49 protein-coding genes and 1 pseudogene (2 of these 50 cut by a window edge) are annotated in these 57,671 nt (G+C 52.3%); 35 read left to right on the top strand and 15 right to left on the bottom strand.

Features of this window, described 5'->3' with window-relative positions; genetic code table 11:
• Both ahcY and metK read right to left on the bottom strand, forming a co-directional pair.
• Positions 1-763, bottom strand: partial view of an adenosylhomocysteinase gene (ahcY, locus tag K7G70_RS16945; protein WP_223789847.1) — the 5' portion only. The gene continues 659 nt to the left of window position 1, outside the view; 763 of the gene's 1,422 nt are visible here — the first part of the coding sequence; its start codon is at positions 761-763; its stop codon lies beyond the left edge, outside the window.
• 35 nt (positions 764-798) lie between these two features.
• Entirely contained in the window at positions 799-1,956 is a 1,158-nt protein-coding gene (gene metK / locus K7G70_RS16940) for a methionine adenosyltransferase (protein ID WP_223789846.1), read from the bottom strand.
• Positions 1,957-2,109: 153 nt separating this feature from the next.
• On the opposite strand from metK, the gene yihG reads away from it, so the two are divergent.
• From yihG to metL, 7 genes are all read left to right on the top strand, one after another.
• Positions 2,110-2,997 carry a 1-acylglycerol-3-phosphate O-acyltransferase, YihG family gene (yihG, locus tag K7G70_RS16935; RefSeq protein ID WP_223789845.1) on the top strand — a complete coding sequence of 296 codons (888 nt, stop codon included), beginning with the start codon at positions 2,110-2,112 and terminating at the stop codon, positions 2,995-2,997.
• A 100-nt stretch (positions 2,998-3,097) separates the two neighbouring features.
• Entirely contained in the window at positions 3,098-3,637 is a 540-nt protein-coding gene (locus K7G70_RS16930) for a hypothetical protein (RefSeq protein ID WP_223789844.1), read from the top strand.
• 43 nt (positions 3,638-3,680) lie between these two features.
• Positions 3,681-5,081, top strand: a complete 1,401-nt coding sequence (locus tag K7G70_RS16925) for a hypothetical protein (RefSeq protein ID WP_223789843.1) — start codon at positions 3,681-3,683, stop codon at positions 5,079-5,081.
• Positions 5,078-6,556, top strand: a complete 1,479-nt coding sequence (locus K7G70_RS16920; protein WP_223789842.1) for a hypothetical protein — start codon at positions 5,078-5,080, stop codon at positions 6,554-6,556. Before K7G70_RS16925 ends, K7G70_RS16920 begins: the two co-directional genes overlap by 4 nt.
• Positions 6,557-6,739: 183 nt before the next feature.
• Complete coding sequence (locus K7G70_RS16915; protein ID WP_223789841.1) at positions 6,740-7,750, top strand: alpha/beta fold hydrolase; 1,011 nt, start codon at positions 6,740-6,742, stop codon at positions 7,748-7,750.
• Positions 7,707-8,885 carry a cystathionine gamma-synthase gene (gene metB / locus K7G70_RS16910; RefSeq protein WP_223789840.1) on the top strand — a complete coding sequence of 393 codons (1,179 nt, stop codon included), beginning with the start codon at positions 7,707-7,709 and terminating at the stop codon, positions 8,883-8,885. Before K7G70_RS16915 ends, metB begins: the two co-directional genes overlap by 44 nt.
• 14 nt (positions 8,886-8,899) lie before the next feature.
• Complete coding sequence (metL, locus tag K7G70_RS16905; RefSeq protein WP_223789839.1) at positions 8,900-11,308, top strand: bifunctional aspartate kinase/homoserine dehydrogenase II; 2,409 nt, start codon at positions 8,900-8,902, stop codon at positions 11,306-11,308.
• On the opposite strand, the gene K7G70_RS17965 is transcribed toward metL, so the two are convergent.
• From K7G70_RS17965 to K7G70_RS16895, 3 genes are read right to left on the bottom strand one after another with little or no spacing between them, the layout of a single operon-like run.
• Positions 11,296-11,427 (bottom strand): hypothetical protein, encoded by a 132-nt coding sequence (locus K7G70_RS17965; RefSeq protein WP_255590542.1) that lies wholly within the window; start codon positions 11,425-11,427, stop codon positions 11,296-11,298. The genes metL and K7G70_RS17965 overlap by 13 nt on opposite strands.
• Before the next feature lie 25 nt (positions 11,428-11,452).
• Complete coding sequence (locus K7G70_RS16900) at positions 11,453-12,199, bottom strand: sulfotransferase-like domain-containing protein (protein WP_223789838.1); 747 nt, start codon at positions 12,197-12,199, stop codon at positions 11,453-11,455.
• Positions 12,196-13,110 carry an aminotransferase class IV gene (locus tag K7G70_RS16895; RefSeq protein ID WP_223789837.1) on the bottom strand — a complete coding sequence of 305 codons (915 nt, stop codon included), beginning with the start codon at positions 13,108-13,110 and terminating at the stop codon, positions 12,196-12,198. Before K7G70_RS16895 ends, K7G70_RS16900 begins: the two co-directional genes overlap by 4 nt.
• A 214-nt stretch (positions 13,111-13,324) precedes the next feature.
• On the opposite strand from K7G70_RS16895, the gene K7G70_RS16890 reads away from it, so the two are divergent.
• From K7G70_RS16890 to K7G70_RS16865, 6 genes are read left to right on the top strand one after another with little or no spacing between them, the layout of a single operon-like run.
• Positions 13,325-13,864, top strand: a complete 540-nt coding sequence (locus K7G70_RS16890) for a hypothetical protein (protein WP_223789836.1) — start codon at positions 13,325-13,327, stop codon at positions 13,862-13,864.
• 41 nt (positions 13,865-13,905) lie between these two features.
• Positions 13,906-14,955 carry a response regulator gene (locus K7G70_RS16885; protein WP_223789835.1) on the top strand — a complete coding sequence of 350 codons (1,050 nt, stop codon included), beginning with the start codon at positions 13,906-13,908 and terminating at the stop codon, positions 14,953-14,955.
• An 18-nt stretch (positions 14,956-14,973) separates the two neighbouring features.
• Positions 14,974-19,188, top strand: a complete 4,215-nt coding sequence (locus tag K7G70_RS16880) for a transporter substrate-binding domain-containing protein (RefSeq protein ID WP_223789834.1) — start codon at positions 14,974-14,976, stop codon at positions 19,186-19,188.
• Positions 19,185-19,826 (top strand): DUF2238 domain-containing protein, encoded by a 642-nt coding sequence (locus K7G70_RS16875; protein ID WP_223789833.1) that lies wholly within the window; start codon positions 19,185-19,187, stop codon positions 19,824-19,826. The genes K7G70_RS16880 and K7G70_RS16875 overlap by 4 nt, the downstream gene beginning before the upstream one ends.
• Positions 19,823-20,245, top strand: coding sequence for an MAPEG family protein (locus tag K7G70_RS16870; protein WP_223789832.1), 423 nt, complete (start codon positions 19,823-19,825; stop codon positions 20,243-20,245). Before K7G70_RS16875 ends, K7G70_RS16870 begins: the two co-directional genes overlap by 4 nt.
• A 14-nt stretch (positions 20,246-20,259) precedes the next feature.
• The gene (locus K7G70_RS16865) at positions 20,260-20,688 is read left to right on the top strand and encodes a hypothetical protein (RefSeq protein ID WP_223789831.1); all 429 of its coding nucleotides are present in this window, start codon (positions 20,260-20,262) and stop codon (positions 20,686-20,688) included.
• Between the two features lie 25 nt (positions 20,689-20,713).
• On the opposite strand, the gene K7G70_RS16860 is transcribed toward K7G70_RS16865, so the two are convergent.
• The 5 genes from K7G70_RS16860 to gshB all read right to left on the bottom strand — a co-directional run bounded on the left by K7G70_RS16860 (position 20,714) and on the right by gshB (position 24,495).
• Positions 20,714-21,616 carry an aspartate carbamoyltransferase catalytic subunit gene (locus K7G70_RS16860; RefSeq protein WP_223789830.1) on the bottom strand — a complete coding sequence of 301 codons (903 nt, stop codon included), beginning with the start codon at positions 21,614-21,616 and terminating at the stop codon, positions 20,714-20,716.
• The gene (gene ruvX, locus K7G70_RS16855; RefSeq protein ID WP_223789829.1) at positions 21,613-22,038 is read right to left on the bottom strand and encodes a Holliday junction resolvase RuvX; all 426 of its coding nucleotides are present in this window, start codon (positions 22,036-22,038) and stop codon (positions 21,613-21,615) included. The genes K7G70_RS16860 and ruvX overlap by 4 nt, the downstream gene beginning before the upstream one ends.
• Positions 22,031-22,576 (bottom strand): YqgE/AlgH family protein, encoded by a 546-nt coding sequence (locus K7G70_RS16850; protein WP_223789828.1) that lies wholly within the window; start codon positions 22,574-22,576, stop codon positions 22,031-22,033. The genes ruvX and K7G70_RS16850 overlap by 8 nt, the downstream gene beginning before the upstream one ends.
• Positions 22,577-22,702: 126 nt before the next feature.
• Positions 22,703-23,554 (bottom strand): energy transducer TonB family protein, encoded by an 852-nt coding sequence (locus K7G70_RS16845; protein WP_223789827.1) that lies wholly within the window; start codon positions 23,552-23,554, stop codon positions 22,703-22,705.
• Positions 23,551-24,495, bottom strand: a complete 945-nt coding sequence (gshB, locus tag K7G70_RS16840; RefSeq protein ID WP_348525093.1) for a glutathione synthase — start codon at positions 24,493-24,495, stop codon at positions 23,551-23,553. Before gshB ends, K7G70_RS16845 begins: the two co-directional genes overlap by 4 nt.
• Before the next feature lie 382 nt (positions 24,496-24,877).
• Between gshB and pilG the strand changes: the two genes are divergently transcribed.
• The 7 genes and pseudogenes from pilG to K7G70_RS16805 all read left to right on the top strand — a co-directional run bounded on the left by pilG (position 24,878) and on the right by K7G70_RS16805 (position 36,556).
• Positions 24,878-25,258 (top strand): twitching motility response regulator PilG, encoded by a 381-nt coding sequence (gene pilG / locus K7G70_RS16835; RefSeq protein WP_223789826.1) that lies wholly within the window; start codon positions 24,878-24,880, stop codon positions 25,256-25,258.
• 5 nt (positions 25,259-25,263) lie between these two features.
• Positions 25,264-25,809: a chemotaxis protein CheW gene (locus K7G70_RS16830; RefSeq protein ID WP_223789825.1), complete on the top strand. Its 546-nt coding sequence runs from the start codon at positions 25,264-25,266 to the stop codon at positions 25,807-25,809.
• Between the two features lie 1,026 nt (positions 25,810-26,835).
• A pseudogene (locus tag K7G70_RS18125) lies at positions 26,836-27,846 on the top strand (methyl-accepting chemotaxis protein); the annotation flags it as partial.
• A 33-nt stretch (positions 27,847-27,879) separates the two neighbouring features.
• Entirely contained in the window at positions 27,880-28,731 is an 852-nt protein-coding gene (locus K7G70_RS16820; RefSeq protein WP_223789823.1) for a CheR family methyltransferase, read from the top strand.
• 1 nt (position 28,732) lies between these two features.
• Positions 28,733-35,137: a hybrid sensor histidine kinase/response regulator gene (locus K7G70_RS16815; protein WP_223789822.1), complete on the top strand. Its 6,405-nt coding sequence runs from the start codon at positions 28,733-28,735 to the stop codon at positions 35,135-35,137.
• On the top strand, positions 35,130-36,080 hold the full coding sequence (locus K7G70_RS16810) for a chemotaxis protein CheB (RefSeq protein ID WP_223789821.1): 951 nt from the start codon (positions 35,130-35,132) through the stop codon (positions 36,078-36,080). The genes K7G70_RS16815 and K7G70_RS16810 overlap by 8 nt, the downstream gene beginning before the upstream one ends.
• A gap of 8 nt (positions 36,081-36,088) precedes the next feature.
• A complete protein-coding gene (locus K7G70_RS16805) occupies positions 36,089-36,556 on the top strand; it encodes a chemotaxis protein CheW (RefSeq protein ID WP_223789820.1) in 468 nt (155 codons plus the stop codon).
• Here K7G70_RS16805 and K7G70_RS16800 read toward each other — a convergent pair.
• Positions 36,537-37,283 (bottom strand): 16S rRNA (uracil(1498)-N(3))-methyltransferase, encoded by a 747-nt coding sequence (locus tag K7G70_RS16800; RefSeq protein ID WP_223789819.1) that lies wholly within the window; start codon positions 37,281-37,283, stop codon positions 36,537-36,539. The two genes, K7G70_RS16805 and K7G70_RS16800, sit on opposite strands and share 20 nt — an antisense overlap.
• A 93-nt stretch (positions 37,284-37,376) precedes the next feature.
• Here K7G70_RS16800 and gspG point away from each other — a divergent pair, with 93 nt between their 5' ends.
• The 8 genes from gspG to K7G70_RS16760 all read left to right on the top strand — a co-directional run bounded on the left by gspG (position 37,377) and on the right by K7G70_RS16760 (position 43,171).
• Positions 37,377-37,823, top strand: coding sequence for a type II secretion system major pseudopilin GspG (gene gspG / locus K7G70_RS16795; RefSeq protein WP_223789818.1), 447 nt, complete (start codon positions 37,377-37,379; stop codon positions 37,821-37,823).
• A complete protein-coding gene (locus K7G70_RS16790; protein WP_223789817.1) occupies positions 37,823-38,335 on the top strand; it encodes a prepilin-type N-terminal cleavage/methylation domain-containing protein in 513 nt (170 codons plus the stop codon). The genes gspG and K7G70_RS16790 overlap by 1 nt, the downstream gene beginning before the upstream one ends.
• On the top strand, positions 38,226-38,699 hold the full coding sequence (gene gspI, locus K7G70_RS16785) for a type II secretion system minor pseudopilin GspI (protein ID WP_348525092.1): 474 nt from the start codon (positions 38,226-38,228) through the stop codon (positions 38,697-38,699). The genes K7G70_RS16790 and gspI overlap by 110 nt, the downstream gene beginning before the upstream one ends.
• Entirely contained in the window at positions 38,693-39,328 is a 636-nt protein-coding gene (locus tag K7G70_RS16780) for a PulJ/GspJ family protein (protein ID WP_223789815.1), read from the top strand. The genes gspI and K7G70_RS16780 overlap by 7 nt, the downstream gene beginning before the upstream one ends.
• The gene (gene gspK, locus K7G70_RS16775) at positions 39,325-40,299 is read left to right on the top strand and encodes a type II secretion system minor pseudopilin GspK (protein ID WP_223789814.1); all 975 of its coding nucleotides are present in this window, start codon (positions 39,325-39,327) and stop codon (positions 40,297-40,299) included. The genes K7G70_RS16780 and gspK overlap by 4 nt, the downstream gene beginning before the upstream one ends.
• A 63-nt stretch (positions 40,300-40,362) precedes the next feature.
• The gene (locus tag K7G70_RS16770; protein ID WP_255590527.1) at positions 40,363-41,118 is read left to right on the top strand and encodes an NAD kinase; all 756 of its coding nucleotides are present in this window, start codon (positions 40,363-40,365) and stop codon (positions 41,116-41,118) included.
• A complete protein-coding gene (locus K7G70_RS16765) occupies positions 41,118-42,005 on the top strand; it encodes a 5'-nucleotidase (protein ID WP_223789812.1) in 888 nt (295 codons plus the stop codon). The genes K7G70_RS16770 and K7G70_RS16765 overlap by 1 nt, the downstream gene beginning before the upstream one ends.
• Positions 42,006-42,109: 104 nt before the next feature.
• Positions 42,110-43,171, top strand: a complete 1,062-nt coding sequence (locus K7G70_RS16760; RefSeq protein ID WP_223789811.1) for a peptidylprolyl isomerase — start codon at positions 42,110-42,112, stop codon at positions 43,169-43,171.
• Positions 43,172-43,182: 11 nt separating this feature from the next.
• Here K7G70_RS16760 and gluQRS read toward each other — a convergent pair whose 3' ends face one another.
• The 3 genes from gluQRS to epmB form a co-directional block, all read right to left on the bottom strand.
• Complete coding sequence (gene gluQRS, locus K7G70_RS16755; protein ID WP_223789810.1) at positions 43,183-44,082, bottom strand: tRNA glutamyl-Q(34) synthetase GluQRS; 900 nt, start codon at positions 44,080-44,082, stop codon at positions 43,183-43,185.
• Between the two features lie 12 nt (positions 44,083-44,094).
• Positions 44,095-46,149 (bottom strand): GGDEF/EAL domain-containing response regulator, encoded by a 2,055-nt coding sequence (locus tag K7G70_RS16750; protein WP_223789809.1) that lies wholly within the window; start codon positions 46,147-46,149, stop codon positions 44,095-44,097.
• 219 nt (positions 46,150-46,368) lie between these two features.
• Positions 46,369-47,331, bottom strand: coding sequence for an EF-P beta-lysylation protein EpmB (gene epmB / locus K7G70_RS16745; protein WP_223789808.1), 963 nt, complete (start codon positions 47,329-47,331; stop codon positions 46,369-46,371).
• Positions 47,332-47,471: 140 nt separating this feature from the next.
• Here epmB and efp point away from each other — a divergent pair, with 140 nt between their 5' ends.
• The gene (efp, locus tag K7G70_RS16740) at positions 47,472-48,041 is read left to right on the top strand and encodes an elongation factor P (RefSeq protein WP_223789807.1); all 570 of its coding nucleotides are present in this window, start codon (positions 47,472-47,474) and stop codon (positions 48,039-48,041) included.
• Positions 48,028-49,020 (top strand): EF-P lysine aminoacylase EpmA, encoded by a 993-nt coding sequence (gene epmA / locus K7G70_RS16735; RefSeq protein ID WP_223789806.1) that lies wholly within the window; start codon positions 48,028-48,030, stop codon positions 49,018-49,020. The genes efp and epmA overlap by 14 nt, the downstream gene beginning before the upstream one ends.
• A gap of 5 nt (positions 49,021-49,025) precedes the next feature.
• Here epmA and K7G70_RS16730 read toward each other — a convergent pair whose 3' ends face one another.
• Entirely contained in the window at positions 49,026-50,396 is a 1,371-nt protein-coding gene (locus tag K7G70_RS16730) for an SLC13 family permease (protein WP_223789805.1), read from the bottom strand.
• 118 nt (positions 50,397-50,514) lie between these two features.
• Between K7G70_RS16730 and K7G70_RS16725 the strand changes: the two genes are divergently transcribed.
• The 5 genes from K7G70_RS16725 to K7G70_RS16705 all read left to right on the top strand — a co-directional run.
• Complete coding sequence (locus K7G70_RS16725; protein WP_223789804.1) at positions 50,515-52,623, top strand: Ig-like domain-containing protein; 2,109 nt, start codon at positions 50,515-50,517, stop codon at positions 52,621-52,623.
• A 46-nt stretch (positions 52,624-52,669) separates the two neighbouring features.
• The gene (locus K7G70_RS16720; RefSeq protein WP_223789803.1) at positions 52,670-54,571 is read left to right on the top strand and encodes a DUF1302 domain-containing protein; all 1,902 of its coding nucleotides are present in this window, start codon (positions 52,670-52,672) and stop codon (positions 54,569-54,571) included.
• An 18-nt stretch (positions 54,572-54,589) separates the two neighbouring features.
• On the top strand, positions 54,590-55,954 hold the full coding sequence (locus K7G70_RS16715; protein ID WP_223789802.1) for a DUF1329 domain-containing protein: 1,365 nt from the start codon (positions 54,590-54,592) through the stop codon (positions 55,952-55,954).
• A gap of 94 nt (positions 55,955-56,048) precedes the next feature.
• Positions 56,049-56,981: a WD40/YVTN/BNR-like repeat-containing protein gene (locus tag K7G70_RS16710; RefSeq protein ID WP_223789801.1), complete on the top strand. Its 933-nt coding sequence runs from the start codon at positions 56,049-56,051 to the stop codon at positions 56,979-56,981.
• Positions 56,982-56,991: 10 nt separating this feature from the next.
• A protein-coding gene (locus K7G70_RS16705; RefSeq protein WP_223789800.1) for an efflux RND transporter permease subunit crosses the window boundary here: on the top strand, positions 56,992-57,671 show its 5' portion. The gene runs 1,702 nt beyond the window's last position; only the first 680 of its 2,382 coding nucleotides appear in the window; it begins with the start codon at positions 56,992-56,994; the stop codon falls past the right edge of the window.

Below are 57,671 nucleotides of genomic sequence, written 5' to 3'. Positions count from 1 at the left end.
CGGCCACCATCACATCGGTGGCGCGCTTGATGGCGTCCACCAAAGATTCACGACAGCCATACAGGTTGTCAAATTTGGATTTGGTTACCGAGTCGTTGACGTTGATGGCTGGGAACGGTAGGTCGCCGGTTTTGGCCATGTCGTACAAGCGTTTCACACCGGTGGTGGTTTCTTCGGTCACGCCCTGGATCGAAGCCAAAGTTTGGCTGTACCAACCTGGCTTGGTGGCCAAGCGTTTCTTGATCGAGGCAAACAAGTGGGTTTCTTCTTCTGATTCAGGGTGGTCCAGGATGCTGGCATCTTGTTCCGCTTTGCTGCCCAAGATCAACAACATCGTGGCATCACCGCCGTCGTCCAGAATCATGTTGGGCGCACCGCCATCAGACCATTCCATGATGCGGTGGGTGTATTCCCAATACTCTTCCAAGGTTTCGCCCTTGACCGCGAACACGGGGATGCCTTGATCGGCCATGGCCGCTGCCGCGTGGTCTTGGGTGGAGTAGATGTTACAAGAAGCCCAACGCACATCGGCACCCAAGGCGCGCAGTGACTCAATCAACACAGCGGTTTGGATGGTCATGTGCAAGGAACCGGCGATGCGGGCGCCTTTCAGGGGTTGTTGGTCTTTGTATTCTTCACGAATTTGCACCAAACCGGGCATTTCGGTTTCGGCGATGCGAATTTCTTTGTGGCCAAATTCAGCCAAGCCCAAATCGGCAATGACGTAATCTGGTTGGATGTTCTTAACGGTTTCTGTAGTCATGTTTCTCTCAATATTTGGTGTAATGGGTGATATTCTTAGAGTCCGGCTTCGCTGCGCAACATCTCGGCTTTGTCGGTGCGTTCCCAGGTGAAGTCCGCGTCTTCCCGGCCCATGTGGCCATAAGCAGCGGTTTTCTGGTAAATCGGACGCAACAGGTCCAGGCCGGTGATGATGCCGTAAGGCCGCAGGTCAAAATGTTCACGAACCAATTGTTCGATGGTGGCCTCAGGCACTTTGTTGGTGCCAAAACAGGTCACACTGATGGAGGTGGGCTCGGCCACGCCAATGGCATAAGACACTTGGATTTCGCAGCGCTCGGCCAAGCCAGCAGCGACGATGTTCTTGGCCACATAGCGACAGGCATAAGCGGCAGAGCGGTCCACTTTGGAGGGGTCTTTGCCAGAGAAGGCGCCGCCACCGTGACGGGACATGCCGCCATAGGTGTCAACAATGATCTTGCGGCCGGTCAAGCCACAATCGCCCACGGGACCACCGATCACGAAGTTTCCGGTGGGGTTGATGTGGTATTTGGTGTTGCCATCGATCCAATTGGCCGGCAGCACCGGTTTGATGATTTCTTCCATCACCCCTTCGCGCAAGTCAGCCAGGCTGACATCGGGATCGTGTTGGGTAGAGAGCACCACCGCATCAATGGCCACCGGCTTGTCGTTTTCATATCGGAAGGTCAGCTGTGATTTGGCATCAGGGCGCAACCACGACAAGGTGCCCGCGCGGCGGACTTCGGCTTGTTTTTGCACCAACAGGTGTGAGTAGGTGATCGGAGCTGGCATCAGCACGTCGGTTTCGTTTGAGGCATAGCCAAACATCAAGCCCTGGTCACCAGCGCCTTGCTCTTCGGGGCTCTGGCGATCGACACCCATGTTGATGTCATGCGACTGTTTGCCGATCAATGACATCACGGCACAGCTGTGGCCATCAAAGCCCACGGCTGAATTGTCATAACCGATGTCGATGATCACTTTTCTGACCAATTCATCCAGATCGATCCAGGTGTTGGTGGTGATTTCACCGGAAACAATGGCGGTGCCGGTTTTGACCATGGTTTCACAGGCCACACGGGCTTTCGGGTCGTCTTTGATGATGGCGTCCAACACGGCATCAGAGATCTGATCGGCGACCTTATCTGGGTGGCCTTCAGAGACCGATTCGGAAGTGAAAAGGTAGTTGCTCATAATTCAATATATCTCTCAATACGGATAAAGAGATATATTATCTATTTTTTTCTGCCCATGTCCACCGCTATAGCCAATAAAAGCCAAATTTTCCTTGTATTTTCACGGGTAATTCATATCTTGCCAATGAACCCCAGTAAAAATGTCCCCACCATGAAACACCTCAAAGGCGTTTTCGCCAGTTTGGTCTTGATCATCAATACCGTGGTATTGGTTTCCACTTTGATGGTGTTTGCACTGTTGAAATGGCTGCTGCCCATCCCCCGCATCCGGGTGTTTTTGTCGCGCATTTTGGTGTGGATTGCCGAAACCTGGGTTGCCATCAACAGCCACGGTCACCGCTGGCTGCATGGCCCCAAAATCAAACTGTTGGAGATGCCAGAATTGTCTCAGGACGAATGGTATCTGGTGGTGGCCAACCACCAAAGCATGACCGACATTCCGATCTTGCAAGCGGTGTTCAACAAGCGCATCCCATTCCTCAAATTTTTTCTCAAACAAGAACTGATTTGGGTGCCCTTTTTGGGTCTGGCCTGGTGGGCTTTGGACTTTCCCTTCATGCGCCGCTACAGCCGGGAGTTTTTGGCCAAGAACCCCCACCTGCGGGGCAAAGACATGGAACAAACGCAAAAGTCCTGTGCCAAATTCAAACATTTCCCCACTTCGGTGATCAACTTTATCGAAGGCACCCGCTTCACCCCAGCCAAGCAGGCAAAGCAGCAGTCACCTTACCCCCATTTATTGAAACCCAAAGCCGGCGGTTTGGGCTTTGTGATGGGCAGCATGGGAGCCCAAATGAAACAGCTGTTGCTGGTGACTGTGGTGTACCCCGATCAGGTGCCTTCGGTGTGGGATTACTTGTGTGGTGATTTCACGGCGGCGCTGGTTAAATGTGAAAAAATGGTTATCCCTGATGCTTTGTTGAACAAAAACTACCAAACCGACGAAAAATTCAGGACAGAACTGTTTAAATGGAGTGAAACTCTGTGGTATAAACAAAATACAAAAATCCAGGATTTATATGAGCGAACAGACCTTTAAGATCACTTTTAAGGGGAAAACGTCCAGAGACGTTGACCCTGCGCAGGCGCGGAGCAATTTTGCCAAATTGTTCAAGTTGTCTGCGGAAAAAGTGGCAGTCATGTTTGACGGCAAGGAACGCACCCTGAAGAAATCACTGACCTTGGACAAAGCCAACCACCTGCGGGCGGTGCTGAAAAAAGCCGGCATCCGGGTCAGCATGATCAAGAATGAGGTGGCCGCCGAACCGGCCGCTGCGGAAGATTGGGAATTGAATGACCCAGGCACCCGCATCCTGACGCCAGTTAAAGCACCCGAGCGGCACATCGAAACCTCGCACATCAAAGTCGATGTGGATTTCGATAACTTGGAAGACAAACCACAGGAAGATCCGCCCGAAGTGGACATCAACCACATTGAAATTGATGATTCAGAAGAGCCCATCATTGTGACCAAAGAAGTGGAGCTGCCGGAGTTCGATTTCAGTAAGCTGAAAGTCGAGGCCGCCGGTTCAATCATCGTCAAGCACAAGAAAGTGCTGACACCAGACATCCCCACCGACGACCTGACACTGGATGAAGCCGGCAAACAAATCGTTGACAAAAAACAAATCGAAGAACCTGAAATCGACATTTCAGGCATTTCACTGAACGTGGAATAACCCATCCACCGCCCAGATGTGATGGTGATAAAAGGAGTTTTGAATGAAAATCATCGGCATCATCTGTGCCTTGAGTTTATGCATTGGACCGGCCTGGTCCGTTCATGTCAATCCCCGTGGCAGTGGCGAAGTGCTGCTGATTCCCTACTACACGGTGAACAATGGCTTGAACACCTTGGTCACCGTGACCAACACCACGGCTGAGACCAAAGCCGTCAAAGTGACGTTCCGTGAAGGCCTCAATGGCCATCCGGTGCTGACTTACAATGTCTACATGGCGGCCTTTGATATGTGGTCCATGGCAGTGGTGCCCAGCGAATCTGATGTGGCCGGCCAAGTGGGGCAGGTCACGGCCAGGCAACTCAGCGGTGACAACAGCTGTGCCCCATTCTTGGACAAATCAGGCACCGAGTTCACCACCGAACACATCACCGACGGTCCAGATGACTTGGCTCGCTTGCGCGAAGGGTACATCGAAGTCATTGACATGGCCATGTCAAATGGCCCACCGATCGGCTGGGCAGATTTGGGGGGCAGCGGTCGACCGGGCAATTGCGAACAAATTGAGCAATCGTGGGACGTGCAAAGTGGCATCTGGGGGCGGGGTGACCCGTTGCGCTACTTTGTTCCCGCCTCTGGTGGTTTGAAGGCCGAGGTGAACTTGGTTGATGTGGCCAATGGTTTGAATTTCTCTTACCCGGCTGTGGCATTGGACGGGGTGTTCGCTGAGGACGTATTTTTTCACAGCCACCCAATGGATGGCAGTTTGTCATTGGATGTGGCGGCCAATGAATGGGTGCAGCAAAGCGGGGGTCAGATACCACAAACACGGGTCTTTGATTCCGGTATCGACGCCGTCAGCGCGGCATTGATGGCCGATCAATTGCTCAGTACATACGCTTTGGATGAGTTCATCCTCGGTCAAACCGAAGTGGTTTACACCCAACCCACGCGGCGCTTTTATCAAAACGAAGAAGCGGTGTTGCCACCGTTTCAGGCCGACCCCATGCAGACCGCATGTGACGTGGCGACGGTGTCTGCCAGTGATTATGGCGGTTCGTTGGTGCAGACCACCTTTTATGATCGGGAAGCCCAAGCTGATGTGGCTGTGCAAGCCATTTGTGGCAGTGTGATGGTGCACCAGTTGGTCCTGCCAGGTACCACTGGTCACCCGACCATCACCGCTTCCAACAACCGGATTGTGGTGACGACCCCCGCTGAGAATTTAACGCCCAGTGGGCATTTCTCGACCACATTCCCACAAGCTGTACCATTGCAGGCCACCGATCCTGAAACCTCCGAAATCGTGTCCATTTCAGGCTTGCCGGTGATTGGCCTGGTGCTGACCCGCTTCACCAACCAAAACGCCCAACCGGGCTTGCTGGCCCAATACGGCGGGGCCCAATCTTTGCTGTCAATCAAGCATGAGGAGACTGCACCATGAGCAGAGTCTGGGTCATGCTGATGGGCGTCTGCATGGCTTGGTTGGTTCAAACCAGCGCCTTGGCCGTTCAGGTCAATCACCAGGGGCTGGGCAATGTGCTGTTGGTGCCGTATTACACGGTGAATAACGATTTGAACACGATGGTGGCTTTGACCAACACCACACCCCACAGCAAGGCCATCAAGATCAACATCCGCGAAGGCCTCAACGGCGATCCGGTGCTGTCATACAACGTGTATTTGGCTGGTCATGATGCCTGGACTTTTGCCTTGGTGCCATCGGTTTCCCTGTGGCCCGGGTTCGAAAACGAGCCGGCCGCCATGCAAGTGACCGGTGATCGGTCCTGTGCCCCGAACGTCAATCGCCAGGGAGAACATTTCTGGATCAATCGGCTGGCTGGTGGCGATGGAAAGATCACCCGCATTCGCGAGGGTTTCATAGAAATCATCGAAATGGGTGACTTGACCGGTGCGGCTGCGGCGGCGGTGACCTTCGGTGATGGGGGTCAGCCGACTGATTGTGCGGCGATCGCAGCGCGCTGGCAACACGGCGGCTCATGGCATGTCGAGACCGGCGGTGATCCGGCCTTTGAGTTGGTCCCGGGGAGCGGCGGCTTGATGGCCGAGACTCACTTGTTGGAAGTCAGGCAAGGCATCAATTACAACTACGGGTCCAAAGCCCTGGGTGATTTTTTGGCGCCGGGCCAAACCGCCCATGTGGCACCTGGCGATGTTGATTTGTCCTTGGATGCAGCCCATCCGGAAGCTTGGGTCGACGATCCCGATCGCAGCCACCACTTCATCATGGACACCGGTTATGATGCCGTCAGCATGGTCTTGGCGCAATACAATACCCATACCACATACACCTTGGAACCGATGATCAATGCCAAAACCGAATTGGTGTTCACGTTTCCCACCCGGCGGTTTTATTTGGCCGCAGATTACAGGTCCGCCAGGCCACCATTTTTACAAAATATCGGTTTCACTCAGAATTCCAGATTTTGTGCCAATGAACATTTTGGTGGCAGTATCATCATACAAGATTTTTATGACCGTGAGTCTCAATCTGTGACGGTCAATACTGCCCCAGGTATCCAACCACGTTACGAGTACGCTTGTGGTTCGGTGTTCGTGCAGGCATTGCATACCCAAGATGTAGAGTTTGAACTTTTTGTACCACCTGACATCACCGGGTCGCATAACTTCAAGCACAAAGTGGTGTTGGATCGTCCCCGGGTGACTGACAATGGCTTTGTTAATTCCTTTTTCATCTCTTCAGCGTTGTGGTCAAGGGATACACCATGGTTAGCCACAGATCAACACTCCGGTGATCGATTGAATGTGCTCAGTTTGCCATATATGAGCATTGCACTGACCCGTTTCAGCAATGGAGCCGCCGCAAAGGGCTTGTTGGCTCAGTACGGTGGGGCCACTTGGGCCCAAAGTGAAACTTTGTGGTTTTTTGATCGATAAAGTAACCGCATTAAAAGCGCTTTGTTCAGTTCCAGAATTGGGGTGGCTGCCCATCATTTTAAGCGGCCAGCAAGATGCATGATGAGTGTGCATTAAGATCATTTGGTTATATAGACGTCTAAACGCCTTGACATCTAGATAGGTGCGTGTATTATATGGCCATTTAGACGTCTAAATGAGCCGATGAACACAACCGTTACCACACACCGCCTGGTTATCGATGCCGCCACTTTGCCGGGTGGCGATGGCAAGGCTGACCTGGAAGTCGAGTGTTGTTTGTGGGGGCCAAGCAATCGGCCTGTGGTGGTGTTGATGGGCGGCATTTCAGCCAGCCGCTGGGCCTTCGATTCGGTCCATGGCCCCGGCTGGTGGCAGGATGTGATGCACGATGCCGGGGCGCTGTCTGTCCTTGACCATTCGTTTTTGACCTTTGAATACGTTTGTTGGCCAGATCAACCCGGGGCCGAAACGCCATTGATCACCACGGCTGACCAGGCCCGGGTGCTCCGTAAGATTCAGCAACAACTCGATTTACCTCAATTCCATGCCGTCATTGGCGCTTCGTACGGCGGCATGGTTTCTTTGGCTTTTGCAGCCTTGTTTCCCCAAGCCCTGGCGCGTTTGGTTTGTATCGCAGCGGCCCACAAAAATTCTGTCAAAACCAAGGCATGGCGCCTGATTCAACGACAAATCATGCAGCTGGGTCAACGCCATGCGGAATCGCCAGCAGCCCAAGCCGAATTCACCGCTTTGGCCCGCGCTTTGGCCATGGTAGGCTACCGCGGTGAGCTGGAGTGGCAGGAACGTTTTGCCAGTGAGTCAGCGGGTCGCGATGTGCAAGCCATGGCCAGTTATTTGGACCACCATGGGCAGCGTTTTGCCGCGCGGTTTTGTGCCCGGCGCTATGCCCAATTGTCTCAATCAATCGATTACCACCAAGTGGATGTGGCATCAATTCAAGCCGATACCTTGTTGATTGGTTTTACCTCCGACCAAATGGTGCCGACCGACCAATTACAACAATTGCACCAGGCATTGCGCAGCCGCTCGAGGCTGCATTTGATCAACTCCATATACGGGCACGATGGCTTTTTGTTGGAAGCCGAAGCCCTGAACTGCATTTTTAACACTTTTTTTGAAGAGCACAACCATGACCATATTGAACGAAACCACCGCCGTGCGAGCGGGTATTGATTGCGATGGCCTGCACGGCGCGGTGACCCCGCCGTTGTACCTGTCCAGTAACTATGCCTTCGCTGATTTCAATCAGCCGCGCAAATATGATTACTCGCGATCCGGCAACCCAACCCGTGACTTGTTGGCCGAAGCTTTGGCCGAACTGGAACAAGCCGCCGGTGGGGTGGTGACCTCAACCGGCATGTCGGCGGTGTTGTTGGTGACCCAGTTGTTGCCCAATCAGGCCCGGGTGGTGGCCCCGCATGATTGTTATGGGGGTACCTTTCGCTTGTTTACCACCTTGCATGAAAAAGGCCAGCTGCAGGTCGATTTTGTTGATCAATCCGATGCCGCAGCGGTGCACCAAGCGTTGCAAGATCGAACTGATTTGTTGTGGATCGAAACCCCCAGCAACCCATTGCTGCGGGTGGTGGACGTGCATGCCTTGTGTGAAAAGGCAGGACCAGAGGTGCTGAAGGTGGTGGACAACACCTTTTTGTCACCGGCTTTGCAACAACCCATCACCTTGGGGGCAGATTTGGTGGTGCACTCAACCACCAAATACATCAATGGCCACAGCGATGTGGTGGGTGGCGCGGTGCTGGCCAAGACCGCTGAGTTGGCTGAACAGCTGACCTGGTGGGCCAATTGCATCGGCATCACCGCCGCGCCCTTTGACAGTTTGTTGACCCTGCGTGGTTTGCGGACCTTGAATGTGCGCATGAAACAGCACCTGGAGAACACCGAGCAGATTCTGGCCTTTTTGCAATTGCACCCGGCGGTGGAGAAAATCCATTACCCTGGCCTGGAAGACCACCCCGGCCACGCCATTGCGGCCAGACAGCAGCATCATTTTGGTGCGATGCTGTCATTCGAACTGAAAGGCGGCACCGAGGCGGTGAAGAGCTTGGTCAACAACCTCAAATATTTCACTTTGGCCGAATCTTTGGGCGGGGTGGAATCATTGATTTGTCACCCGGCCACCATGACGCACGCGGCGATGGCGCCACAAGCCCAGCGCGAAGCGGGCATCAAAGACAATTTGATCCGCCTGTCGGTGGGCATAGAACAGGTCGATGACTTGTTGGCCGATCTGGAATTGGGCCTGTCCCGAAGTCAAATCCAAACGGTCCAACAAGCCGTCATCAAATAAAGCAGGAGCCAAACATGCCAACATTGGGCGCACAAACCCGACCGCAACAAGCGGTCCGGGTGCATAAATTCGGCGGCAGTTCATTACAAGATGCCGCGCACATCGAACGGGTGGTACAAACCTTGGTGGCCCAGGTCAGGCCCGGTGATGTGGTGGTGGTCTCGGCCAATGGCCCGGTGACCGATTGGTTGTTGGACTGGCTGGGCGGCCACGATCAAGCCTGGCAGGATTTGCTGGTTTACTTGGCACAGCTGATCCGCAGCACCTTGGGCCCCGATACCGGATTGGCCAAACAATTGCTCAAGCAAGTGCGTGCAGACTTGTTGCAATTGCAGAACCGCCGAGAGCAACGGGCGATCACCGATGCCCAGATCCTGGCCCATGGTGAGCTGTGGTCGGCGCAATTGTTGGCTGCCAAATTGACAGCCTTGCAGATCCCCAATGGTTGGTTGGATGCCAGTCAATTTCTGGTGGTGGATGGACAGAACCACGTCATCCAACAAGCCGCAGCCAAAGCGCACATCACCGAACACCGCGCGGCTCACACGGTGTCAAGCAGCCAGGGTCTGCAGACCTGGCCGATCCAAATCGTGACCGGGTTCATAGCTCAAAATGAAGCCGGTGAATGCGTCACTTTGGGCCGCAATGGCAGCGACTACACCGCCACCATTTTGGCCCAGTTACTGGCCGCCGATCAGGTCTGTTTGTGGACCGATTTTGATGGCGTATACAGCGCCGATCCACGCCTGATTGCGGCTGCCAGGCGGGTGCCAACATTGACCTTGAGTGAAGCCCAAGCCTTGTCGGAACTCGGTTCTTCGGTGTTACACCCCAAAACCATTGCCCCCTTATTACAACAACGCACCCCCATGGTCATCAACGCCTGTTTGTCAGGCACTGCTGGCACCGATGTCGTGACGACGGCTTACCCACACCCCCAAGCAGACATCCAAGTGAAAACCTTGGCCCACAAAAGTGGATTGACGCGGCTGAGTTTGTCCGCAGTGACTGAACTGCAAGCCCGGCAACTGCAAACCCAATTAACGGTGGCACAAATCAGCAACTACGCCAACCAATATGACCGCACCCAAAACCAACTGAGTTTCTGTGTGGAACGCCCGGACTGTTTCAAAGCCACCCAATTGATCAAACAGTTGGGCCTGAGCCTCAGCCAACAGCAAGCCGGTTTCAGTTTAATCAGTGCGGTGGGGCAAGAAATTCGACAAGACCACCGGATCATTGGCCAGTTTCTCCATCGCATGGCCTGGTTTGCGGTGCATGGCTACCATTACCCCGCCAATGAGCACACCTTGAGTGTGTTGGTGGCTGACACCGAGGCCACAGCCTTGCTGCAGGACCTGCACCAGACGTTTTTTGAGCTGGCGCCGTCGTTGCCAATCATCGTGTTGGGTCATGGCAACATTGGCCAGCAGTTTTTGCGGCTGTTGCAGCGACACAAAGCCGACATTCAGCAACGGGTGAGACAATCACTGCGGGTGGTGGCGGTGGCCAACAGCCGCCATTTTCATTTCAGTGAGCAGTGCTTGTTGGACCAGCCACTGGTGTTGGATCAGGCCAATGAGCAAGGGCAACTGTATGAGCGCTTGGCACCGTTGCAAGGCCACCCCGCGGTGGTGATTGATTTGACTGCCAGTGAAGCGGTGGCCAAACAATACCTGGGCTGGGCTCAGCATGGTTGGCATTTGATTTCAGCCAACAAATTGGCCGCTGCCGATGACGTCTGGGCCACACAGATCGAACAAGCCATCCAACAGCAGGGTCGTTTGTGGTTGAAGAACACCACCGTCGGCGCGGCTTTGCCGGTGCAGTCCAGCGTGCAAAAAATCACCGAAAGCGGGGATCGATTGCAGGCCATCAGTGGTGTGTTTTCAGGCTCCTTGTCTTGGTTGTTTGGGCGCTTTGATGGCCAGCGGCCGTTCATGGACTGGGTGCAACAAGCGCATGAGCTAGCCTACACCGAACCGGATCCCAGAGAGGACCTGTCTGGGCAAGACGTGTACCGCAAAGCCTGGATCCTGGCCCGAGAGCTGGGATTTAAACCGCATAAAATCACCTTCGAGCCGGTCATCCCCAAACACTTCTTAACTGGCTCGTTGGTTGATTTTTGGCAGCGGTCAGCAGCCATCAATGAACACTTTACCGGTCTCTGGCAGCAGGCGCAAAAGGCAGGACAGGTGTTGCGTTACCTGGCCCGGGTGACGGCTGAGGAATTGCGCGTGGAACTCAAAGCCGTGGCCGCAGATCATCCGGCGGCCAAGCTCAAACCCGGTGACAACATCTTCATCATGGAATCAGACTGGTACGCCGAAAACCCCTTGGTGATCCAAGGCCCGGGGGCCGGCCGTGAAGTGACCGCCGCCGGGGTGCTGAATGATTTGATCGAAGTGCTTCAGTCGGCTTGACGGAATTCCAATTGGCCTTTGGGTTGTGGGGTTTTTACCGGCAACAACTTCAGTGCCAGCCATTGGTTCTTGGCCAGCAGCTCAGAACCAATGATGAATTCAGCGAAAGTGCTGATCATCACACGGGAGGAGCCAACAAAAAAATCAACGCATGGCCCATTCAGCCAACTGTTCATAGTAGGGCAAACAGGCATCGGCGATGGCTTGTTCTTCATGGCTGAGGGTGTTCTCTTTTGGTCGGTAGGGCGCAAAGCCGGTGGATTCGATCACCCGGTTGTACCAATGTTCGGCCCACACCCCATCGGACTCACGGTAACCTTTGGGCCAGGACAGCATGGCCTCATCAAACGGCACACCCAGGGCTGCACACAGTTTGCTGAGCATGTTTTTGGGGTCTTGCAGGATGTCCTTGGCGAGCATCACCGGCGGATGTTGGTCGGTGTGTTCGCGCAGCCATTGATACAAGCGCACCTGCTGCGGATAACCCAAGTCAGCCGGGGTGGCCCGGGGGTGTTTGCGCAAATAGGAAGCCAGCACCTCATTGGGGTGCCTGAGCAAGAACCCATGGCGCAATTGGCCGACAAAGTCCAGTTCGATGTCATCAGTCAAATGGTGGCTCATGTGTTTTTGATAGAAAATTTGGGTGCCGGCATCGGCATCGGCAGGTTTTGCTTCGGTCAGGGCCTTGACGATGGGGCGCCAGTCGGTGCCCTGGACTTGCATGATGGTTTCATACGCGGCATGCCGCTTGCCAGTGGTGGCCAGATATGGGCCATACAAAGGTTCGTCGACCACCACCGTGTCTGGGCGGTTTTCCCAGGCCCGCAGCATGGCGGTGGAAATGTTGCGGGGGCCAGACCACATGGCGATGCGAATCAATGAGTCGCTCATGCCGATACCTCCGAGTGGATCAAGGCGATGTACAAATCCTGCAAGCGTTTGATCAGATCGCGGGTTTGGCCATCGCCAATCAAGCGGCCATCAACCTCGTTCACTGGGGTGATGCCGGCAAAGGTCCCGGTGACAAATGCCTCGTCGGCACCATACACATCAAACAAGGAAAAATTCTTTTGTTTGATCGGAATGCCATGGGTTTCACACAGGAGGATGATTTTGGAACGGGTGATGCCGCCCAGACAAAAATCACCGGTGGAGGTCCAGACTTCACCATCGGTGACGATGAAAAAGTGGGTGGAGTTGCAGGTGGACACAAAGCCGTGGGGGTCCAACATCAGGGCTTCATCGGCCCCGGCTTTGGCGGCCTGGATGCAGCCCTGGATGCAATTGATCTTGGAATGTGAATTCATTTTTTGATCTTGCACATCCGGATATCCGCGGCGCACATGGGTGGTGAACAGTTTGATGCCACCTTCGATTTTGCGCGGCGATGGGTTTTTGTATTCGGCGATGATGACGATGGTGCTGCCAGGGAGGGTGCAGCGTGGGTCTTGGTACGGGGTGATTTTGACCCCGCGGGTGACCATCAAACGGATGTGCACCCCGTCGTGCATGTCATTGGCTGCCAAGGTGTCATACAGCCGTTGGGTCATGGCTTCGGGGCTGATGCCAATGTCCAGATCCAGTGCCTTGGCCCCTTGGTACAGGCGTTTGAGGTGGTCGGCCAAGAACACCACCACCCCCTGGTGTAAGCGCAAGCCTTCCCACACCCCATCACCCAAAATGAAGCCGCTGTCGAACACCGAAACCATGGCTTGTTCACGGGGTTTCAGTTTGCCGTTGATGTTGATCAGGATTGATCGGTTGCGTTCGTCTTCAATGTATTCGTGTGTGCCTTTGCCCATACCGTGCCCATTTGTGCTTTCTAAAGGCACAAATGGTACCAGAATCCACCGACGGATTGATTGAAATGAATAGACATTTTCCGCATACAAGGGCCTGTTAACAGCAACTGCATGGCGGCTGCTGGATCGCATTAATCAGCCATTAAGGCAGTCGTCGTGACCTTTGTGATATGAACAGTTGTCATTCAGTTGCTGATAACAGGCCCTAACCAACATGAATGATGCCCAAGTGCCAACCATCCACCAGTTGGCGGCCCACCGCATCACGGCCTTGTATGCCGATGATCGATTCGACTTGCTTCGCTTGGACTTGCCGGCTGGCGGGGTGTTGCCGGATTACCAAATCGGTCCCAGGGTGCGGGTCTTTCTGACTGACTTGTTTGGAAAACGACTGGCCGATGGCAGTGCCATCCAAGCCCAAGCACACCAAACGGTGTACCTGGACAACACCTTTTCAGGTGGGTTTGAGAATGTCGGTGATGCCTTGGCCTTTTTGGTGGTGTCGCTGGCCGAACCCACGCATAAGGTGGCACATCCAGTGGCAGCAACCGGCATCGCCATGACCGGATTGCTGGCCACTGAGGCGCTGTGCATCTGGCACCTCATCGAGGTCCTGGAGCAGCGGTTACCGACTGCCTGTTGGTGTTACCAGATGGCCAGCCAGAAGCTGCAACGTTTGGACGCCAATCAAATCCATGCCTGGCAAATTGATGACTTGGTGCTGGCATGGACCAGCCAGCCTCACGTTGCATGAAATTTGTGTTATCATGAAATGAAAACCGTGGAGAAGATGTCGTGGAATTGACTTACAATCTGTTGGTTGTTGATGATGTGTCTGAAAACATTCAGGTGGTCATGAACATCCTCAAGGAACAGGGTTATGAATTCTCCTATGCCCTGAATGGCAGCCAAGCCCAAGAATTGTTGAAAACCAACAGCTTTGATCTGGTGCTGTTGGATGTCATGATGCCAGACATCAACGGTTTTGAAGTGTGTCAGTTCATGAAACAAGACCCCCGGTTGCAAGACATCCCAGTGATCTTTCTGACCGCGCGGGTGGATGTGGATTCAATCACCGAGGGATTTAATTTGGGTGGTGTGGACTACATCACCAAACCCTTTCATTCTTCCGAATTGATTGCCCGGGTGAAAACCCATCTGGATTTGTACCAAGCCAAAAAAGTGCTGCAACAAAACAACCTGGTGTTGCAAAAACAACTGAAGAGCAAAGAGCAACGGATCTTGTCCGAATTGGAGCAGAATCAGAAGGAAATGATTTTCATGCTCACCGAGTTGATGGAAGCCACTTCGGATGAAACGGGCCAACACATCAAACGGGTGGCCGAAATCTCCCGTTTGTTGGCGTTCTACCACCCCAGTTTGAATGCCGAGGACGAAGACATCATCTTTCATGCCTCGCCCATGCACGACATTGGCAAGATCACCATCCCGCAGTCCATTTTGCACAAAGACGGACCGTTGACCGATGAAGAGCGGGAAGTGATGAAAACCCACACCACCAACGCCTACCAATTTCTGAAACTGTCGCCCCGCAAATTCATCAAAGCCGCGGCCATGATTGCTTATCACCACCATGAGAAATGGGATGGCACGGGTTATCCCCAAGGCTTGCAAGGTGATGACATACACATCTATGGACGCATCGTGGCGATCGCCGACGTGTTCGATGCGCTGACCCACAAACGCAAATACAAGGATGCCTGGCCGGTCCAAGAGGCCGTTGATTACATTGTTGATCTGAAAGGCAAGCAATTTGATCCCAATTTGGTTGACATCTTTATCCAACACCTCGATGAGTTCGTTGCCATTGCCGAAATGTCTTGATAGCCAAGGAGGTGCCCGATGAACACACGGGGTCTGTGGTTGCTTTGGTCATGCATTTGGGTCATGTTGGCGGCCTACCAGAACCCGACCCAGGCCCAACAATGGACCGCAGCTGAACAGGCTTGGATGCAAGAGAATCCGGTGATCAAAACCGCCGGAGGTACGGATTGGATTCCGTTTGATTACGCCGATAATTCCGGTCAGCACCAGGGACTGACGGCAGCATACTTGCGTTTGTTGGAGCGCAAAACCGGGCTGCAATTCGACGTCAAAGTGGATGACTTCTTCCCGCACCTGAGTCAGGTGGCGGCGGGTCAAATGGATCTGATGCCGGCGGTGTTTCGTGACGAAGCCCGCCTCTCGGACCTGACTTTCACCCAACCGTACATGCCCATCTTTGACCACTTTTTTGTGCGCAGTGATCTGAAGTTGACGTCGCTGGACGAACTCAATGGCTTGACCGTGGCCATGCCGACCGATTTCGCCCGACGCGAATACCTACAAGACCAATATCCCCAAGCCACCATCATCAACACCCAATCCATGAGCGAAGGGATTGCCTTGGTGTTGGGTGGCCAGGCCGATGTGTTGCTGGGTTCGTATCAACGGATCAATCGCTTGTTACAAGCCAATCGCATCACCCTTATCGTGCCCCATGCGCCGGCAGGTGACGGGATTCACAACCTGGTCTACATGGCGGTGGCCAAGCACATGCAACCCTTGGTGCCGATCCTCAATAAAGCCTTGTCTGCCATCACCGAAGAAGAACACCAGGCCATTTTGCAACAATGGCTGGATGGCCAACCGGGGTTGACCAAAAAAATCCAGTTAACAGCAGCTGAACAAAGGTGGTTGGATGACCACCCAACGGTTTTGTTCGGTGCCGATTGGCAATGGCCGCCATTTGAATTCCGCGACAGCGATGGACAACACAATGGCATTGCGGCGGCCTATGTGGATTTGATTGAACAATATTCTGGATTGCGTATTGAGGTGCAAACAGGGGTCTGGAATGACGTGTTGGAGGCGGTCAAGAATCGGCAGCTGGATGGTTTGAGTGGGGTGGTGAGGACCGCTGATCGAGCGTCCTTTCTCAATTTCACCGATCCCTATTTATCGGTGCCTACCGCCGTATACTTGCGCAGCGAAGCCGCCGCCATCACCCAGCTCAGTGAGCTGCAAGGCCGCACGGTGGCGCTCAATGGGGGCTCTTATCTGCACGAATGGTTGGCCGCAGAGCATCCCGAAATACAATTGCTGTTGCTGGACTCCAACAAGGCCGCCATCGAAGCCGTGTCCTATGGCAATGCCGATGCCTATATTGGCAATGTGGCGGTGGCTGATTATGTGATCAATGAATCGCTGCTGACCAATTTAAAAGTGGTGCTGCAATTGCATCAATTCCAAACGGCGGTGGGACTGGGGGTGCGTCAGGACCTGCCAGAATTGACCGCCATCATCCGCAAAGCTTTGGCCATGATCACCGCGGAACAACATCTGGCGATCCGCAACCAATGGGTGGCTCAAGATGCCGAACGGGTGAATTTGTTGCCGGTGGAACGGGGCTTATTGAATCGTTTGCAAGTGATCACTTTCAAACCGGGGATCCAAGGTTTGCCGCTGGGTGCGCTGGGTGAAGACGGCCAATACATGGGCATCAATGCCGATTTCATGGAGAAAATGGCCACTTCCTTGTCCATGCCTTTTGAATATGTGCCTGCCGGCAGTGAATTGCCCCATGACATGACCTTCAGTCACCTCAATGACCGCACCCTGTCAGATGGCTTTGTGGCCATGCCGCCCCACCTGACCACCGATGTGGTGATGGTGATGCCCGATGACACCCCATTTGTCAAAGATTTGAACCAAATCAGTGATTTGTCCTTGGGGGTGTTGGCAGGGGCGCCGTTTTTGACCGACATTCAGGCCGATTTCCCGCAACTCAAAGTCACCGAACTGGCCAGTTTTGAAGCCGCCGTTGCGGCTTTGAATGGCGAGCAAATTGGCGCCTTGTTGATGCCGTTTGCCGAGGCACGGTATTTGTTGAATGAGCAGAGCATTGGCTTTTTGAAAATTGTGGGTAAAACCCAGTACAAAGTGGCTTACAGTTTTTATGTGGCCAACACCCACCCTGAACTGCCTGGTATTGTGACCAAGGCCTTGGACCAAATCAGCCAGGATGACAAGGCGCAGATCACCGATCGTTGGCTGGCTTTGAATATCGTGGAAAAGCGCAGCTATGGTCTGGCTTTGGCGGTGGCGGCGGTGCTGTCGTTATTGTTGTTTGTGATCATATCCTGGAACCGGCGGATGCACGCAGAAATACAGGCCCGGGTGGCCACCGAACAAGCTTTGGCGGCCGAAAAAGAAAATTTTGAAATCATGTTTGAAAAATCGGGTGATGCCAATTTGATTTTTCAGAACGGCGAAATCGTGGCTTGTAACAACAAAGTGGTGGAGATGTTCGGTTTGGACGACAAAGCCGAATTGTTGGGTTCTAATTTTGAACGGTGGTTGCCCGAGCAGCAAATTGATGGCGAACAATCGTCGGTGTTCATGCGCCGCATGGTGCATGAATCGTTGCACAATGTGAATCAGCGATTCGAGTGTCAAATCCGCCGCAAAGACGGCAGCACGTTCTGGGCCGATGCCATATTCACCCGCATCAAGCACAACGAGGCCAGCGCATTGTATGTGGTTTGGCGTGACATTTCCGAGCAAAAACATATGGCCCAACAGTTGTTGGAAACCACCGCCCATGCCGAGGAGGCCAATCAAGCCAAGTCCTTGTTTTTGGCCAACATGTCGCACGAAATCCGCACCCCAATGAACGCCATCATTGGCTTCACCGAATTGCTGGATGAGCAAATTCAGGAACCGCATTTGAAGTCCTATGTGAAGACCATTCGCTCGGCTGGTGACACGTTGTTGATGTTGATCAATGACATCTTGGACTTGTCGAAAATCGAGGCGGGCAAAATTGACAGCCAAACGGTGGCATTCAACCCGCATGAGTACTTTGAGGACATTGGCCAAATCTTCTCCATCAATATGCAGAAGAAAGGCTTGCAACTGGTGTTGGACATCGACCCCAGTGTGCCTGACATATTGCAACTGGACATCAACCACTTGCGCCAAGTGATGTTCAATCTGCTGGGCAATGCCATCAAATTCAGTGAGCAAGGGCTGATCCACTTGCGGGTCAACACCTTTGAATCCAGCCGACGACACACCGGTCTGGAAATCGCGGTACAAGATCAGGGCATTGGCATTCCTGAGTCTGACCATGAACGCATTTTCGAGGCTTTTGAACAACAAAAAAATCAAGACCGCAACCAATATTCTGGTACCGGATTGGGCTTGGCCATCAGCAAAAAATTGGTGCAGCACATGGGGGGTGACATCACGGTGCAAAGCGCCGTGGGACAGGGGGCTTGCTTCACCATCCGCCTGCCCAAGGTGCCAATTCCCAGCAGCCAGCAAGCCACCGCCAGCTTGCCCAACAGACAGCCACAAAACAAACAATATCGATTCAAATCTGGGGTGTTGTTGGTGGTCGATGACAATTACCAAAATCGGGCGTTGATCGCCGAGTATTTTGCCGATTCGGCGGTGACCTCCATCCATGCAGAAAATGGTTTGGATGCACTCAATTGTGTGGCCAAGCACGCCATAGATTTGGTGTTGATGGACATCCGCATGCCGGTGATGGACGGTTATGAAGCGGCCAAAAAAATCAAAGCAACGCACCCTGAAATGCCGATCATTGCCCTGACCGCATCGGTGTTGAAAGACGATCACGACCGCATCGAACAAGGGTCGTTTGATGGGTTCATTCCGAAACCGGTGATCAAAAACCGCTTGTTTGAAGCCCTCAGTGAATTTTTGCCCCATGACCTGATCACCAAGGGGGAAGCAGACGCCGCCGCACCACAGGCCTTGAGCCCAACCGAATTGTCCAAGTTGCCGGATTTGTTGGCCTATTTGCGGGGGCCGGTGCACAAAGCCTGGGATTTGGCCATGGCCACCCAAAACATGAAAGACATTCGGACTTTTGTGGTGCTGTTGCAAGACAGTGAACAACAGCTTAAACTGCATTTGATCAACGACTATACCAGGCAGTTGTTGACCCAAGTCGAGGCGTTTGACATCCAGGCCATGCAAAGCAGTCTGCATGCCTATGGTCGCATCATTCGCCAGGTGGAGGCCATCAACAAAGAGGATCAAGCATGATGAAGCATTGGACAGTGGTCAGCTGGGCCACGGTGTTCCTGGCGGTGTTGCTGTTTTCAGCCATTCAGCCACATGATTTCTACACTTGGGTGCTGGAGGCCTTGCCCGCGGTGTTGGGTGCCTTGGTGCTGTTGTATTTCAGGCGCTCTTGGCCCATGACGCCGATGGTTTATGTGTTGATCTTGATGCACTGTGTGGTGTTGATGATTGGGGCCAAATACACCTATGCGTTGGTGCCTTATTTTGATCAATTTCTGACCTTCATCTGGGAAGGTCGCAACAATTACGATAAGCTGGGGCACTTTGCCCAAGGCTTTGTGCCAGCCATGATCTGCCGCGAAATTGTGGTGCGCCATGGGGTGATCCCGAATGTTGCTTGGCGGCGCTTTTTCATCATCAGCTTTTGCCTGGGTTTTTCGGCCTTTTATGAACTGATTGAATGGTGGGTGGCCTTGCTCAGTGACGAAGCCGCCGAATCATTTTTGGGCACCCAAGGCTATGTGTGGGACACCCAGTCCGACATGTTCCTGGCCCTGATAGGCTCGGTGGTTGCTTTGTTCACCCTGAGCCATTGGCATGACCGTCAAATTCAACAACTCAAACAAAATCAACCACCAAAACACAGGAGTCAATCATGATAGAACTCGTCATTCCAGTCTTTTTTCAGGTGATGCTGACCTTGGGCATCTTATTCACCCTCGGTATTTTGCGCTACCGCAGTGTCGGTCAACGCACGGTGCATCCCAAGGATTATGTGTTGATGACGGGTCAGGATCAATGGCCGGTGATGCTGCAGCGACTGAGTCGGGCCTTTCACAATCAGCTGGAAGTTCCCATGTTGTTTTATATCTGGGTGTTGATGCTGCTGGTAACCGGGGTAGAAGCTTCGATGTTCCTGACCTTGGCTTGGGTTTATGTGGGACTGCGGTATTTGCATGCGTTCATCCACATTGCCTACAACAAAGTGATTCATCGTTTCACCATTTTCGTCATTTCTTGTTTGCTGCTGATGGTGATGTGGTTGTTGTTTCTGTTTGAAATCAATGCCCAGCTGTGAGCAAACGTCAGCCAATGAATGATTTGTCGGCCACCGAAATGATGCATTTCCATTCGTTTGTTGAACAATTTGCGCCATCCAAGCATTTGCGTGATCGGTGGCGTTATTTTGCCGGCAAAAACCAAGCCAATTATTGGGGTGCCGTTGAGCCCATGAAATATTGGGAAGTGTCATGCAACCATTTCAACACAGTGGATTTGTCTACAGTGGCTTTTCATGAATGGCAAAAATGCCCACCCATTGCTCAGCTCGATGCCATCAATGACTCAGTGGTCTTGGTGGCATGTGGGCATGCAGACCCCGACGTCAGCAGCATGGGTCTGAGTGAGTTTTTCCAGTTTGACTCGTTGGACCTTCCCATTGAATTTGTGGCTTCACTCAAACCAGGCAAAGTGGTGTTGGTGGCCAATCACAATGGCGAATCCCTGTTGTTGCAGCGTTGATGATGGCTTGGCGCGTAAGCTCAGTTCAGGATTGAGACAGCAGATGATGAATCAAGGCCTGGCGTATCAGCACGCCATTGGTGACTTGTTCCAGGATCACTGACTGGGGACCATCGGCCACCGCATCTGAGATTTCAATGCCCCGGTTCATGGGGCCAGGGTGCAGCACAATGGCATCGCTTTTGGCCCAACTGAGGGTTTCACTGTTCAACCCATAGCTGGCATGCCAGGTGGCAAAATCGACGTCCAAGTCCAATGGTAAGCGCTCTTTCTGAATCCGCAGCATGACCACCACATCGGCCCCTTCCAGCGCCGCTGGTAAATTGGGGGCATTGCGGTGTTTCAAGGCCACTGGGATCAGGGCATCGGGGGCGTACAGTTGAATCTGTTGGGTGCCCATGATCTTCAGGCCATCAATCAAGGAGTTGGCCACCCGAGAATGTTTGATGTCACCGATGAGGGTGACTTTGAGTGAGGCCCAATCGGTCTTGTGCTGGCTGATGGTGTACAAATCGAGCAAGCCTTGGGTCGGATGTTGGTGGGTGCCGTCACCGGCATTGATCATGCCGATGTGTGGCGGTAGCCAGTCAATCATCCGTTGTTGGATTTGGTTCTCTGGGTGTCGGACTATGAACAAGTCGGGTTGCATGGCAGCCAAGGTCAACAGGGTGTCACGCAAGGACTCACCTTTCTGGGTTGAAGAATGGGCAATGTTCAGTGCTGTCACATCCACACCCAGGCGTTGACAGGCCATTTGAAATGAACACAGCGTGCGGGTCGAATTCTCAAAAAACAGCGCAGCGGCAGAGCGCCCGGCGTGCCAACTTCTGGTGGTGGCAACGGGGGTGCTGCGAATGCTGTCAGCCAAGTCAAACAACAGGTGGATGCTGGCTTGATCCAGCGCTTTGATGTCGGTGAGGTGCTTCATGGTGCGCTCGTTTGATCCAGCCAGGATTGTAAAATAATTTGCGCGGCCATGGCATCAATTTGTGTTTTGTTTTTGGCTTTGGTTAACTGTGCCGCGCGCTGGTCTTTGAATTGGCGTTCGGCTTCATGTGAGGTCAGCCGCTCATCGACCCAATGAACCGGCAAACCGGTGTGGTGCTTGATTCGTTTGGTGAAGTTTTTCACTTGGCGGGTGATGTCCTGCTCCTCCCCTTCCATGGTGGTCGGATAGCCAATCACGATGCCGCTGATTTGCCATTCTTGAATCAACCGTTGCAGTTCGTCCAGAAAGGCGCCGTTGTTGGCTAAGGTGGTCAGTGGGTTGGCCACCCGGGTCAGGGTTTGGCCCACGGCCAAGCCGATGCGGCGGCTGCCGTAATCCACCCCCAAAATGAATTCAGGCATGGCCGATGTCGCCGCTGAGTTGATGGGATTGGATGCCCATCAATGCCAGGGCCAGGTCCCATTTGTTTTGTTGGTGATTGAAAATCAGGTTTTCATCGGCCGGTGCCAGCAACCAGGCATGGGCGGCGATTTCTTCTTCCAGTTGATCGGCATCCCAGGTGGCACAACCCAAGGCCATCAGCCATTTGTGGCTGATGCGGTTGCCGGCAATGGCATCGATCACGTCTTTTGAAGTGCTCAGGAACACGTTGTCAGAGACTTGGATGGAGCTGTCGAACACTTCACCGGATTGGTGCAAAATGAAGCCGCACTGCGTGTTGACCGGGCCGCCTTCATAGATGGCATGTTCTTTGGGTTCGGTGGTCTGGGGTATCTGCAGGCTTTCCATGATGTCCTTGAAACTGACTTCACTGGCCAAATTGAGGTTGATGCCCAGGGCCCCATTTTCATTGTGTTCGCAAACCAGGATGACCGCTTTCTCAAAACGTTCATCGGGCATGTCTGGGGTGGCAATGAGTAATTGGTTGGTCAGGTTCATGATGTTATTTTACTTGATTTCTACCCATATGGGTTCGAAGTCGAACAATTTAAAGGTGTGCGTTTTGGATTCATTCTCTGAATGTCCTGGATTGGTCAGCCGTGAAGGATCCGAACCGAGTGGGGTTCACTTTTCCCGCAGCAGGTGTCCGGGCAAGAATTGCCAGGTACGGGTGATGTATAAAATGTCGACCCGTTCTTCACTCTCTGGCAGTGGATCGAACGGCTGGGCCAGGCGCACGATGTGCTTGGCGGCTTCATCCAGAAATTTGTATTGGGATGGTTTGATGATTTTGATCTCATGGATGGTGCCATCGCGATTGATGCCCACGGTCAACATCACGTTGCCGATGAACGATTTCTTTTTGGCTTGCTCCGGGTAGTTCAAATCGCCGGTGCGCTCAATTTTTTTGACCCAGTCATTGATGTACGGCGCAAATTCATAAGCTTTGGTGTTGCTGGACACATATTTGCTGCGCGGTTTTTTTGCATAGCGTTCGATTTTCTTGGCAATTTCATCTTGAATCTTGGCCAGGCGCTGGGCCTTGGTTTGTTGGGGATCGTTGGCTTGGCGGTTGTTGTTGTCCTGTTGCTTTTTGTGGTTCTCAACTTGCTGGCCGGCTTGTTGGGTGGTGATCACCGGGCTTTTATTTTGCTTGGTTTGTTGCTTGCGCTGTTCCCGGGTCATTTGTTTGTCCAGACCATCCTCGATGGGGGACGTGGCACTGAACGGGTTGGTGGGCCGGCTTTGCTGGTCTTGGTCGCCGCCGCCCAATTGGTTGTTGGCGGCCAAAAAATCGGCGTCTTCCGGTGCTTCCAAATTGGCTTTCTTGGAGAGGATCACATCCATGCTGTGGACCACTTCTGGGTTGTGATCTTGGTGCGAAAAGGAAATGCCCAGTATCACCACCGACAAAGCCAACACCGCCAAGGTGAAGGTCATGACGTTTTTGTCTTTGTGGGTGATTTTGGGTTTCATAAAATGTGTTGCTCAATGCAATCAAACAAGTCACCGGCGATGTCCAAGTCGTAAATGGCATCCAACTCCCGAATGCACGTTGGGCTGGTGACGTTCACTTCGGTGAGGTAATCACCAATCACGTCAATACCCGCGAACACGATCCCCATCTGTTTCAGTTTGGGGCCAACCATTTCGGCAATGCGCCAATCTTGTTTGGACAAGGGCACGCCTTGACCGGTGCCGCCTTTGGCCAGGTTGCCCCGAAAGTCACTGGCCGAAGGAATTCTGGCCAAGGCATAGGGCACCGCCTGGCCATTGATCAAGAGGATCCGTTTGTCACCTTGTTTGATTTCCGGGATGTATTTTTGGATCATGGTGGTTTTGGTGCCGTTTTGTGTCACTGTCTCCAAAATCACATTCAAATTTTTATCCTGACCACTGGTTTTGAAGATCGATTGTCCGCCCATGCCATCCATCGGTTTGACAATCACTTCCCCCATGTCAAGAATGAAATCTTGCAGGATGTCGGGGTTTCTTGAAATGACGTTGTCCGGGGTGCATTCGGGAAACGCTTCGGTGAAAAATTTTTCATTGGCATCGCGCAAGGCCTGCGGTTTGTTGATCACGTGCGCGCCGGCCAACTCGGCTTGTTCCAGGACATAAGTGTCCATGATGTATTCCATGTCAAAGGGTGGGTCCTTGCGCATCAGAATCACATCAAAGTCAGCCAGTGAAGCGGTTTCTGTGGCGCCCAACGAAAACCATTCTTGGGCTTGGTCACGCACCGTAACGGGCTGGCAATGGGCCCGGGCTTGACCAGCCGCAACGAACAATTGATTGGCGGTGATGTAATGCATTTGATAGCCCCTTTTTTGCGCTGCCAGCAGCATGGCAAAGCTGGAATCTTTGTGGGGTTTGATGGATTGGATTGGGTCCATGACCACAGCCAGTTTGGGCATAATAAACCGTTGCATTAATTGTTAATTGCCATGAATTATAATAAGCTAAAGCGTTGGGTTAAATAGCTAACTGCAATAAAAATTTTTTGATTGATCAATCAATGCGTGTGTGGATCATCAAAGCGGCATTTCGATGTGGGCCTGGCTGGTCAGATGAATCCGGGTTCAGTCAAGAGGTGTGAAAATCACAGCCAAATCCTGGTGGCATTTGGGGTGAGTCAAATTTTTTCTTGGGAAAAATAATGGACAATTAGAAAAATATCTTTTGTAATCGAGTCCAAAATGAGTTATTTTCTTGAGAATGACATACTTACAAGGGTAACCTCATGAACAATGTGAATTACATTTCAAAGCGAAAGGCAACATATAGTTTGGAGAAATTATGAATTTAGAAGGTTTAAAAGTGATGGTGATCGATGACAGTAAGACCATTCGCCGAACCGCAGAAACATTACTCAAAAAAGAAGGGTGTGACGTCATTACGGTAGACAACGGGTATGAAGCGTTGTCTCAAATTTCAGATTTGGAGCCGCACATCATTTTTGTCGACATCATGATGCCCAGACTGGATGGTTACAAAACATGCGCCTTGATCAAAATGAACAGTGAGCACAAATCCACACCCGTGATCATGTTGTCCAGTAAGGATGGTTTGTTCGACAAGGCCAAAGGCCGGGTGGTCGGCGCCGAAGAATACCTGACCAAACCTTTCACCAAAGAAGAATTAATTGAAGCCATCGAAACACATGTAAAAAGAGACTGATTCGTATGAGTAAGCAAATCATCAAACCGTTCGAGTTGTTACTTGAATATGAAAAAAGAAGCGTGTCTCATGCGTTGGGCACCGCTGAAGAAGAAACCGACCTGGGCGATTGGTCCGGCATCGGTTTCAAAATTGGTGACACCCACCTGGTCTCTGAGGTGGATGAAGTCAATGAGGTGGTGATTTTGCCAGAGCTGGTCAAGATCCCTGGGATCGACAATTGGGTGTTGGGCCTGGTGAACATCAGAAGTAACTTGATTCCGGCCATTGATCTGCGGTCCTACTTGACTGGAGAATCGGCCAAACTCACCAAACACTCGCGGATGCTGGTCATCAACCAGCCAGGTGGACAAGCAGGCTTGGTGGTGGATGAAGTATTCGGGCAAAGACACTTTAAACAAAGCCAATGGGAAGATGTTGAGGGGGAAAACGACTCACGCATATATTCTTATTGTGATAAATTTTTCAGCCATGATGATGTGGTCTGGAACGTCTTCGATATGGACCAGTTGGTTCAGGATGCACGCTTCCAAAATGCATCCATCAAATAAATGACGAGGTAGAAATATATGAGCAGTTCAGCTGTAGATTTGGATCAACGAACGCGAACGTTGCCGTTGTGGCAACTGATGGTGCTGGTCATCCTGGTACTGTCATTCTTTGGTCATTCGTATTGGTTAGCCACCATCGAGTCGAACCGGACTGATCACTTGACAGAAACCGATAAGGTGCGGATTAAAGCCCAGCAATTGGCCCAATATGCCAAACAGGCTTCATCAGGTGATGTGTTTGCCTTCGATGATTTGATCACCGACCGCCGCATCATTGATGACACCATCAGGTCGCTGCGCGATGGCAACGATCAATACCCTGAATTGCCGACCGATGTGTTACCGCGGTTTGATGCACTGTCAGACAAGTGGAACACCATGAACGACAACGCGTTGATCATCATCAACCAGCGTGAGCGAATCGAAGAACTGACTGACATTTCTGATAAATTTGCCTCTGAGATCCCCATCTTGCAAGCCAGTTCGGATGCCGTGGTGAAACGATTGGTGGCGATCAATGAAAACCGTGGCTTGATTTACCTGGCCTCACAACAACTGGTATTGGCTGACCGGATGTTGCGTCGCATGAGTGAAATTTTGAAAGGCGGGGCAGCGTCCATTCAAGCGGCTGACAGTTTGGACCGCGATGCCCGTATGTTCCAGGAAGTGATGACCGGGATGTTCAACGGCAATGACCGCATTAAAGCGGTGACCGATGATCAGGCCATTGAATCCTTGGGTCGGGTGTATGCCGCTTTTGACAGCGTACAATCTGACATCCAAACGGTGTTGGGTGCGATGGAGTTGTTCGATGCCCAAACCGCGGCGGCAGACATTGAAATCGACGCTGATTTGTTTGTGGAAGACGCCGAGCAGCTGCGTGAACAATTGGCCACCAGAACCCAAACCGTGCCGTCTGAGTTGATTGGCTGGGTGATTGCGGGTTTGTCCTTTTTGTGGTTGTTGTGGATTTTCCGCACCTTGTCGAAGAACGACCGGATTCGGGCGGCGGTGGCCCAAGATCAAAACGAACGAAACCAACAAGCGATTTTGCGACTGCTGGATGAAATGGGTTCATTGGCGGATGGTGACTTGACCGTAAACGCCACGGTGTCGGAAGACATCACGGGCGCGATTGCGGACTCGGTCAACTTCGCGATTGAAGCCTTGAGGTCGTTGGTGAAAACGATTAATGACGCCTCGGTGGGTGTGGCCTCTGCGGCCCAGGAAGCACAGGCTACGGCGATGCATTTGGCCGAAGCTTCTGAGCATCAGGCGACGCAGATCACCAACGCATCGGCCGCGATTAATGAAATTGCGGTGTCCATTGACGAGGTTTCGAAAAATTCATTGGAGTCAGCCGACGTGGCGCAACGTTCTGTACTGATTGCCCACAACGGCGCAGAAGTGGTGCGAGACACCATTAAGGGCATGAACAACATTCGAACGCAGATTCAGGACACCTCGAAGCGAATTAAGCGCTTGGGTGAGAGTTCGCAAGAAATTGGTAACATCGTAGAATTGATTAACGACATTGCCGAGCAAACCAACATTTTGGCCTTGAACGCAGCGATTCAAGCGGCCTCATCCGGTGAATCGGGTCGGGGTTTTGCGGTGGTTGCAGACGAGGTACAGCAGTTGGCCGAACGGGCATCCAGTGCGACCCGACAGATTGAGGGCATTGTGAAAACCATTCAAACCGACACCAACGAAGCGGTGCGCTCAATGGAACAAACCACTTCAGAGGTGGTGGGTGGAGCGCGCAAAGCGGAGGATGCCGGTGAGGCCTTGACCGAGATTGAAACGGTATCGAATGATTTGGCGGAATTGATTCAAAACATTTCTGAGGCGGCCCGCCAACAATCGGTGGCCGCGACCAACATTTCGGGCACCATGAACGTGATTCAGGAAATCACCACCCAGACTTCAGCCGGTACACAACAAACCGCTGAGTCGATTGGAAACTTGGTGGAATTGGCTACAGAATTGAGGAAGTCGGTAGAAGACTTTAAATTACCAGACGACGAGTTCTTCTGATCACACCATTAAGTATGGCACCTGATGTACAAAATGTATAGCAATCAAAGTTACATACAAATTTCTCCGTTGACCGAGGAAGATTACCTGCGCTGGTCTGGTTTGTTGGCGGAACGACTGGGCATCATCGTGCCCAAAGAAAGGAAGATGTTTTTGCAGTCCAAGATTTGGTCCAGGATGCGGGAAATTGGCTATCAGGATTACAGCAAATACTGGGATTACATCAATTCCGGCATTGAAGGCAATCTGGAATGGTCGCAATTGGTCGATCGACTGACCGTGCACGAAACGTCATTTTTCAGACACCCACCTTCTTTTGAATTGGTCAAAGAAGACCTGGAGCAAAAAATCCTCCGGGCCAAGGGCACCTTGCGTTACAAAATTTGGTCCGTCAGTTGTGCCACCGGAGAAGAAGCTTACTCCCTGGCCTTGTTGGCCCAATCGGTGTGCAAGCAAAGCGAGAAGAAATCCTATTTTGGCGTGACTGCCACTGACGTCAGCTCGCCGGCTGTGGCGCTGGCCAAGCAAGCGTTTTACTCCATCGATAAATTGTCCAGCATTGATGCATCATTGCACGATGGCGTCAAAACCTTGAACCATGAAATGTTCACCATCAAAGATGCCATCAAAAAGCGCATGGCTTTTGGGGTGTTCAATTTGTTGGATGTCAACAAACCATCCAACATCAAATACGATGTGATTTATTGTCAAAATGTATTGATGTATTTTGACAAGTCGGTCCGGGAACAAATACTCGACGGCTTGGTGAATCACTTGAATCACGACGGCTTGTTGGTGTTGGGTCAAACGGAAATTAATTCCTGGTCTCACGAGAAAATGAAACGTGTCAATAAGAACCGAACTTTGGCATTCAGACTGAAATAATATGAGTAATATAGAACAAATCGATTTTTCAACTTTAACTTGGGTAAAAACTGAGCTTGATGAAACGCTGAATCGAGCCAAAGAAGCATTGAAAGCCTACGTTGAGGACTCCGAAGACACCAATCAATTGCAGTTTTGTGTGACTTATTTGCACCAAATTCAAGGCACCTTGAAGATGGTCGAACTGTATGGCGCAGCCATGGTGGCCGAAGAAATGGAATGGGTGGCCAAAGATTTGATCGATGGTAAATTGACCGATGAAGACGCCGCCTATGATGTGTTGATGCAGAGCATTTTGCAGTTGCCTGATTATCTGGAACGGATCGAACTGGGCCACAAAGACGTGCCCATTGTGTTGTTGCCACTGGTCAATGACCTGCGGGCCGTGCGCAGTCAAAAACTGCTCTCAGAAAGTGCCTTGTTCAACCCCAATCTGGAATTGGGGGTGCCAGATCGCATTGTTGAAAACGATGTGTCGCTCAAAGGCAACCAATTGAAAACCGCCTTGTTGAAAATTCGATCCATCTTCCAAATCGCCTTGCTCAACTGGATCCGCAATGGCGATGACAGCAAAGGCTTGAACAACATGCAGTTGGTGATTTCCAAACTGCAAATGATTTTGTCACCGGTGTACCTGAAACAACTGTTTTGGACTTTTTCTGGTGTCATTGAAGGCTTGATGAACAACCAAATTGATGACGGCGTGGCGGTGAAACAGATTGCCGGCAAGGTGGATCACCTGATCAAGGAATTGATCGATGGCAGCCCCCACACCAAATCCAGTTCGCGGGCCATCACCAAGAACATGCTGTACTACATTGCCATCAGTGAAGAAAGCGGCCGCTTGAGCAAAGAAATCAAATCGTTCTTTGATTTGAGCCAGTTTATTCCGGATCAAGACGAAATCAAACACGCCGAAGGCAGTTTGTCTGGCAAGAACAAAGAGTTGTTACAGACCGTATCCGAAGCGATCAATGACGATGTGTTGGTGGTACAAGAATCTTTGGACTTGTTCATCCGCAACAAATCTGCTCAAGTCGAAGAGTTGGCTCCCTTGTTGGAGAATTTACACAAAATTTCAGACACTTTGGGCATCCTGGGGTTGGGCGTGGCCCGTGAATCGGTGACCGATCACCAAAACAAACTCAAAACCATGGTCGATGACAACCAACGTCCTTCGGATGAAGAATTGTTGGATGTGGCCAAAACGTTGTTGAAAATTGAATCTCAGTTGGGTGATCACATCCAATCATTGGGCATCACCGATGAGACTGCTGGCGACGAAGATGAGGTCATTCCCAAGTCAGAACAAAAAGCCATTTTGCAACAATTGGCCAAAGAATCGATCATCAACTTGCAACAAATCAAAACCAATTTCGTGGCCTTCATTGAATCGCCATGGGACAAGAACCAAGTCAAAGACAACCCCCGTTTGTTGAAAGACATCGCCGGTGCCATGAAGATTCTGAATTTATCAGAAGCCGGTGGGCATTTGGATGCCATCATTGATTACGTCAACACCGACATTCTGGGCAAAGAGTCCAAGCCTTCGGCAATGCAATTGGAACAGTTGGCCACCGTGGTGTCATCATTGGAATACTACCTGGAAAATCTGGATCAAGGACAGCGCATCCGCGACAACTTGTTGACCCAAGTGGGCAAACAAATCGAAGAGCTGCAGCAAGCGTCTAAAGACGATGACCGACAAACCGTGGCAGCGACACCCGAAACCGAAGAAGCTGTGGCCGAAGACAGCACAGCCGCAGAGACTGCCGACGGCGAAGGCAGTGATGAAGCAGCCAGTGAAAAAGTGGCAGAAGAGGCCGAAGCGGATGCTGAGAACGTCACTGAGTCCACCACTGAATCGGATGATGCCGAGGCAGCCGATGAGGCGGCCACAGAAACCCAGGCAGAAGACGCTGAACCTGCTGCAGAAGCTGCCACCGTGGCCTCAACCTTGGTGGTTGAGTTTGGTGATGACGTGGACGATGAAATCAAAGAGGTCTTCCTGGAAGAATTCGAGGAAGAGTTGGCCAACATGCAAGACCGCCACAGTTCGTGGAAAGAAGATCCGGATGAACATGCCGACAAATTGGTCGAAATCCGACGCATTTTCCACACTTTGAAAGGCAGTGGCCGCTTGGTGGGGGCCGAAGCCATTGGTGAATTTGGCTGGATGTTGGAGAACATGTGTAATCGCCTGCTGGACGGCGGCATCAAACATTCCACTGACTTCAAACATATACTGGATGCCGGGGTCGAAATGGCGGCCGGTTTGTATGCGGCCCTGCAAGAGCAAGGCACCGTGCCTGTGGGTTACAAAACCCTGTTGCAAAACGCCGAAAATGTGGCCAATGGTGAACCCATCATTACCGCCATGGAAGTGGTTGGTGAGCCCGAGTCAGTCAGCAGTGACGCCGAAGCGGCCCCTGCAGAAGTGACTGAAGCCGGTGAAGAAGTGGCAGAAGAAGCCATTGAAGAAACGGTTGAAGAGGCTGTTGAAGAAGCGGCTGAAGACGTGGCTGAAGCTGACACTGAAGAAGCTGCTGAAACTGAAGCCGAAGAAGCCGCTGAATCAGAAACCGAAGAGCTCATTGAGGATGTCGTTGCAGCAGCTGCTGAAGATGAAGCCGAAGATGAAGAAGACATGAGTCTGGATTTTGTCGAATACGATTTGGCTGATCTGCAAGAAGAGGCGGCCACCGAACAAGAGGAGGCAACAGCGGCCACCGATGAAGCCACCGAGGTGGAAGAGGCCGATGCCGAAGATGACATGTCGATTGATTTTGACACCGATGGCTTGTCCATTGATTTGGAAGTGGATGAAATCGAGCCGGTGCCGGTTGACAGTGAAGAGACTGCCGCAGAAGAAGCGGCTGAAGCCCTGGCGGCCGATGCCGACAGTGGTGATGACAACACGGTGGCAGAAATTGATTTGGATGAAGATGAAATCAATGATCTGGAAGCCGAACTGGCCCAATTTGAAGGTGATGAGTCATTGTTGTTGGATGATGACCAGTCTGCAGATGAAGCCGAAGCGGAGACCGAAGCGGCTGATGATGACGGGTTTGATTTGGACGACCTGGACTTGGATGACGTCGATTTGGCTGACATGGACTTTGGCACTGAAGAAGAGGCTGCCGAAGAGGCCGCAGAAGAGACGGCGGAAATTGACAGCGCAGAGTTCGATTTATCCGATGAAGACATGTCCGAAGAGGATGTGGCCGCTTTGTTGAACATGGCTGATGCCGATGACGAGGCTGAGGTTGTAGAAGATACCGCCGATGCGGATGCTGAAGACACGGCCGATGTCATGACCCTGACTGAATCTGAAGAAGATGCCGAGACTTCCTATGACATGGATGTGGATCCGGTGTTTGTGGAAATTTTGCAAAAAGAAGTGGGTGGTCACTTATCTGAAATGTCCCAATTTGTGTCCGATTGCATGGAACAGGACGAACCCAAAATCAACGATGATTTTGTGCGGGTGGTACACACCCTGAATGGTGCTGCCAGCATGGCATCGGTTAATGGCATCACATCCATGACCACACCATTGGAAAAAATGTCCATCATGATCATGGATCGTGACCAAACACTGACCACAGATGACATCAGTCAGATTGAAGCGGTGATCACCCATGCCAAGAGCCAATTGAACTTATTGGGAACCGGTGAAGTGCCGGTAGATGGCTCGATTGGTGAGTATTTTGTCAACCGCATCAATGAGTTGAATACGTCAGTTGAAGACATCAAAGATGCCGAAGATTTGGCCGTCGAGAGCAACCAACTGGAAGCAGAAGCCGAGAAATCGCTGGCAGCAGAAACGGCGTCTGATGATGTGGCTGAAGCAGAAGCCGCAGCAGACGAGACTGCTGAAGCAGAGACGGCTGAAGAAGAGACTGCTGAAGAAGAGACTGCTGAAGAAGAGACTGCTGAAGAAGAGACGGCTGAAGAAGAGACGGCTGAAGAAGAAGTTGCTGAAGAAGCCACGCCTGAAGAACCAGCGCCGTCACCTTTCATGGCCATGGATGAGGCCGATTCGGACAGCACATTCGATGCGTCTGAAGTTGAGTTGGATGATGAATTGTTGGAGATTTTCAGTGAAGAGGCCACCGAAATTTTTGATCGGGCTGACCACTTATTGGCTGAACTGGAAGAAAAACCAGACAGCACCAACATCATACAAGCTTTACAGCGTGACTTGCACACCTTGAAAGGGGGTGCGAGGATGGCTGGTTTGAATCAAATTGGCGATTTGTCGCATCAGCTGGAATCACTTTTTGAGTCGATTGCAGAAAGCAAACAAGAAGTGTCATCAGACCAACACGAAATGATGTCGCAAGTGATGCATAAGTTACACGGCATGGTGAATTCTGAGGACTATGGTTTGACCACCAGCATTGAACAGGAGACCCAACAACTGGAAGACATCCTGTCCTCAGAAGGTGGTGAGATCAAAGAGAAATCGAAACTCGACGAAGAGTTCTTTGATCCCTTGGCCCAGGTTGATGAGGCGGTGGAAGAGTCCGATGCCCCAGAAGAGGCGGCTGCGGTGCAACGCAAGAAAGCCAATGTGTTGTCCGGTGGACAAATCAAAGTGAATTCAGAGTTGCTGGATAAGCTGGTGAACTTTGCGGGTGAGGTGAGTATTTACCGATCGCGAATGGAGCAGCAAGCCGCAGAATTGCGCCTCAACATTGACGAATTGGAAAACACGGTAGACCGGGTGCGTCGTCAGTTGCGCGAGCTGGAACACGAAACAGAGGCACAGATTATCTCCAACTATCAGATTGAAGGTGATGAGCTGGAAGAAGATTTTGATCCACTGGAACTGGACCAATTTTCCACCATCCAACAACTGTCACGGTCGTTGTCGGAGTCGGTTTCGGACTTGACCAACATTCAAAGCTACTTACAAGAATCTGCGCGTTCTTCAGAGACTTTGTTGATTCAACAATCACGGGTAAACACCGAATTGCAAGAAGGTTTGATGGAAACCCGCTTGGTGACCTTCAACTCCTTGGTACCCAGACTGCGGCGGGTACTGCGAACGTCTGGTCAGGAACTGAGCAAGAAAGCCAAGTTGACCGTCAAAGGGGCCGAAGGTGAAATGGATAAAACGGTACTGGAAGGCATCCAGGCACCGTTGGAGCACATGATTCGTAATGCCATGGTGCATGGCATTGAAGACAACCGCAAGAAAGCCAAAAAATCCGACCAAGGTCAGATTGTCATTGAATTGAGCCGGGAGGCCACGGAGGTGGTGATCACCGTCAGTGACGACGGTGCGGGCATCAACACCGATGTGTTGAAGAAAAAAGCCATGGAACGTGGCATCATCGACAAGAAAGATGAATTGACTGAACAAGACATCGTGCAATTGATCTTGCACTCTGGCATGTCCACCGCTGATCAAGTCACCAAGTTGGCTGGTCGTGGTGTGGGTATGGATGTGGTCAACAATGAAATCAAACGCTTGGGCGGCAGCATCGAGATCCTGTCTGAACAGGGTCAAGGCACCACCTTTGTGATTCGCTTGCCATACACCTTGGCGTTGACCCAAGCCATCATCGTGCAAGTGGCTGATCACCGCTATGCGATTCCGGCATCGGGTGTGCAAGGTTTGATTCGTATGCACATCGACGAATTCAGACGCCGCATCCTGGAAAATGACCTGGAATACGACTACGCCGGTGAAACGTATCATTTACAAGAATTGAACAAGCTGTTATCGGTTGATTCAGAGGCCATGGTTGAAGGCAACCAGGTGCCGTTGGTGATGATCAAATCCGGTGATCAAGGCGTGGCCTTGCGGGTGGATCAAACCTTCGGCGGCCGCGAAATCGTGGTCAAGTCGGTGGGTACCCAAGTGGCCTCCGTGCCCGGAATTTTCGGTGCCACCATTCTCGGTGATGGTGCAGTGGTGTTGATTTTGGACATCATTCCGATGCACCGGGCCTACACGCAGAAACTGGCCAGAATGGAAGCCGAAGGCGTGCAAGTGGTTGAGGAGGTCGAAGATGATCGCGTGACCACCATCATGGTGGTGGATGATTCGATCACGATGCGTCGGGCCGGTGAACGGATGTTGACGCGGAATGATTTTGAAGTGATGACCGCCAAAGATGGTTTGGATGCCTTGAACAAACTGCAGGAACAAAAACCCGATTTGATGTTGTTGGATATCGAGATGCCAAGAATGGACGGCTTCGAGTTGGCCACCAACATGAAAGCGTCGGATAAGTTCAAAGACATCCCCATCATCATGATCACCTCACGAACCGGACAAAAACACAAAGACCGGGCCAAAGAGATTGGGGTTGAACGTTACTTGGGTAAACCTTACCAAGAAATTGAGTTGCTCGAAAACATCAAAGATTTGTTGCAATTAGAAGATGCCTGAGCAACCCATTGTTGGTCTGATTCACATCGGTGAACACCAACCGTCGGCACAGTTTTTGACCAAACAACTGGAGTCAACCGGTTACTCGGTGAAACAATATGATTCCGATGAAATTGCGGCCATGGATTTGAGCATCCAGACCTTCATTCTCAATTTGTTTGACAATGATTTGAACATCGATGAGTTGATCCATCACCTGAATGAGCGTGAGGTCAAAATCATCTTCAATGACGCCAGAATTTCCAATGAGTTGGTTGGCTGGAACAAAAATCGGTGGTTGCGGCATGTGTTGCATAAAATCGATCAGTCCCATGAACTGTTGCCAGAATCTGCCGGCAATGCCGATGTAAACTCTTCATCGGTGGATCTGAGCCAGCATGGCATTCAGGCCGTTTGGATCTTGGCGGCGTCGATCGGCGGCCCTGAGTCCTTGTTGAAATTCTTGAGCGAATTTGAGGGCGATGAGCCGCTGCTGTTTTTGATCGTGCAGCACATGGACAGTGAGTTCGTGTCGATGATGGAAAAACAATTGAATAAGAATGGCCAGATTGGGGTCAAGCTGGGCCAGGCCGGAGATGACCTGTTACCCGGACAAGCCATTTTGGTGCCGGTGGATGAAGACCTGATCATTCATGCCAATGGCACTTTGGGGGTGAAAAACATCAACCCCAACCGCATGACCACGCCATGCATCGATGATGTGTGTTTTGACATGTTGGAAAATTTGAATAAGGTGAACATGGCGGTGTTCAGTGGCATGGCCTCAGATGGCATTGTCGGTGCCACCAATGTGTTTGAAAATGGTGGCAAAGTGATCACCCAATCTGCCGAAAGTTGTGTGGTTTCTGCGATTGCAGAGGAAATCAGGGTCCTGAACATGTCCCTGTTTGACGGTGAACCGGCAGCCATGGCACAATATATTAAAGAAAGCTTAATTGCGTAGGTGCGAATATGTCTAATGAAATCCGGGCGGTCTTGATCCCCATCGAAGAAAACCGAAAACTGTTGTTACCCAACGCCATGGTGGCCGAGGTATTGGGCATGCGCAGCATCGAAAACACCAACCAGGATGTGGACTGGCTGTTGGGCACAGTCTCTTGGCGTGGTTGGGAAATCCCGTTGATCGATTTTGCGGTGCTGACCGGCGCCGATTCCCCGGCTGACATCAACTCCTCACACAATTTGGCGGTGTTGAAAAGCATCAACCACCCCGAAGACATGCCTTATTTTGCGGTGTTGTCTCGGGGCATTCCTAAATTGCAGTTGGTTTCACGGGGTGACATGCAATTGCATGAGCAGAAACAAATCAATCACAACGCGATTGCGTCACTGGTGTCGATCCAAGATGAGATGGCCGACATTCCCAACATGAACTACCTGGAAACCAACCTGATTTCCATCACCCAGTCGGCGGCCTGAAGTCGCCAAACAAACTGTGCAGTGCGCCGAGGATTACCGGCGCCACGGTTTCGGTGCGCAGCACCCTCGGCCCCAACTGCACGCCCCAATATCCCGCCACATCGAACGCCGCCAACTCCGTGGGCGAAAAGCCGCCTTCAGGTCCAATGAACACCGTCTGGGTGGTTTGCAGGTCGCTGGGCAATTGACTGAGGTGATGCCTGGCATTTGGCTCCAAGAACAAGCCTTTGGGGGTGTCTGCAATGGCCGCTTTCAATGATTGAATCGGCATCACTTGCATCAGGTCAACCCGACCTGATTGCTCACAGGCACTGATGGCGACCCCTTGCCAGTGCTGCCATTTTTTTTCGCTTTTGTGGGGCGGAATTTTGTGGGCGCAAAAATCAGTCAACACCGGGATGATTTTGTGACAACCCAATTCCGCGGCTTTTTGGATGCTGTAATCCATGCGGTCACTGCTGCTGATGCCTTGTATCAGGGTGGTTTTGAGCCGTGAGGCCTGGGGTTGTTCAGTCAAGGCTTCAATGTTGATCAGTTCGACCGAATGTTTGTTGATGGCGCCAATGGTGCCCCGGTATTCGATGCCCGCTGGGGTGAAAAAATGCAAGGTGTGTTTGACCTTGCTGCGCAACACATTGCGGATGTAATGGGCCTTGTCCCCTTCAATGAGGACGGCATCCTCAGTTGGTTTGGTGGTCAGTGGTAAATAGATTCTGGAGGTTCTCATGGCGTTTCAATCAAGGCGGTCAATTGGTTGCAGGGCGTGGCAGCAGGAAAAGAAATGGCATATAATCTTAACCCAAAAACAACCTGACAAAACATGAAGAACCGAAAAAAACCATTCCGCCAAAAGGCGCGCATGCAGGGCTTCACCCTGATGGAAATCCTCATCGTGGTGGTCATCCTCAGCATCCTGGCTGTGGCCGTGGTGCCACAATTCATGGATGCACCAGACAAGGCCAAAGTGTCTCGCGCCCAAGCCGATGTGAAAAACCTGGAAACATCCTTGAGCATGTACAAGCTGGACAATTTCAACTTTCCCAGCACCTCACAAGGTCTGCAAGCCTTGGTCCAAAAACCAGCAGGCACGCCAGAAGCGCGCAATTGGAAACCCGGCGGTTACATTTCCAAACTGCCCAATGACCCCTGGGATAACCCGTATCAATACCTGAATCCAGGTAACCATGGCACCATCGACATCTATTCCTTCGGTGCCGACGGTCAACCCGGTGGTGATGGACTGAATGCCGACATCGGCAACTGGTGATGTTCATCCGGGGCTTGTCAACTCACAGCGTCCCCAGATCAGCCGGATTCACTTTGCTGGAAATTCTGTTGGTGGTGCTGATCATTGGCATCCTCGCCAGCGCCGGTGCCAATTTACTGGCCAGCCAATCGATCGAACGCCAAATTATGGGCCAGGCCCAGACTTTCGAGGCTGAGTTGAAATACCTGTGTGAGCGGGCCGTGTTGGAAAATCAGGCCTTTGGCGTGGAATGGCAAGCCGAGGGTTACCAACTGTTGCGTCACCAACACCCTGAGTGGATTCCAGTGACCGCTGAACCACCGGCTTGGCCAACGGGGGTGACCGCCGAAATATTGACGGCTGGTCGGGTACAAGCACTGGCCCCAGATTTTGAGGATTTACCCCACATCGTGTGCCAGACCGATGGCTCATTCAATGCCTTCGAACTGCGCCTGGCCGCCAATCCAGATCAACACTATGCCATCCGCAGCCAATCGCCATGGGAACTGGCCGGAGGTTGGCATCAGCCCTGACCGCGCCCAAGGATTCACCTTGCTGGAAGTGTTGATGGCACTGGTGGTGGTCAGTGTGGGCTTGATGGCTTTGGTGCAATCAACCCAAACCGGCGCCCAGACGGCCACCGCCATGCGCGACAAAACCGCGGCTTATCACGTGGCTGACCAGGTGATGATGCAGCTGTACCAAAAGCCCAATCTGACGCTGGGCCTGCACCGAGGGGAAGAGGTGTTTGCCGGCCAAACTTTTTATTGGCAAGCCGAATTGAAAACCACCGACAACAGCCGCATCAACCGCCTGGAGGTGATGGTGGGTTTGACCCGGCGCTTGGAGCACAGCGAAGCCCAGCTCAGTGGTTTCAGGAAAGCGGCGGGATGGTGAAGGGGCTGCAGCATCAACGCGGCATGACCTTGCTGGAGCTGTTGGTGGCATCCGCCGTGATGGCCGTGTTGGCCGGACTGGCCTTCATGGGTTTGGACAACATGGCCACCGCCAAGCGGGTGATTGATGAGCAAAATCGCAATTTAAATCAACAAAACCTGGCGCTGTTTTGGCTGCAAAGTGATTTGCAACTGGCCACCGTCCACCCCAATCCCTTGGTCACCCCGACCCAAGCCGAATTCTCTGGTGACAGCCAAGGCTTCAGTCTGTTGCGGTTTCAAAGTCCTACTGTTTCCAGCGGGCGCAACGATCGCCGCCAAACCGCCGTCGATGAGGCCCACGGTTTGGTGCGGGTGCGATGGTATGTGCGCAACAACCAGTGGTATCGGGCCACGCAGTCGGCATTTGTGCCCGCCAACAGCAACCAGTGGCTGGAACGACCGATGCTGGCACTGCGAACGGTGAATTGTCAGTACCTCAACTTGACGGGTCAGATGCAGCCGGTGTGGCCGCAAGGGGGCAATCAGGGCAGTCAATTGCCGCAACGCATCCGTTGTGGCTTGACCGATGCCGCCGGTCAAAACAGTGTGTTGAACGTGGTGCCCTGGCAGCACTTGGGGTTCCTGTGAAGCGATACCGGCCAATCCCATCAGGCATGGCCCTGTTGATGGCCTTGGTGATGCTGGCCATCGCCACCACCTTGGCCGCGGGGATTTGGTACAACGCCCAGCTGTCGGTGGCGCGGATCAATAACTTGCAAAAAAATTACCAGGCCAAACACTACAGCCAAGGCTTGCTGTTGTGGGCCAGTGACTTGTTGCGGGAGGACTATGCCCAAGACGAATACACCCATGACAGCCACCTGGATGGCTGGCGACAGGGCATTCAAGGCATGCTGGTGGAAGATGCGGTGCTCTCAGGGCAATTGACTGGTCTCAGTGGCCGTTTCAATGTCAACAACCTGGTGATCAATGGGGTGGTGCAAGAATGGCACTTGGCTTACCTGCAACGTTTGTTGGCGCTGCTTGAATTGGATGTGGGAATTGCCGACCAAATCATCGACTGGATTGACCCCGACCAAATCCCACGACCCAAGGGTGCCGAAGATTTTGTGTACCTGGCCAAAGCGCCGGGATACCAAACCCCAGGTGGGCCCATGAAGCACATCGGTGAATTGGCCTTGTTGGATGGGGTGGACGCTGACACTTTCCAGTTGTTGTCTGGTTACCTGATTGCCTTGCCGCTGACCACCGACCAGCCGACTCGCATGAACGTCAACACCATGCGACCGGCGGCCCTCAGTGCCCTGGATTTGGCCATCACCAATGAGCTGGCATTGCGCTTGTACCAGAACGGCCAAGCGGATTTTTTGAACCTTCAGGCGTTCTTTGATCACCCCGCGATTCAATACCGTTTGCAGGGGGCCCGAGAAGAGTTGACACCGCGCCTGAGCACCCAAACCCGTTACCTGCAGGCCAGTTCCCGCATCCAAATGGAACAGCATGAGTATCAAATGCATGCTTTGCTGCAACGCCAGGAAGTGGGTCATGTGCGGGTGTTGAGTCGGTCCATGCGACCCTATTTGGTCCGTGTGCCTTGATGCCTCACATCTGGTCTTTGCAAGGCTCGACTATTGACCTTGCCCTTTGTTAAACTGATGCCCATGAAAATAGCCTTTTTAGCCAGCGAAACCCCCAAAGCCCAAGAGTCGCTCAAGTCATTGGTGGCGCGCTACGGTCAATATGACCCCTTGGCCGCCGAGGTCATGGTGGTGCTCGGTGGTGATGGCTTCATGCTGCAATGCCTGCACCAATACATGAAGCATGACATTCCGGTGTTTGGCCTGCGGCGTGGCACCGTGGGTTTCCTGATGAATGATTACTCGGATGATGACCTGTTGGGGCGCATAGAAAATGCCCAACAAACCATCCTGCACCCCCTGTTGATGCAGGCCACCAATGTGGCAGGGGAAGCGGTGGAATCGCTGGCCATCAATGAAGTCTCCTTGTTGCGCCAGACCAAACAATCGGCCCACATTCAGATCAAAATCAATGATCAGGTCAAGATAGAAAACTTGGTGGGAGACGGGGTCATGGTGGCCACCCCCGCTGGCAGCACAGCCTACAATTTATCGGTGCATGGCCCAGTGATTCCGTTGGGCAGTCAGATTTTGGCCTTGACCCCCATCAGCCCCTTCCGTCCCCGCCGTTGGCGTGGGGCGATCATTCCCTCGCATGCCGAGGTCACTTTCGATATCCTCAGCCACCAAAAAAGGCCGGTGTCGGCCACCGCCGACAACACCGAGGTGCGTGACGTGAAAAAAGTGGTGATTAAAGAGTCCAAAAAACACCGCATCAACGCCTTGTATGATCCTTTGCATAACTTGGAAGACCGCATCATCAACGAGCAATTTTCCTGATGTTGACCCTGGCCATTTCTTCGCGAACCCTGTTCGATCTCAACGAAGCCCACCAAATCTATCTGGACCAAGGGGTGACGGCCTATCGGGAGTATCAGCTGCAACGCGAGGAAGAACCGTTGGATCCCGGGGTGGCGTTTCCTTTGGTGCAAAAGTTGCTGAACATCAAACACCCCGAAACAGGTGCGGCCCTGGTGGAGGTGGTGCTGGTGTCACGCAACAACGGCGACACCGGATTGCGCATTTTCAATTCCATTGAATACCATGGTCTGGACATTTCTCGTGCGGTGTTCAGCAACGGCGGCTCGCCATATGATTACCTGTCGGCTTTGGGGGTGGAGTTGTTCTTGTCGGCCCACCACGCCGATGTCATCGGGGCGATTGAAGCTGGCTATGCCGCGGCCCACTTGATGACCCGCAAAGCAGCCGCACACACCGACGATCAGGTGCGGGTGGCCTTCGACGGTGATGCGGTGTTGTTTTCCGACGAGTCTGAACAAATTTACCAGTCTGGTGGGCTGGAGGCATTTCGCGAAAACGAACACGCCCGGCGCCATGAGCCGTTAAACCCGGGTCCATTCAGTGCCTTTTTGAAAAAATTGCATGACCTGCAAAGCCTTTTTCCTGCCGGCGAGGCGCCCATCCGCACCGCCTTGGTCACCGCCCGGTCGGCGCCGTCCCACAAACGCGTGATCCTGACCTTGCGCGGCTGGGGCATCCGCATCGACGAAGCCCTGTTCCTCGGCGGCCAGGACAAAGCCAAATTCCTGCAGTCCTTCAAAGCCGACATCTTTTTTGAAGACCAGTTGACCTACGTCGAATCCGCCTCCGAGCACACAGCCACCGGCCACGTGCCCTACGGCATCACCAACCAAAAAAAGTCTTGACCCAACGCTTTTTGCATGCCACCAGATGATTGGTGAATGAAGGCACAGACAAGTGCTTGTGATTTGTGGTATAAATTGGCGCAATTATCTGGAGAATTGAAACCATGAAAAAACTGATTTATCTGATCGCTGTGTTAATTTGGAGCGGCGCGAGTGCCGCCACAGTGGTGCGGTTTGAAACCAATGTGGGAGTCATTGATATTGAGTTGTTTGAAACCGATGCTCCCATCACCACACAAAATTTTTTGAATTACGTCAATGACGGTGACTATGACGACACCGTGATTCACCGTTCGGTGCCCGGTTTCATCATTCAGGGCGGCGGTTATCGCTATTTGGGCAACAGCAATTTCTCTGACGTTCCAGACCATGGGCCCATTGTGATGGAAAATGATTTATCCAACACCCAATACACCATTGCCATGGCAAGAACCAATAACCCAAACAGTGCCACCAATGAGTTTTTTTTCAACTTGGCAGACAACAGTTCAATTTTGAATCCAGGTGGCGTGACCGATGATGGTTACGCGGTGTTTGGACAAGTGATTCGTGGAGCTGAAGTGGTAAAAATCATTGAGTCGTTCCTGAGAATTAATTTTAATTCCAGTAATGTGGGCGCCGCCACCAGTGAGTTTCCGATTTATGGTTTTTTCTCTGGCACTGCTGTGACTGAAGAAAACACCGTAAAAATCAACCGCGCCTATGTGTTGAGTGAAGAGTTCTTCATCAATGAGGGCATATCGGGTGGTTGGATCAATCCCAATACCACCGGTGGTTTGTATATCGAGGTGCTGCCCAGTGTCAATGTGATGATTTTGGCCTGGTTCACCTTTGATGACACCTTGCCGGATGCTTCGGTGCCTTCGACCATTGGCGATGCCAGCAACCGCTGGTTGACTTCTTCGGGTAATTTTGCCGGCAACCAGTACGTGGGCAGTTTGTTTGCCACCGCTGGTGGCTTGTTTGATGATCCAGCGGTGGCCGCCACCACCGAAGTGGGCTCGATCAACATTGAGTTCAATGACTGCTCCACTGCGGTGATGACTTATGTGCTGGATGGGGTGGAACTGACCAACACCATTCCGCTGCAACGCGTGTCAGGGGTCAATGTTGACTTCTGTGAGCAACTGGCTGTGGAACAAAACCCAGGTGTTGCCACACAATAAACAAGCGCCGCTCAGTCATTGGCTTCAATGGCTGATTGGGGTACGGCAGCCAGGCCACGCAAGCGGTCTGGTTGCCAGTGTTTGATGGCCGCCTCAAGCAAAGCCTTTGGGGTTCGTCGCTGCGGCGTGGGGACCGCTTGTTGCAGCAAGTGCAAGGCCAGTCGGAGTACGGTAAAGGGGTCTTCTTCGGTGATCGCAGGGGCGTGGTTTTGTTTGCTGAGCTTGTGATCATGGGCGTCGGTGATTACCGGAAAATGGGCGTATTTCGGGCTCGGTAAGTCCAACAACCTTTGCAGGTAGATTTGTCGACAGGTTGAATCCATGATGTCGATGCCACGCACCACTTCGGTGATGCCTTGGGCGGCATCATCCACCACCACTGCCAGCTGATAAGCAAACAAGCCGTCTTTGCGTTTGATGTTGAAATCGCCCACTTGGGTGGCCAAGTTTTGTTGTTGATTGCCTTGCATGCCATCGTCGAATTGAATGACCTCATCGGTGGTTTGTAAACGGATGGAATACAGGGTGTCTGTGCGGGTGGTGCGCTGGCGGCAGGTGCCTGGGTAGACCGCCTGATCGGCCAATTGTTTGCGGGAGCACACACAGTGGTAGGTCAGACCCTTCGAGCGCAAAGCATTATGGGCTTGTTGGTAGGCGGCTTGTCGATCGGCTTGGGTTTGGTACATCACCGGTTCGTCCGAATACATGCCGCAGCGCGCCAAGGTGTTGAGGATTTGTTGGTCAGCACCGGACACAGTGCGGGTTTCGTCCAAGTCTTCCATGCGCACCAACCACACCCCGTCATGGGCGCGGGCCTGGCAATAACTGGCGACCGCTGCGACCAGTGAGCCCAAATGCAGGTCACCGGTGGGTGAGGGTGCGAACCGTCCGCGGTAAGGGGCCTGGCTCATGGCTGGCCAGGGCTACTCCACCTGTTCCATGTTTTCGCTGGGTTCAGCGATGAAGTTGCCTTGCACAAAGTTGACTGCCATTTTCCACATGATGCTCATGGTCGAGGCATCCTCAATGAACTCACAAATGACTTGTTTGCCTTGGTTGTGGGCTTTGTCGACGATGTCTTTGACTTTTTCCTGATTTTCGGTGTTGTTGCCCAAGTCTTGCATGAAACTGGAATCGACTTTCAGCATGTCGACGGGAAAGTGTTTCAGGATGCTGAAGGAATTCAAGCCGGAGCCAAATTTCTCCACCACGATTTTACAATGGGTGGCTTTGATCGATTTGATGATTGGTTTCATTTGGGTGGCATAGGTCACCAATTCGCTTTCCCTGATTTCAAAAGCCAGTTTGTCGCCGGTCACACCCCTGGATTTCAGGGCACTGGCCAGCATGTTGGGAAATGTCGCATCGGTCAGGGTTTGGTGTGACATCTTAACGAACAGCATCACGTCCCTTTTGGATTCTTTGATGGCTTGGAGTGCTTTGTTCACCACCCAGTGATCGATCTCGGTGATGAAGCCATACTTGGCGGCCACCGGAATGAATTGTTGGGGGTAGATTAATTTGTTGTCTTCGGCTTGCAGGCGGATCAGCACCTCATAGTGTTCTTTATCATCGCCGTCGATGTTCACCACCGGCTGAAAGTGCAACACAAATTTGTCGTTTTCCAAACCGTCGGTGATGCGATCAATCCAGGCCTTGGAAGCGGCCCGGGCTTGTTTCTCTTCTTCGGCCGGGTCGAAGGTTTTGATTTGGTTGCCACCGGCTTCTTGCAAGGCATCCAGGTTGTCGGTCAGGGTTTTGATGACCAGCGATTCTGACTCGCATTGGGGGGTCAGCTGGGTCACCGAGATGCTGACGGTGCAATTCACCGAGGTGTTGCCGGCACCGAAAATTTGTTCCGAGATGATGGCCCGCAATTTTTCTGCCACTTTTTCGGCATTCTCAATCGACGTTTTTAATTTGATGATGAAGGTGGTGTCGGCATAGCGGCAATAAACCACGTCTTTGCCCAACTTGTTTTCCAGGAATTCAGCCACCGACACGATGAACAGGTCAAGGTTGCCTATGCCCAGCTCTTTTTCATGTTTGTCAGCCCCATCAATGCCGATCATCAACAAACTGTCACCGGCTTTGTTCTTTGCCGAATCCATGGCTTCGGAAAGCAACTGGTGGAAATAGGTGCGGTTGAAGAATTTGGTCAGCAGGTCCTTGTTCTTGATTTCGAACAACTCCTTCTCAACTTCGGGATCGGCTGAGGGGATGTTGATGATGAATTGGGCACAGGCTTCGCCGTTGATGGTGGCTTTGGAGACATTCACTATGCCATCAAACTTCTCGCCGCCAGAGGTTACCAGTTTGAACTCCAGGTCCTCTTCGGGCATGATGTTTTTGTTCAGGTCGCGCAAGGTCTGTTTGGCTCTGGCCAAATCCTCTTTGGCAATCATGTTCAAGAACGGCGTGACTTCCAATTCTTCAAAATCATCGTATTGAAACAGCTCTTGATAAGATTGGTTGGAATAAACATGCATGCCATCATGGATGTAGGCAATGGCTTGTTTGGATGAATCCAACAGCAAATTGGCACGTTTTTCGGTGTTTTTCAACTCCAGTGCCAAATCAATGATCTTGCGGCGGTCTTTCAACGCTTTGACATCCCGCTGAATCACATGCTTCATGTGATCGGGTAATTTGGGGGTGCAGTAGGAGGTGGCCCCGGCTTCGATCGACTCATTGATCAAATCGGGATCAAAATTATCCAACAAGGCAATCACTGGCAAGTCAATGCCGACGCGTTTGATGTGATCAATCACGGTTTGACAGGGCAGGTCGCTTTGCAGTTGTTGGCACAACACGAGATCCAATGGTTTGCGTTCCAGAATGCCCAACAAGTCTTCTTCGTTGGTACAACGGGTCGGTCTGACGGCGATTTGATAGTTCCTCAGCAGTGACAGAATGCGTTCGGCCTCTTCTTCGGATTGGTGGATGATCAACAGGTTGATGGATTTTTCTGTAGCCAAATTATTGTTCCTTGTTGGATGAACGGTCATCCCGTGCTGCACCGAGCCCAGGTTCTCATTAATTACCAATTATTGTCACACTGACCCAACATTATAAAGCCAATGGGCGGTGCTGAACAGCCTTAGGGGGTGGGTAATGGTGTTAACGATGGTAAAACTTGACAAAAGTGACTGCTGTGCATAGCCCGTAGCGGAGATTTGACATGTCAAAAAGCGGTTTCAAAGCGGGGTTTTGTGTGGCTCACCGGCCACTTCTTGCACCAGTTTGGGCACCAAATAGCCAGGCAGTTGTTGCATCAGCTGTTGGTGAATGGCGCGGGTGCGGGCCGGACTGACGGCAAAATGGGCGGCATTTTGTACCGGGTCGAATTGATGCAGGTAATACGGCAGTACGCCCTGTTCAAACAATTGGTGCGACAATTGTGCCAGCGTGCTTGCCTGATCGTTGATGCCATGCAGCATCACACTTTGGTTGAGCAACACAAACCCCAGTTTGCGCAAGCGTGCGATGGCCGTGCGGGCGGCCGGACTCAACTCGCTGGGGTGGTTGACATGCAACACCATCACTTTGTGACAGGACAAGGATTCGGCCCAGGTGTGGAATTCATCGTCGATACGGGCGGGCAACACCACCGGCATGCGGGAATGAATGCGCAAGGTTTTGACGTGGTCTATGGTGGCCAGTTGCGCGGTCAGTCCAGCCAGTTGTTTGGTGGATAAAGTCAGCGGGTCGCCGCCACTGAGGATCACTTCATGGATGCTGTCATCGGCTTGGATGTAGTCGATGCTGGCTTGCCATTGATTGCGGGGGGCATAGCTTTGGCGGTATGGAAAATGGCGCCGAAAACAATAGCGGCAATTGACCGCACAACTGCCACTGGCAATCAACAACACCCGTCCGTGGTACTTGTGAATCAAACCCGGCACTTGGGTGGCTGCGGCATCGCCCACCGGATCTGGCACATAGCCAGCCGGGTTCTTTTGTTCCGCTTGAATCGGTAGAAACTGCCGCCACAATGGCGCTGGATCAGTGGCCTGTTTGATGGCCTGCAGCAGGGTATCGGTGATGACGGGTGCAAACAACCCGGCGGCAGCGGGGTCATAGCCTGGCTGATTAATCAGTCCGGTCGGGTGGTCGTTGCGCAAGGCCTGTTTGAGTTCTTGTTGCCAAGTGGCGGTCATGATGTGCGGGTCATGGTGATCCTAAAGGGCGCTGATTTTAACACGAAACACGGTTAACCACCTGGATATTGGCTGCTGGTAAAGGCCAGGGTGGGGTGTGCTATAATGCCGCGATTTAACGCGTACCGAGAGGAACACACATGTCTGTCTACAGCACATCTCAATTCAAAAATGGGCTCAAAATATTGCTGGATGGGGATCCATACAGCATCGTCGAAAACCAAGAAGTCAAGCCGGGCAAAGGCCAAGCTTTCAACCGGGTCAAAATTCGCAATTTGAAAACCGGCCGGGTGATTGAAAAAACCTTCAAATCCAATGAAAAAGTCGATGCCGCTGATGTGATGGACACCGAAATGCAGTATTTGTATTCCGATGGCGAGTTTTACCACTTCATGGACCCCAATTCCTATGAGCAATACGAAGCCAGCACCACCGCTGTGGGCGACGCCGCCAAATGGCTCAAAGAAGAGGACATTTGTATGGTGACCTTGTGGAACGGGGTGCCATTGACCATTGAGCCTCCCAATTTTGTTGAGTTGGTCATCACCGAGACCGATCCTGGTGTGCGTGGGGACACGTCTGGTGGTGGCAGCAAACCAGCCACCCTGGAAACCGGAGCCGTGGTCAATGTGCCTTTGTTCGTGCCCGAAGGTGAGGTGATCAAAGTCGATACCCGCACCGGCGAATACGTCTCTCGTGTCAAAAAATAAACGCGCCCATTGGCGTTTTTCCAGCCCGTTGTCTGTGCTTCAACAACGGGCTTTTTTGTGCGCGGAGATCAGGCGGTTTTTTGCCGCGCGCCAAGTGCTGGAAGTGACCACGCCGGTGTTGTCCCACCACGGCAACACCGATGTCCACATCGAAATGTTCCAAACACAAGCCTTGTTGCCTGATCACAACGCCGCTTACCTGCGCACCTCGCCAGAATTTTTTCACAAACGCTTGTTGGCCAGTGGTGCCGGTGACTTGTTTGAAATCGCCCGGGTCTTTCGCCGCGGTGAACGCACCCCCTTGCATCACCCCGAATTCACTTTGTTGGAGTGGTACCGCTTGGATTTCAACCTGGCAGACCTGATGCAAGAAGTGGTGGCGCTGGTGCAGCAATTGCTGGCTGCATTTGTGCAGCCAGCCATCAAGGTGACCACGCTCAGTTACCAGGAGTTGTTTCAAACCGTGGTGGGCCTGGATCCATTTTCGGTATCTGACCAAGCGTTGCATGACCGCTGCCAAGCCCATGGCTACAGTGGCGCTGCCTTGTCTCGCACGGAGGCCTTTGATTTTCTGTTTGCCTGCGTCATTCAGCCCGAGTTGTCGGCTGGACAGCGCTTCACCGATGGTTTGCTGCTGCACCGTTTCCCAGTGGCCATGGCGGCGCTGGCGGCGGCCGATCCTGAGCAGCCCGATCGCTGCTTGCGCTTTGAGTTTTTGTGGCGTGGCGTGGAATTGGCCAATGGTTACCAGGAATTGACCGATGCGGTTGAACAACGGGCGCGGTTTGTGGCCGACAATCGGCTCAGGCAAGCCGCCGACAAGGCGCAACTGCCGTTGGATGAGCATTTGTTGGCCGCCTTGGATCACGGACTGCCAGCCTGTTCAGGGGTGGCTTTGGGCCTCGAGCGCTTGCTGATGTGTTTATTGGGTTTGGATGACCTCGACCAAGTCACCGGTTTCATCCCTGAAAACAGCTGATCCCATCACAGCCACCAAGTGGCCACCGAGGCTATGCACACAGCGCCAATCAGGTTGATTTTGAAGCCTTGTTTGATCATCTCGCGGATGGGCAACTGTTCCGAGCCAAACACAATCGCATTGGGGGCCGTGGCCACCGGCAGCATGAAGGCGCAGCTGGCACTGATTGCGGCTGGAATCATGATTTTGGCCGGATCCATGTCCATGGCTTGAGCCGCTGATAACAGCACCGGCATGAGGATTGCGGTGGTGGCGGTGTTGCTGGTGATCTCGGTCAAAAAAGTGATGGCCAAACAGATGATCAGAATCAACCAGAATTGGGGAAAATCTTTCAGGAACAGCAGCTGATCGGCCAACAAGGCACTCAGCCCCGTGCTTTTGAACGCCGCGGCAATCACCATGCCCCCGGCAAACAACAACAGCACGCCCCACGGTATGGTGTTGGCGGTTTGCCAAGTGAGCAATTTTTTCCCCCGCCCATCGCCAATCATGAACAAAGCCACCACCCCCAACAAGGCCACAGAGGCGTCATTGGCTTGGGGCAAATCAAGCCACAATTTCCAGCCACCAAACGGGGCGGTGCGGGTGACCCACAACAAAGCGGTGATGGCAAACACCCACAGGGTGCGGCGTTGGGCGGTGGTCAAGCCGCCAGTGGACAATTCATGGCTCTGGATGGACAAGTCCTTGGGTACTTGTGAAGTCAGCACCCACAGCATCAAGGGAAAAAACAGCAAGACCATCGGTAACACCTGTCCCATCCAGGTCAAAAAGCCCATTTCATTGCCGGTGCCCAGCTGGTAGTTCTGAATCATGATCAGGTTGGGCGGAGTGCCAATCGGGGTCATGGTGCCGCCGATGCTGGCCGCATAGGCAATGCCCAATAACAACAATGTACCCAGTCTTCGGTCCGAGTTGTTGCTGAGGATGGCCAAGGCAATCGGTAACAACATCAAGGTGGTGGCGGTGTTGGAAATCCACATGCTCATCAAAAATGCCGTCAACATGAAGCCCATGATCAAGCGTTTGGGGCTGTGGGTACCGATCAATTGGATCACCCGATGGGCCAAGTATTGGTGGGTGTTGCTGTGCGCCAATGCGGTCGACAACAAGAAGCCACCCAACAACAAAATAATCAGCGGACTGCCATAGGCGGTACCCACCGCTGTCGGGGTGATCACGCCCAGTAAAGGGAACAGGGCAATGGGCAACAATGAGGCCACCGGAATGGGCAACCATTCGGTGACCCAGCAGATCGCAGTGGTGGCGGTGATGAGCAGGGTGATGAATTGTGAATGGTCGATCAAGCCCAGCCATTTGAGGCCAAAGATCAGGGCATAAGCAATTGAAAATGAGGCGATTTTTTTCCAGGGCATGGTTTGGATACGATGGCGTATGTTTTGGGCCAAATTTTAATGGTTTTTTAATATTTAAGCTTGTAATCTTACCCGAATAAAATTTATGATGTTAGGGTTTATTATTTTGGGGATACAAATGAAACTAAAACCATTCCTTTTGACTTTAACATCCATTGTTTTGCTGCAAGCCTGCAGCAGCAGCAGCAATTCTCCGCGGGCGGTGGATGCGCCACCAGCCACCAATCCCGGTGGTGGGGTGGTGACTGGGGTGATTGAAGCCATCTTCAATCCGGCATCTGGAGACCCGACACAAGTGCCGATCCCAACCAACCTGTTTTTGTCTGGCACCACCGATTTGACCATGAACATCCCGGTGGCAGATCCGACCGATTTTTCTGATCCGCTGGTGGCCATCAATGCCCTGGATGGTTTCAGTACAGTGGCCCCTTGGTCCACCAATTTTTCGGTGCCAGTGGCAGCCGCATCGGTCAATCCCGGCAGTGTTAAAGTGTATGAAGTGACTTTGAGCGGTCCTGGTGGTGCGGTGATCGGCGTCAATGCTGAATTGACTTTCGGCGTGGATTTTGTCGCGGCAGCCAATGGCAGCAGTGTGGCCATTGTCCCCATCCGTCCATTGAAACAACTGACCTCTTATATGGCGGTGATCACCAATGGCATTCAAGATGAGGACGGCAATGCCGCCACCCCATCACAAACTTATTTCTTGTCACAACGCACCTCACCGTTGGTGGATGGCAATGGCAACAGCACCGATCCATTGGTCGACAACGGCACCGCCCAAGCCTTGGAGCCGTTGCGACAACTGACCAATTTCCAAGAAGCCGCGGCCGCGTCTCAAGGTGTGGACCCCAGCACCATCGTGTTGTCCTGGACCTTAAGCACCCAGTCCATCACCCCCGTGTTGTCGGCGGTGAAAGACATCACCGGACCAGGCGCTTCAACTTTGGCACCGACTGGGTTGAACACCTCAGCCGTGGGTGGATTTGGCTTGGCCGACATTTACATCGGTACCTTGACCTCTCCTTATTACTTGACCGCACCCAGCGCCACCAACCCATTGGCCCCATTGAATGAGTTTTGGCGAGCGGCACCCGGTGCCTACGTGGGACCATTTGCGGCGTTGGGACTGGATCCCACTTCCACCAATCTGACGCTGGCCAACCCCATCCCGGTGGCCACCAGCATGCAGAATTTGCCGGTTTTGATGACCGTGCCAAATGCCAATTCGGGCATGACCAAACCTGATGCCGGTTGGCCCATCATGATTTTCCAACATGGCATCACCCGTGACCGCACCGACATGTTGGCAGTGGCCGACACCATGGCTTCCATTGGCTTTGCGGTGGTGGCCATCGACTTGGCGATGCACGGCATCACCGATACGGCCAATCCGTTCTACATCGAGAACACGCCATTCGCACCCATTGCCAGCGAGCGTACTTTTGATGTTGATTACATCAACAACGCCACCGGCGCACCGGGCCCTGATGGTCAAATTGATGCCTCGGCAGCGCATTTCATCAACCTGGCCAATTTGTTGGTTTCCAGAGACAACACCCGGCAAGGTATGGCTGACCTATTCACTTTGACCGAATCGATTCCATTGATGGACATCAATGGTGACGGCGCCGGTGACTTCAATGAAGCCAACATCACCTTCGCTGGACAGTCTTTGGGCGCGATCACCGGTACCGGTTACCTGGCGTTTGATCCCAATGTTCAAAGTGCGGTGTTGTCAGCGCCGGGTGGTGGCATTGCCAATTTGTTGATCGGTTCACCCACTTTCGGCCCACGCATCATTGCCGGTCTGGCGGCTGCCGGTGTCCAACAAGGTACCGCCGAATTCAATCTGTTCGTGTTGGCCACCCAGACGGTGGTGGATGCGGCAGATCCGGTTAACCTGGGTGCCAATGCCAGTTTGTTGAACAACATCTTGTTGCATGAAATTCTTGGCGACCAAGTGGTCACCAACACCGTACCAGGGGCACCATTGTCTGGTACCGAACCATTGATTGCAGCCATGGGACTGACTTCTTATTCAGAATCAGCATTCAATCCTGATGGGTTGGATGCCGCTGTGCGCTTCACTGCTGGTGATCACGGCAGTCTGTTGAGTCCAGCCGCTTCTCCTGCAGCCACGGCTGAAATGCAGGGCCAAATGGCCGCATTCCAGGCCACCGGTGGCACGACTTTGAACATCACCAACACCGACGTGATTCAATAAGGAGATGACAATGAAAAATACATACAAAAAGCGTGGAGTACAACCGATGTCTCATAAACCATCTCGTTTGAAGTTAACCCCACTCAAGTCGGCCTTGGTGGCCGCGGCATTGGGGGTCTCCGGTTCGGTCTCAGCGGCCGAATTATGGAGCAACGATGATTATTCTTTCAGCATTGACACCACCGTGTCATACGGTGCGTCTTGGCGGATTGCCGATCGCGACAACCGCTTGGTCGGTAAGGCCAACTTGAATCCTTTCGTGGGTGTCGATTTGGCCACTGGCCTGCCATCATCATTGGCACAACGGATTGCGGCTCCTGGTCGCTGGTCCATCAACTCTGACGATGGTAACTTGAATTACGACCAGGGTGATTTGATCTCCAATGCCGTGAAATTCACTTCAGACATCGCCTTCAACGCGCCGTCTTGGGGTGCTTTCTTCCGGGTCACAGGATTCTATGATTTTGAAAACGCGGACAACGATGACCTGTCACGCACCGCCAAAGAATTTGTCGGTGAAGACTTCCGTTTGTTGGATGCTTATGTCTACAAAGATTTCGACATCGGTGAGCAGTTCGCTTCGGTACGCTTGGGTCGCCAAGTGGTCAGCTGGGGTGAGTCCACATTCATCCAACAAGGCATCAACATCATCAACCCGGTCGACGTGTCGAAAATTCGGGTGGCCGGTGCTGAGTTGAAAGAGGCCTTTTTGCCGATTGACATGATTTCATTCTCAACCAGCATCACCAACAACCTGTCGATGGAAGCGGTCTACATGTTTGAGTTCGAACAAACCGATCCCGATCCAGCCGGTACCTATTTCAGCAACAATGATTTCGCCACCCCAGGTGGTGAATACGTGGCCTTGGGTTTCGGCATTGTGCCAGAACTGGCCAACGCCGGTGCCATTGCTCAATTGCCGGTTCCGCCGGAGTTGATTGCTGGCACTTTGGCCAACATCAACAACTTCTCCATTTTGCGCAAAGGCACCCCACCGACCGATGACGACGGTCAATACGGCATTGCCTTCCGTTATTATGCCGAGCAGTTGAACAACACCGAGTTTGGTTTGTACTACTTGAATTACCATTCACGTTTGCCCTTGATCAGTGGTTATGCCCTGGGCCAGGAAGGCGTGGGTCTGGGCGTCACCTCTCCCAGTTCAGGTTCATACTTCACCGAATATCCTGAAGACATTGACCTGTATGGTTTGAGTTTCAACACCACCATCAACTCTTTGGGCGTGTCACTGCAGGGTGAGTTGTCATACCGCCCCAATGTGCCGTTGCAAATCGATGATGTGGAAGTGTTGTTTGCTGCCTTGTCACCGTTGAACCCGTTGATTCCTGCTGAGTACGACCGTTTCGTGTCACAGTTGGGTAATTTTGGCCCCGGTGAGTACATCCGTGGTTGGGAGCGACATGAAGTGTCACAACTGCAATTCACCGCGACCAAATTGTTTGGTCCCAATGAGTTCTTCGGCACCGATCAAATCGTGCTGTTGGGCGAAGTGGGCTTCACCAATGTGTGGGATCTGCCCAACCAAAATGTGTTGCGCTACAACGGCCCTGGCACCGATACCGGTGGTGGACCGAGCACCTTGACCGGTGGCACCAGCCGCAACCCTGTGACCGAAAATCCCGAAGGATTCGCTTCGGCCTTTTCTTGGGGTTATCGGGTGGTCACCCGATTTGACTACAACGGTGTTTGGGGCACGTCTTGGAACCTGTCACCCCGGTTGGCGTTCAACCACGATGTCAATGGCACCACGCCAGGGCCTGGTGGTAACTTCATCGAAGGCCGCAAGTCCTGGACCATCGGCGTGAATGGCACCTATTTGGAAAAATGGAGTGCCGACGTCAGCTACACCAATTTCTCAGGCGCAGGTGTCTACAACCAGATATCTGACCGGGACTTTGCTTCTATCAACATCAAATACTCGTTCTAAGAACAGAGGGGACATTAAATGAAGTTATTTAAGAAAACAGTTATTTCAACTTTGATTGGATTGACGGTCGTCGCTGGTTCTGCCCAAGCAGGCCCGAAGCCTGACCAACTGGAACGATTATCCACTGATTTGACGCCCATGGGTTCAATCCGTGCTGGCAATTCTGATGGCACCATTCCAGCCTGGACAGGTGGCATCACTTCGCCACCAGCGGGTTATCAAGTGGGTGACCACCACCCCGATCCATTTGCCGATGACAAGGTGTTGTTCACCATTGACAGCAGCAACTACCAAGACCATGCAGCGAAGCTGTCACCGGGTCAAATTGCCATGTTTGAGCGGTATCCAGAAACCTTCAAGATGGACATTTATCCGACCCGCAGATCGGCTTCTTTTCCCGAGCGCATTTATGAAAAAACCCGGGAAAATGGCCGCACTGGTGAGTTGGTGGCTGACGGTGAAGGCGTGGCCAATGTGGCCGAAGGCTTTCCCTTTCCATTCCCGGAAAATGCCTATGAATTGATCTTGAATCACAAGTTGAAGTTCAAAGGATCCGGTGGCGTACGCTACAACAACCAAGTGGCACCCAGTGCCTCAGGTGCCTACACCCTGGTGCGCCTGCGGGAAGAGCTGTATGGTAAGTACTATGTACCTGGCAACACCATTGATGACATCGACAACATCTTGTTGTACTTCTACCAAGTGGTCGAGTCACCAGCACGTTTGGCCGGTCGGGTGCTGTTGGTGCATGAAACCATGAACCAAAAAGAAACCCCACGCCAAGCCTGGATCTATAACCCAGGTCAACGCCGTGTGCGACGGGCGCCCAACGTGGCCTATGACAACCCCGGTACGGCTTCTGACGGCCTGCGGACCAATGACATGACCGACATGTTCAATGGTGCCATGGACCGCTTCACTTGGGACTGGACCGAAACCAAAGAAATGTATGTGCCTTACAACTCATACAAAGCGCACAGTTATGATTCGAAACTGGAAGACATGGTTAAACCTGGTCACCTGGATTCAAGTTACATGCGCTATGAGTTGCATCGGGTGCATGTGATCAACGCCAATTTGCGTGATGGCTTCCGCCACATCAACAGCCGCAGAACCTTCTACCTGGACGAGGACAGTTATCAAATTTTGTTGACTGACCATTATGATCGCCGGGGTGAGTTGTGGCGTTTTTCAGAAGCACACAGCATCAACTATTATGAGGTGCCCACTTTTTGGTCGACCATCGAAACCCACCATGACTTGCAGTCAGGCCGTTACGTGGCCGTGGGCTTAGATAACCAAGACCAAGTGAATACCTTCAACACACCTTTGAGTGAGGCCAATTACACGCCAAGCGCTCTGCGTAAACGCGGCAGACGCTGATTGGGTGTCAATGACTGGCTTAGGTATCAGTTGAAGATGCATACAATGGCTGTGAGCAGGTGATTGCTCATGGCCATTTTTTTTGGAAGAAAACATGATGAATAACAAACGAACAATCCTGGCTTGTGTTGGTCTGCTGCTGAGCTGGACCCAGGCATGGTCACAAAATGTCGCCGAAATGAAACCCTTGGCCGAAGAGTCGCTGATGCTGTCTATCACCAAAGTCGGTGCTTCGATGGTGATGGTGGGAGAACGCGGTCATGTCTTGAAAAGCAAAGACGACGGCAAAACCTGGTACCAAATACCCAACGTGCCAGTGGATGTGGTCTTGACCAAAGTGGTGGCTTACAACAACCACGTGTGGGCGGTGGGTCATGATGCCACCATCATTCACAGCAAAGATGCCGGTGAGACTTGGGAGTTGCAGTATTACGACCCCGATCGTGAAGTGCCCTTCCTGTCAGCCCATTTCAGCAGTGAAACCGACGGTTATGTGATTGGCGCATATGGCACTTTGTTTTCGACCACCGACAGTGGCGATACCTGGAACGATGATTTGATCGATGAAGAATTGGATTATCACTTGAATGACATCACCCAAAGCGAAGATGGCCACTACTACATCGCCGCCGAAGCGGGATATTTCTTCCGCAGTCTGGATGCCGGCGAAACCTGGGAAGCCATCGAATTGCCTTACATGGGTTCCATGTTTGGGGTGTTGGCCCTGACCGACCAAGTGGTGCTTTATGGTTTGCGTGGCAACATCCTGGTTTCCGAAGACCAAGGCGAGACTTGGGAGGAGGTTTACACCGATTTGTCCAACAACTTGTTTGGCGCTGACTTGCTCAGCGATAACCAAATTTTGATGGTCGGTGCCAATGGGGCCCGCTTGATATACCAGGATCGCAACATTGAAATTTTCCCTGGCGCAGATTCTGGGGATGACTACGCCGATGTGCTGATCACCGGCAATCAGGCCATCCTGATTGGTGAAACTGGGCACAAATCACAAGCCATAGCACAATAAGGAGGCGACCATGAACCAACCCATACAAAACACAGGATTCGCCGGCTTTTGTGAATCCATCCTGTTCAAAAACAAAAAAATCATCATCTTCTTGCTGTTTGCCATGACCGTGGGTCTGGCTTATTTCGCCAGTCAGTTGAAAGTGGATGCCGGCTTTGAAAAGCAGTTGCCACTGGATCATGAATACATGCAAACATTCATGGAACATGAGAAATTCAGGGGAGCCAACCGCATTTTGGTGTCCTTGATGGATGACAGCGGCAACATGTTCAACGAACAATTCTTCGACAAAATGGAAGACATGACCGATGCGGTGGTGTTCATTCCTGGCGTCAACCGGGCCAGTGTGAAATCGATTTTCACCCCCAACGTGCGGTTCGTGGAAGTGGTAGAAGATGGCTTTGCCGGTGGCAACGTGATCCCATCCAACTATGCCCCATCAAAAACCATGTTTGAAACCATCCGCAGCAACATCGTCAAAGCGGGTATTTTGGGCCGTTTGGTGGCCGAGGATTTCAATGGCGCCATGGTGTGGGCAGACTTGCAAGAGCGCGACCCACAAACCGGTGAAAAAGTTGATTACCAACAAATTGCCAAAGCGCTGGAAGACATCCGCGTCAAATTCGAAGGTGAAGGTCAAACCGTTCACATCATTGGCTTTGCCAAAATCGTGGGTGACATTGCCGACGG

This window comes from Marinicella meishanensis (assembly GCF_019931145.1).
GTDB lineage: Bacteria > Pseudomonadota > Gammaproteobacteria > Xanthomonadales > Marinicellaceae > Marinicella > Marinicella meishanensis.
This window is presented reverse-complemented; position numbering and strand designations above follow the sequence as displayed.

What these genes read in the sequence shown, in the direction of transcription:
- metK (WP_223789846.1), bottom strand. Translation starts at nt 1,956, where the DNA reads ATGAGCAACTACCTTTTCACTTCCGAATCGGTCTCTGAAGGCCACCCA.
- yihG (WP_223789845.1), top strand. Translation starts at nt 2,110, where the DNA reads ATGAAACACCTCAAAGGCGTTTTCGCCAGTTTGGTCTTGATCATCAAT.
- K7G70_RS16930 (WP_223789844.1), top strand. Translation starts at nt 3,098, where the DNA reads ATGTTTGACGGCAAGGAACGCACCCTGAAGAAATCACTGACCTTGGAC.
- K7G70_RS16925 (WP_223789843.1), top strand. Translation starts at nt 3,681, where the DNA reads ATGAAAATCATCGGCATCATCTGTGCCTTGAGTTTATGCATTGGACCG.
- K7G70_RS16920 (WP_223789842.1), top strand. Translation starts at nt 5,078, where the DNA reads ATGAGCAGAGTCTGGGTCATGCTGATGGGCGTCTGCATGGCTTGGTTG.
- K7G70_RS16915 (WP_223789841.1), top strand. Translation starts at nt 6,740, where the DNA reads ATGAACACAACCGTTACCACACACCGCCTGGTTATCGATGCCGCCACT.
- metB (WP_223789840.1), top strand. Translation starts at nt 7,707, where the DNA reads ATGACCATATTGAACGAAACCACCGCCGTGCGAGCGGGTATTGATTGC.
- metL (WP_223789839.1), top strand. Translation starts at nt 8,900, where the DNA reads ATGCCAACATTGGGCGCACAAACCCGACCGCAACAAGCGGTCCGGGTG.
- K7G70_RS17965 (WP_255590542.1), bottom strand. Translation starts at nt 11,427, where the DNA reads ATGATCAGCACTTTCGCTGAATTCATCATTGGTTCTGAGCTGCTGGCC.
- K7G70_RS16900 (WP_223789838.1), bottom strand. Translation starts at nt 12,199, where the DNA reads ATGAGCGACTCATTGATTCGCATCGCCATGTGGTCTGGCCCCCGCAAC.
- K7G70_RS16895 (WP_223789837.1), bottom strand. Translation starts at nt 13,110, where the DNA reads ATGGGCAAAGGCACACACGAATACATTGAAGACGAACGCAACCGATCA.
- K7G70_RS16890 (WP_223789836.1), top strand. Translation starts at nt 13,325, where the DNA reads ATGAATGATGCCCAAGTGCCAACCATCCACCAGTTGGCGGCCCACCGC.
- K7G70_RS16880 (WP_223789834.1), top strand. Translation starts at nt 14,974, where the DNA reads ATGAACACACGGGGTCTGTGGTTGCTTTGGTCATGCATTTGGGTCATG.
- K7G70_RS16875 (WP_223789833.1), top strand. Translation starts at nt 19,185, where the DNA reads ATGATGAAGCATTGGACAGTGGTCAGCTGGGCCACGGTGTTCCTGGCG.
- K7G70_RS16870 (WP_223789832.1), top strand. Translation starts at nt 19,823, where the DNA reads ATGATAGAACTCGTCATTCCAGTCTTTTTTCAGGTGATGCTGACCTTG.
- K7G70_RS16865 (WP_223789831.1), top strand. Translation starts at nt 20,260, where the DNA reads ATGAATGATTTGTCGGCCACCGAAATGATGCATTTCCATTCGTTTGTT.
- K7G70_RS16860 (WP_223789830.1), bottom strand. Translation starts at nt 21,616, where the DNA reads ATGAAGCACCTCACCGACATCAAAGCGCTGGATCAAGCCAGCATCCAC.
- ruvX (WP_223789829.1), bottom strand. Translation starts at nt 22,038, where the DNA reads ATGCCTGAATTCATTTTGGGGGTGGATTACGGCAGCCGCCGCATCGGC.
- K7G70_RS16850 (WP_223789828.1), bottom strand. Translation starts at nt 22,576, where the DNA reads ATGAACCTGACCAACCAATTACTCATTGCCACCCCAGACATGCCCGAT.
- K7G70_RS16845 (WP_223789827.1), bottom strand. Translation starts at nt 23,554, where the DNA reads ATGAAACCCAAAATCACCCACAAAGACAAAAACGTCATGACCTTCACC.
- gshB (WP_348525093.1), bottom strand. Translation starts at nt 24,495, where the DNA reads ATGCCCAAACTGGCTGTGGTCATGGACCCAATCCAATCCATCAAACCC.
- pilG (WP_223789826.1), top strand. Translation starts at nt 24,878, where the DNA reads ATGAATTTAGAAGGTTTAAAAGTGATGGTGATCGATGACAGTAAGACC.
- K7G70_RS16830 (WP_223789825.1), top strand. Translation starts at nt 25,264, where the DNA reads ATGAGTAAGCAAATCATCAAACCGTTCGAGTTGTTACTTGAATATGAA.
- K7G70_RS16820 (WP_223789823.1), top strand. Translation starts at nt 27,880, where the DNA reads ATGTATAGCAATCAAAGTTACATACAAATTTCTCCGTTGACCGAGGAA.
- K7G70_RS16815 (WP_223789822.1), top strand. Translation starts at nt 28,733, where the DNA reads ATGAGTAATATAGAACAAATCGATTTTTCAACTTTAACTTGGGTAAAA.
- K7G70_RS16810 (WP_223789821.1), top strand. Translation starts at nt 35,130, where the DNA reads ATGCCTGAGCAACCCATTGTTGGTCTGATTCACATCGGTGAACACCAA.
- K7G70_RS16805 (WP_223789820.1), top strand. Translation starts at nt 36,089, where the DNA reads ATGTCTAATGAAATCCGGGCGGTCTTGATCCCCATCGAAGAAAACCGA.
- K7G70_RS16800 (WP_223789819.1), bottom strand. Translation starts at nt 37,283, where the DNA reads ATGAGAACCTCCAGAATCTATTTACCACTGACCACCAAACCAACTGAG.
- gspG (WP_223789818.1), top strand. Translation starts at nt 37,377, where the DNA reads ATGAAGAACCGAAAAAAACCATTCCGCCAAAAGGCGCGCATGCAGGGC.
- K7G70_RS16790 (WP_223789817.1), top strand. Translation starts at nt 37,823, where the DNA reads ATGTTCATCCGGGGCTTGTCAACTCACAGCGTCCCCAGATCAGCCGGA.
- gspI (WP_348525092.1), top strand. Translation starts at nt 38,226, where the DNA reads ATGGCTCATTCAATGCCTTCGAACTGCGCCTGGCCGCCAATCCAGATC.
- K7G70_RS16780 (WP_223789815.1), top strand. Translation starts at nt 38,693, where the DNA reads ATGGTGAAGGGGCTGCAGCATCAACGCGGCATGACCTTGCTGGAGCTG.
- K7G70_RS16770 (WP_255590527.1), top strand. Translation starts at nt 40,363, where the DNA reads ATGAAAATAGCCTTTTTAGCCAGCGAAACCCCCAAAGCCCAAGAGTCG.
- K7G70_RS16765 (WP_223789812.1), top strand. Translation starts at nt 41,118, where the DNA reads ATGTTGACCCTGGCCATTTCTTCGCGAACCCTGTTCGATCTCAACGAA.
- K7G70_RS16760 (WP_223789811.1), top strand. Translation starts at nt 42,110, where the DNA reads ATGAAAAAACTGATTTATCTGATCGCTGTGTTAATTTGGAGCGGCGCG.
- gluQRS (WP_223789810.1), bottom strand. Translation starts at nt 44,082, where the DNA reads ATGAGCCAGGCCCCTTACCGCGGACGGTTCGCACCCTCACCCACCGGT.
- epmB (WP_223789808.1), bottom strand. Translation starts at nt 47,331, where the DNA reads ATGACCGCCACTTGGCAACAAGAACTCAAACAGGCCTTGCGCAACGAC.
- efp (WP_223789807.1), top strand. Translation starts at nt 47,472, where the DNA reads ATGTCTGTCTACAGCACATCTCAATTCAAAAATGGGCTCAAAATATTG.
- K7G70_RS16730 (WP_223789805.1), bottom strand. Translation starts at nt 50,396, where the DNA reads ATGCCCTGGAAAAAAATCGCCTCATTTTCAATTGCTTATGCCCTGATC.
- K7G70_RS16725 (WP_223789804.1), top strand. Translation starts at nt 50,515, where the DNA reads ATGAAACTAAAACCATTCCTTTTGACTTTAACATCCATTGTTTTGCTG.
- K7G70_RS16720 (WP_223789803.1), top strand. Translation starts at nt 52,670, where the DNA reads ATGTCTCATAAACCATCTCGTTTGAAGTTAACCCCACTCAAGTCGGCC.
- K7G70_RS16715 (WP_223789802.1), top strand. Translation starts at nt 54,590, where the DNA reads ATGAAGTTATTTAAGAAAACAGTTATTTCAACTTTGATTGGATTGACG.
- K7G70_RS16710 (WP_223789801.1), top strand. Translation starts at nt 56,049, where the DNA reads ATGATGAATAACAAACGAACAATCCTGGCTTGTGTTGGTCTGCTGCTG.